We start from the raw sequence: 41,561 nt of genomic DNA on the forward strand, positions 1-41,561 counted from the left end.
TCAGAAATAATTTTTCACTTCTATATCAGCCTGTTAGTATGAGAAAGCTCATTAAGATTCTCCTGTGGTCTGTTTTAGGACTCATCGTCCTGTTAGGTGGTGCTATGGCCGTATTTGTTTATAAAGTAAAACACGGTTTCCCCGTTTCTTATGAGACAGAAACTCCTAAAATTGATTTCCCTAACGACAGGCCGGCAATCTTGCTATTTTCAAAAACAACCGGATTTCGTCACAGTGGCTCAATTGATGCCTCAAAACCAATCATTGCCGATTTGGCAAAGAAAAATGGCTGGTTTCTTTACGAAACTGAAGAAGGTGGCGTATTTAATGCCGAACAATTATCAAAATTCAAGACAGTTATTTTTAATAATTCAACGGGTAGAGTTTTGAATGATGAGCAACAAAAAGCTTTAGAGCAATACGTAGAAAATGGCGGAAACCTAATCGGAATTCATGGTGCAGGTGATAATTCGCACGAATGGCCTTGGTATGTAAATAATTTGTTGGGTGCGGAGTTTTCGCACCATCCACTCAAACCGCAGTTTCAAAAAACGGATGTTTTGGTTGATGCCCAAGCCGACAGTTCGATAACTGCTCAGATTCCACAGCCTTGGAGTCATACCGATGAATGGTATGTATTTTTTGAAAATCCACGCAAAAAGGGCTTTAATATTTTATTTACAATTAATGGCGAAACTATCATTCCTAATGGGAATGTACCTATTTTGGCGAGCGATAAAAATTTCGGAATGGGCAAAGACCACCCAGTAGCCTGGTGTAAGCAAATCGGAAAAGGTAAAACATTCTATACTTCGATGGGCCATGATGAATCGGTTTGGACAGACCCAAATTTTGTAAAATTGATTGAAAATGGTATCAATTGGACGATAAAATAATTATCGTTGTTGTGGTTGTCGTAGAGACAGGGCATGCCCTGTCTCTACAATCGAAAAATAATATATATTCATAACATGACAAAAACAGCCGTAATAACAGGAGCCGCCCGAGGAATCGGTTTAGAAATAGCCAAAAGGTTTAATAGAGAAGGGTATCATGCCGTGATTCTCGACATAGATGCGGCTGAATTAGTCAAATGTGAAGAAAATTTAAAAGGTCAAGAAGGCTTTTCATTTTTCAACTGCGATGTGTCTAATCATCAGTCAGTTAGCGAAACATTTGCACAAATTACGGCTCAATTTTCGAAGGTTCATGCCCTTGTCAATAATGCAGGAATTGCCATTTTTAAACCCGCCCAAGAAGTTAGTTATGATGATTGGAGTGCGGTAATGGGCGTAAACCTAAACGGCACGTTTCTGTGTAGTCAGGCTTGTTTAGCGGCTTTAGTTGCAGGACAAGGTAGCATCGTAAATATTGCCAGTATATCGGGTGTTCGTGCCAGTACCTTACGCATTGCGTATGGCACAAGCAAGGCGGCCATCATGCACCTAACCAAACAACAAGCGGTTGAATATGGTAATTTGGGTGTGCGTGCTAATGCAGTTGCCCCAGGCCCAGTAGAAACCGAAATGGCTAAATTAGTACATAGTGCTGATATTCGTACGTCTTATGCTGATGCGATTCCGTTGGCTCGCTATGGCACAACCGAAGAAATCTCGAATGCCGTTTATTTCTTGTGTAGCGAGCAAGCAAGCTATATTAACGGGCAAATTCTTTGTGCCGATGGTGGTTTCGATGCAGCAGGAGTTGGTTTACCGAGTTTGAGAAATTAATTAAAAATCAGCGTGTCATAAAACAAAATCGAAAAATGAAACGACATATTTGGTTAGCTATTATTGCCTCAGCTTTGGGCTTTTTTGTTGATTTATACGACATCATGATTTTGAGCGTCGTCAGAAAACCCAGTCTTTTGGCTATGGGTGTAGCCGAAGCTGATTTGCTTTCCAAAGGAGTTTGGCTTATCAATATACAGATGGCAGGTATGCTTCTCGGAGGTTTTATTTGGGGAATTATCGGAGATAAAATGGGTCGATTATCAGTTCTTTTTGGCTCAATCATTTTGTATTCCTCCGCCACTTTTGCCAATGCCTATGCTCCCAATTTTGAAATATATTTATTATTAAGATTTTTAGCAGGAATTGGTTTGGCAGGCGAATTAGGTGCCGCTATCACGCTCGTAACCGAACAAATGCCTCAAAAATTCAGAGGAATTGGCCCTGCAATTATCGGTGGTTGTGGAATGTTAGGGGCAATTTTCGGAGCATTCATCGGAGGTAAATATTCTTGGCAATTTACTTATCAATTAGGTGGAGGTTTGGGTTTTGTGTTGTTGATTCTTCGTTTGGGAGTGCTTGAGTCTGGACTTTTCAACGAAATGAAAGGAAAAACCAGCAACAGAGGAGATTTGCGATTGCTTTTCAAAAACAAAGATTATATCAAAAAATACATTAGTATTTGTGTGTTAGGCTTTCCTGTTTGGTATGTCAACGGAGTAGTGATGACTTTCACGCCCGAAATTGCCAAAGCTTGGGGAATGACGCAAGCTCCGACTGTTTCAGAGGTGGTCATTTATTACTTTTTGGGACTAACCTTCGGGGATTTAACGGGTGGCTTCGTGAGTCAGTATTTCCAAAGTCGTAAAAAAGCCATTCGCTTATATTTATCGCTTTATGCCTTAGCTGCTATTGTGTTCTTTGTTGTGGGTAATCAATCTGCTTTGATTTATAAAGGTTTGATTTTGTTTTTGGGCTTTTGCGTAGGCTATTCGATTGTTTTGCTTACGCTTGCTGCCGAGCAATATGGCACAAACATCAGAGCTACCGTTACGACTTCTTCATTAAATATCCTCCGTGCAACGGTTATTCCGCAAACATTACTTTTTGAGTTTCTGAATCCATATATCGGTACGGTAAATTCGGCAATGGCGGTAGGAGTGGTGGCTATTTTGTTGGCTTTTTGGGGCCTTAGCAATTTAGAAGAAACATTCCATAAGGATTTGAATTATACAGAATCATAGAATATTGATTAACATTGCTAGAGACGTTACATGTAACGTCTCTACAAACAACGTATCCACAAACGTGAAACAAATCAAAAAAATAATCAAACAAATCTAATTTCAATTACATGAAAAAACAGCGTACAACAATCATAAAAGGGCTTTTGAAGTCGGTTTTTATGTTGTTTTTGGTCAATTCTCTGTTTGCACAAACCAAACTCAATGTATTGGTTTTTAGCAAAACGGCTGCGTTTCGCCATCAATCTATCGAAGCTGGAAAGAAGGCTTTAGAAAAAATGTCGAGAGATAAAGGTTTTGGGGTAAGTTTTACAGAAGATGCAAGCCAATTTACGGAAGCAAATCTGAAAAAATTCAATGCCGTTATCTTTTTAAATACAACGGGTGATATTTTGAATAACGAACAACAAAGTTCGTTTGAGCGATATATTCAAGCAGGTGGGGGCTATGTGGGTATTCACGCCGCCACCGATACCGAGTACGATTGGCCTTGGTATAATCAATTGGCTGGTGCATGGTTTCTCGACCACCCAATGCCAAACAATGTGCAAAAAGGTAAGTTTTATGTAACGAAAAAGAACGAACTAACCGCAGGAATGCCCGACGAGTTTGAGCGTTCGGATGAGTTTTATAGCTTTAAAGATATTTCTCCAAAAATCAATGTAGTTGTAAAAATTGATGAAAAATCTTATCAAGGAGGCAAAAATGGAGCCGACCATCCCATTAGCTGGTACCAAGAATTTAACGGTGGTCGTTCGTTTTATACCGCAATGGGGCACACCGACGAAACTTTCTCGGAGTCACTTTTCTTAAATCATCTTTGGGCTGGTATCAAATACGCAGCAGGTGGTGAAACACCAAAACCATTAGATTTCTCGAAGGCTCGTCCAGAAGAAAATCGTTTTACAAAAGTGGTTTTAGAAGAAAAGCTCGACGAGCCAGTAGAATTAACAGTTTTGGATAAAGACCGTGTACTTTTCATTCAAAGAAAAGGTGAAGTAAGACTTTATAACAACAAAACTAAGACCTTAAAAACCATCGCAAAACTTCCAGTAAGTTTGAAATATGTCAACCGTGAAGGTAAAGAATCAGTAGCAGAAGATGGCCTTTTGGGCTTAAATAAAGACCCGAAATTTGCCCAAAATCAATGGATTTATCTATTCTATTCTTCTACAAAAGGCTCTTATAACGTTCTTTCAAGATTTACAATGAAAGGTGATGAGTTGGTTTTAGAGTCGGAAAAAGAAATGCTCAAAGTAGAAACCCAACGTGAAGAATGTTGTCACACGGGTGGTTCGATTGATTGGGATAAATCAGGAAATTTGTTCCTTTCTACGGGAGATAACACTAATCCTCACGCCTCGAATGGCTATAGCCCAAGCGATGAACGCCCAGGTAGAAGCCCTTGGGATGCTCAAAAATCTTCGGCGAATACCAACGATTTACGTGGTAAAATTCTAAGAATTAAACCGCAGCCAGATGGCACTTATACTATTCCAGAAGGAAATCTTTTCCCGAAAGGAATGGAAAAAACTCGCCCAGAAATTTATACGATGGGACACCGCAACCCTTACAGAATTTCGGTTGATAAAAGAACTGGAAAATTATATTGGGGAGATGTGGGGCCCGATGCTTCAAAAGCAGACCCGAATCGTGGTGCAGCAGGAACTTGTGAGTTTGGACAAGCCTCAGCGGCTGGAAACTATGGTTGGCCTCATTTTGTGGGCGATAATAAAGCTTACAATAAATTTGATTTTGCGACCAATACTTCTGGTGCTAAATGGGATTATCTGAAACCGATGAATACTTCGCCAAACAACACTGGTTTGATTCAATTACCCGAAGCAAAAGGAGCGATGATTTGGTATTCTTATGGGAATAGTCAAGAGTTTCCGTTGCTTGGAGCGGGTGGTTGTAATCCAATGTCAGGTCCAGTTTATTATAAAGACGACTTTGCGACAGCGAATAGAGCATTCCCGAAATATTATGATGGTAAACATTTTATCTACGAGTGGATGCGTGGTTGGATAATGGCCGTAAGTTTCGATAAAGATGGAAATTATGCCTCAATGGAGCGTTTTATGCCAAGCTACAAATTCAGCAATCCGATGGATATGGAATTTGCCGATAATGGTGATTTATACATGCTTGAATACGGTAGTGGCTGGTTTACGGCCAATGATGATGCTCGCCTAATTCGTATCGAATACAATGGCGGAAATCGTAAGCCACAAATCCAAGTAGCGGCCAACCAAATGGGCGGAGCTATTCCTTTCAACCTTAAACTTACTGCTAAAGGCACAACTGATGCCGATGGTGATGTGCTGAAATATACTTGGAAGGTTACTTCTAAAAATGGCTTCGTGAAGGTAATTCCTGCACAAGATGCCAACCTAACACTTACTAAAGCAGGTGTATATAAAGCAACACTTACAGTTGATGATGGTAAAGGTGGCATCAATACGCAATCAATGGAGATTACGGCAGGAAATGAGCCACCAGTATTGAGCCTTGATATGCCAAAAGCCAATAAGAGTTTTTACATTGCCAATAAATCATTCGATTATGAAATCAAGGTAAAAGACAAAGAAGATGGAGAATTGAATAATGGAATTTCGGCAGAAAACGTAGCTGTAAATATTGATTATTTAGCAGAAGGTTATGATAAAAATATGATTGCGATGGGTCATCGTTCGGCTGATGCAAGTGCAGCGTATGCCACAGGTAAGAAATTGATTGAAGGTAGCGACTGTATGGCTTGCCACAAAAAAGATTCAAAATCTATCGGGCCAGCTTATCGTGAAGTTTCATTAAAGTATAAAGGAGATAACAAAGCTCTCGAAACTTTAACTAAGAAAATTATTTCGGGTGGAAGTGGTGTTTGGGGCGAAACAGCTATGGCGGCTCACCCACAAATTTCGACGGCCGATGCCTCTGAAATGGTAAAATATATCTTGAATATCGCCAACGAAAAACCAAAATCTTCATTGCCAGTAAAAGGTTCATTCACAACAAAAGCCCCAGCTTCTGATAAAAATAAGGGTGTGTATATTGTGCGTGCAGCTTACGAAGACCAAGGTGCTAATGGCCTACCAGCATTGAAGTCAGAGCAAAGTTTTGTATTGAGAAACTCGAAACTCGACCCTCACGGATTTGATGAGTATGTAGATATCAACAAAATGGCTTTTGGTGGAAATAACTTGGCAATTCCTTCAAAATCAGGTGCTTATATGATTTTGAAACAAGTTGATTTGACAGGCGTTTCTGAAATTCAAGTGGCGGCTACTGCTCCAAAACCACAGCTAAATGCAGCTGGTGGAGCCGTTGAAGTACGTTTAGGTAGTCCAACTGGACCATTCCTCGGACGTTCGGCTTTCTTAGAACCTTCAGATAAAATGGACTTTACGCCAAAAATGGTTTCTGTACCTCTTAATCTACCAAATAATCTTGATGGAAAACCTCAAGATGTTTGTGTGATTTTCTCGAATCCTAAAGCTGAAGGGTCGCTAATGGTAGTGATGGGTCTTGAATTTAAGATGGTTTACGAAAGCTCATTGAAAGAACCTGTGAAAGTAGAAACCTCTGCCGCCAATGATTTCTTTGTAGGAAAATGGGCAACCAAAATGATTGGTACACCAGCAGGAGATGTTTCAATTGAAATGGTGATTGAAAGAAATAATGGCGTGCTTTCGGGAAAAATGATTTCTCAACAAATGGGAAGCCAAGCTTTCGAGAAAGTAGAAGAAATAGATGGCGAAAAAATCAAATTATCATTCTCTGCCAACGGTATGAATCTCAATATGGAACTCACCAAAGAAGATGCCGATAACATCAAAGGCAAACTCATGGGAATGATTGAGGTAAAAGGAAGTAGAGTGAAGTAATTTACGATTTTGTATTTTTCTTGTAGCCATTGCCTGTGTCTACACAGGCAACACATAGTTAACATTGTCAGTGTCCTCACTGACAATGGCTTTTGTAACAATTTAAAAATTAAATAAAATGAAAAAACTAAGCTTAATCATCGTTCTTTTCGTAATGGGTCTTTCCTTCAATACATTTGCTCAGACTGCTGCCGCTGCTGCTCCAGTAACTGATTTTTATGTAGGCAAATGGGAGGTAACAATTTTAGGCACTCCGCAAGGTGATGCTAAATTTGTCGCTACAATTACTCGTAAAGATGGCAAGTTAGTAGGCGAAATGACTAACCCTGCAGAACCAACAGCGGCGGCAAATCCGATGACTAATGTGGAAGAAGCGGATGGAAAAATGACAATCTATTTCTCGGCAAGTGGTTATGATTTAAACATTCCTTTCGAAAAAGTAGATGATAATAACCTGAAAGGTCAGCTAATGGGCATGTTTGATGCCAAAGCTGTTAGAGTAAAATAAGTATTAGAAATTTTAGTAGATAAAGGAGCGGTCATTGGACCGCTCTTTTGTTTTTACATGAAAAAGTACTTTGAGAAACTTTCTAAATCGGCTAAAGGTTTTATTAGAAAGTAATTGTACCGAATGACAAAAATACCATTATCAGTTTTAGAACTCGCCACAGTAGTAGAAGGAGGAACCCACCAAAACGCTATTTCAAATACAGTAGCAATAGCCAAGTACGTAGAAACTTTAGGTTATCAACGTATTTGGATGGCCGAACATCATAATATGGAAAATATTGCGAGTTCGGCAACATCGGTTTTGATTGGCCATGTGGCTGGCAAAACCAATACGATTCGGGTTGGATCGGGCGGAATTATGTTGCCCAACCATAGTCCATTGGTGATTGCCGAGCAATTTGGAACTTTAGAAACTATTTACCCCAATCGCATAGATTTAGGCTTAGGTAGAGCTCCAGGATCCGACCAACTGACTGCAATGGCTTTGCGGAGAAATCAAGAAACTGCCCATAATTTCCCTGAAGATGTAAAGCAATTACAAGCCTATTTTAGTGAAGAAAACCGTGATGCACGTGTGAGGGCATTTCCGGGTGAAGGTTTAAATATTCCTATTTGGATATTAGGTTCGAGTACCGATAGTGCCTATCTAGCCGCCGAAATGGGACTTCCCTATGCCTTTGCTTCACATTTTGCACCTGCACAATTTCGAACAGCCATTAAGATTTATCGAAATAATTTCAAACCTTCAGAGTTTTTAGAAAAACCTTACGTAATGGCCTGCGTAAATGTTTTAGGTGCGGATACCGACGAGGAAGCCAATGTTCTGTTAAATACACTTATTACTCTTTTTGTGGGCATTATCACCAACAAACGTAAACCTTTGAGGCCCGCTGATAGACTGCCCGAAGTTTATCAAATTCCTGAGGTAAGACAAGCCGTCAATAATATGCTTGCTTGTACATTTTATGGTAGTAAAGAAACGCTTCATGCAAACCTTTCAGCCTTTATTGAAGAGACAGGCATTGATGAATTAATGGTGGCTTCGCATATTTTTGATTTAGATGCTAAACTAAAATCGTTTTCTATTTTGCAAGACGCACTACGCTTAAATTAGAATGAAGGTAAATTGTTGATTTATGAATAGCTGAGTTTTTAAAACTCAGCTATTTTTATTTACCCTTCATTGTTTGATTTTCGTAAGTTTTACTTTGAATATAGTTTAATTCAGTCCTACCAAATCACTACTTTTGTGGTAGATTTTATAACTTATTATTGCAAAATGAATCGTCAATTATCAATTCCTCTTTTTAAGAAAGTTTTATTTATACTTTTTTTATCAACACTTTCGGCTTTTGCTCAGAAAAATGATTCACTCAAAAAATCTGAACCATTACGAGCTTCGGCTAATATTCAGGTAACCAACAATGGTGTTTCACTTTTTCCAAACCTGATGCTTGGCAAGCCCGCTGCAATTATCAATTTAACAGTTGGTAAAAAACATATCTTCTTTGAACCCGAACTTCGTTGGCGATTAAACGGAGAGCCTTGGTCGTATATTTTTTGGCTAAGATACCGCCCAAAGCGTACCGAACATTTTAGCTGGCATGTGGGGGCACACCCTTCTTACGTAGTTAGACCAAATCAAGTAGTAGTGAATGGAAAGACAGAAAATCGTTGGGTGGCTCAACGTTTCTTGGCTGCGGAGTTTGTGCCTGTTTGGCATTATTCGCCTAAATTTGCTTTGGGCTTACATATTTTAGGGTCAAAAGGCTTAGATAAAAACTACGGTGTTCAGAAAAGTTCTTATGTTTCCTTACAACCACGTTTTCCGCATATTGGCATTTCAAAAGAGTATTATTTAGGCTTTTTTCCGCAGGTATTTCACTTAACTTTAGACCAAACCCAAGGAACCTACTATAGCCAAATGCTTAGTATCAATAAAATGAATTTGCCTTTTTATTTGTCAACGATTTTTACTTATAAACTTAAAGGAAATATCCCCGGTGATAATATTGTATGGAATATTGGTTTGAACGTAAAACTATAAGAAATGACCACAAACAACCCCGAATCCTTAGAAGAGTTTTATCAACGAAAGTTCGATTGGATTCCCGAAAATCTCAGTCGGGATATTGGGCATATCAATGTGTTCAGATTACCACATCCTGCCACGAAGCCCGTGCCTTATCGCCGACGTGATTTTTTTAAAGTTACGCTCTGTCGAGGCAGTAGCCGTATTCATTATGCTGATAAAGTTTTTGCTTTTGAGAAACAAGCCCTCGTTTTCTCGAATCCGTTTATACCCTACAAATGGGAGCATCTCGAAGGCGAAGTTTCGGGTTTTTATGTGATTTTCAATGCCAATTTTTTTAACCAATTCGGAAATCTGATTCAGTACGAAGTTTTTCAACCAACTGGAACTCACGTTTTTGAATTGGAAGATACCCAATTCGAGTATTTATCTGGCATTTTCGAAAAAATCGAAACCGAACTCAGTTCTGAATACATTCATAAATATGATGCCATTCGCAACCAAATTTATGAGCTGATTCACTACGCCATGAAAACTCGCCCTTCGACACTCGTAGAGCAATTGCCCATAAATGCCTCACAGCGAATTTATTGGTTGTTTTCAGAATTGCTCGAACGCCAGTTTCCGATTGATGAAAATCATACCGAAATTAAGCTAAGAACTGCTTCAGATTTTGCCGACCAGCTCAATGTGCACGTCAACCATCTCAACCGAGCGGTAAAAGAGACTGGCGGTAAAACTACATCTCAACTCATTGCCGAACGCCTGCTGCAAGAAGCCAAAATTATGTTGAAACAAAGCCTTTGGAATGTCTCTGAAATTGCTTTTGCACTTGGGTTTTCAGAGGTTACGCATTTCAATAATTTCTTCAAAAAGCATACAAATTTAAGCCCAGTGAAGTTTCGGAAGGAGTTTTGAAAGCCCCCTTATTTTTAAATACTAATGCATTTCTTCATAAAAATTTGTTTGTATACATTTTTATGAAGAAATGTTCTTTTAAAATAGAATCGAGCAGTAAAAGTGCGATTAATTGTAATTTTTACACGAATAAAATTTACCTATATGACAGTTATATAAAATTGAATAAATATATTTGTTTCTTAAAATTATTCAATTCTATATACGTAAGATGAACAGACGAGAAGTCATAAAAAATGTAGCCTTGATGTTAGGTGGGGCATTCTCTGCACCTACACTCATGGCAATGGATAATTGGGAAAGTGCTACAAATTCCAATATCAACGGTGCGGTCTTCAGCTTAACCGATTCTCAGCAAAAAATTGTTGCCGAAATTGCCGAACTTATCATTCCAAAAACAGATACTGTGGGAGCGAAGGACGTTGGCGTACCTGCATTTATTGAAATGATGTTGAAAGATTGTTATAAAGAACCTGAGCATCAGAGTTTTTTGGAAGGTTTGGCTTCAATGGAGAAAGTAAAGTTCTTGGAATTAAATACGGATGAAAGAAGAGGCGTTTTGAAATTATTGGAACAGGAAACTAAAAAAGTGACAGGAAAAACAACTCCTTTCTGGCGATTAATCAAAGAACTTACACTTTTGGGCTATTTTACGTCGGAGGCTGGTTTAAAGGCTTCGTTTGAATATGTACAGATTCCAGGAAAACTTGAACTTATCAAGCTAAAACCAAATCAGAAAGCTTATGCTTATTAATTTACGATTTTAGAATAACGATTTACTAACTAAATCGTCAATCAAACCAACATCGTAAATAGATTAAAATAAACAATCGAAAATCATGAATCTAAATATAAAAGCAAATAAAAATAATACATTCGATGCCATTGTTGTTGGCTCGGGTATGTCGGGTGGTTTTGCTGCAAAAGAATTAACCGAAAGAGGACTGAAAGTCTTAATGATTGAGCGTGGGCATGAAATAAAGCACATCGAAGGCTATGACACAGCCATGAAACAACCGTGGGAAATTGAGCATCGAGGCAAAACAACTAATCTTTCTGCCGAAGAACGTTGGGCCAATAGCCGTTTTTGGGGTCTTGGAAGTGAAGAGGTAGTGAATCATTTGACGAATGATAAGGAAAATCCTTACATCGAAAAACGTGCCTTCGACTGGATTCGTGCCTATCATACTGGCGGCAAATCAATGCACTGGGGGCGTCAGTCATATCGTTGGAATAAGCAAGATTTCGAAGCGAATGCTAAAGAAGGTATCGGTATCGACTGGCCTATTCGCTATGAAGATTTAGAACCTTGGTACACACACGTAGAGAAATTTGTGGGTGTAAGTGGGCAAAAAGAAGGCTTAGATGTATTGCCAGATGGACATTTTTTACCTGCAATGCCATTATTTGCTCCTGAGGCTCATTTCAAAAATAAAATGTTTGAAAAATTCAATCGTCCTGTTACGGTTGGTCGAGTAGCAAATCTTACGCAGCCGCAAGATGTTCATACTTCTTTGGGGCGTGCTTCGTGCCAATATCGCAATAAATGCCAAAGAGGCTGTCCGTACGGAGGGTATTATAGCTCATTATCGGGAGCAATTCCAGCAGCTATGCGAACCAATCGTTTGAGTGTTTTGCATGATTCTATTGTGGCAGAAATTATCTACGATGAACAGAAAAAACGAGCGACAGGCGTACGAATCATCAACCAAAACACCATGCTTACAGAAGAGTATTTTGCTAAAATAATCTTCTTAAATGCAGGCTCAATTAATACTGCTGCTTTGATGCTTAATTCAAAATCGAATCGTTTTCAGAATGGATTTGGCAATGATAGCGACCAAGTAGGCCGAAATCTAATGGACCACCAATTGGGTTCGGGAGCAACGGCTATGATTGATGGATTTGAAGATGATTATGTCTATGGACAACGCCCCAATGCCATGTATATTCCACGTTTCAGAAACTGGGGTAATGATAAGCAAACGTCCTACATGAGAGGTTTTGGGTATCAAGGTGGAGCAAGCCGAGAAGGTTGGAATAGGGGAGTTAATGCCGATGGTTTTGGAGCAGATTTCAAGCAAGGATTAACCAAACCAGGTGCGTGGACTATCAGTATTGGTGGTTTTGGGGAGATTTTACCAAATCCAAATAATAGAATTTACCTTGACCCTGATAAAAAGGATAAGTGGGGTATTCCGATGATTGTAACCGATGCCGCATTTGTAGAAAACGATTGGGCGATGCGTAAAGACATCATTGCCTCTGCAGTAGAAATGCTTGAAACCGCTGGTTTTAAGAAAGTAACGCCTTATGACCGCCCGACACACATGGGTTTAGGTATCCATGATATGGGAACTGCCCGCATGGGACGTGACCCTAAAACTTCGGTGTTGAATGCTTTCAACCAAGTTCATGATTGTAAAAACGTATTCGTAACTGATGGTGCTGCCATGACTTCGGCTTCGTGCGTAAATCCGTCTATCACCTATATGGCACTTACCGCTCGTGCAGCTGATTTTGCCGTGAAAGCTTTGAAGAAAAGAGATTTATAATTTAATGTGCCACAAGATATAAATTTATTGATGCCTTGTGGCACAACTACATACATGAAAAAACAACTAACACTCCTATTATTTATTGTATTTCTTGGCCTAAAAGGTGGTTTTGCACAAGAAATTCCGAAAGAATTAGAAAATATTATCTCTCCCGAAGTAAACAAGGATGGGACGGTAACGTTTAGATTTTTTGCTCCTCATGCAGATTCTGTTCAGCTTACTTCCGATTTTCTGCCTCCTGTAAAAGTAAAAACTCGTTTTGGTTTACAAGATGGCCCAGGTACCATTAATTTAACCAAAGATAAAAACGGACTTTGGACATATACCTCAAAACCACTTGAATCAGAGCTTTATAGTTATACCTTTCTTGTAGATGGTATCAGAACTAATGATGCTAACAGTCCTTATGCTTTCAGAAATGCAGCGGCCTTAACCAATGTGTTTATCGTAGGAAATGGTCGTGCTGATTTGTATAAAACTAATGATGTTTCGCACGGTTCGGTTACGCATTGCTGGTATCCGTCAGCAGGATTAAAAATGAATAGAAGGCTAACTGTTTATACACCAGCGGGTTATGAGCAATCTGCCGAAAAATATCCCGTTCTTTATTTGTTGCACGGTGCTGGTGGTGATGAAGATTCGTGGGCAGCACATGGGCGTGCAGTTCAGATTCTTGATAATTTGATTGCTCAAGGAAAAGCAAAGCCGATGATTGTGGTGATGCCCAATGGAAATGTAGTGCAAGATGGTGGTTATGGACAAGGAAAAGAGGGCTTTTATAAACCAGAATTTTTATTGCCACGCTCGATGAACGGTGAATACGAAGCCAATTTCATGGATATTATCAATTATGTTGAAAAGACTTTTCGAGTGAAAGCTGATAAGCAAAATCGTGCGATTGCTGGACTTTCGATGGGTGGATTTCATACGATGCACATCAGCCGATATTTTCCAAATACATTCGATTACGTTGGACTTTATTCAGCAGCATTAATGCCACGTGAAGATGCTACTGGTAAAGTATATAGCAATATAGATGCTACCTTAAAAATACAGAAAGAGAATGGCCTAAAACTCTATTATATAGCAATTGGGAGAGATGATTTTCTGTATCAAGCCAATGTTGATTTCAGAAAAAAACTCGATGGTTTGGGAATGAAGTATGAATATTTAGAAACAGGCGAAGGGCATATATGGAAGCTTTGGCGAATTTATTTGGCCGATTTTGCTCCGAAACTATTCAAATAACATCTTTTATGAATTGGCAGAAAGCATATCAATCAGATTTCTGCCGATTCATGTTTTTATTTATCATACATCCAAAACTTGTCTGCCTTTTTCTCCAATTCTTTCAAGAGTTTCTTGGGTAATATATCGCTTCTGGTCAATTTGCTGAGGTTGGTCACGGGTACAGAAATAACTATGAACGCTGCGGCGGTCGTGTGCCGTATGATTGGTTGTTCCTCCATGCCAAACGTGTGAATTAAAAATGAATACCGACCCAGCGGGAGCAATTATACGAATCTCATCGGGATGTTTTTCGTTGGTATCGGCCATTGCTTCATCTGGTAAAATACTCAATTTGTGGGTTTTAGGTACAATTCGTGTCGAGCCGTTTAGTTCCGTAAAATCATCTAATAACCATATACTATTACAAACTTTATAATGGCCGTTGGCTACCGCATTTTTATAGTCAACGTGTAGCTTTTGGTGTCCTTTGCCGGGTTTTGCGGCTCGATAATTCAACGACGATAATTTATATGCTTGCCCTAATACGGCTTCAATTCCTGCCAAAACTCTTGGGTGCGTATAAAAAATATCAAAAACTTGTCCTTTATTTACCAAGTCGGCGAGTCGGTCAGCACCTTCTTCTTTTGGGTGACGAATATATTTTGATTCAGCCAATTCAGCACCAGCATTCTCTCCTTCATGCTCTTGAATAGCTGCCAACCTATCATTAATTTCTTTGACTTGCTCTTTACTCAAAAGTTGGCCTAAATTAAGATAGCCATTTTCATCTAAAAAATCAATTTCTTCTTTTGTAAGCATAGTTTCAACGATAAAAAATAAATATAATACTGTGTTAAAGCATTTAATTATGCTTTTTTGAACCTGTATAAATACGGTGCTTTATTTTGTGCACCTGTGAATTTTTTTTCGAGGCGTTCGAGTACGTCTAAATCGAGAATTTTCTTCTGAAAATTATTCATGGCAAAAGGTCGGTCATACACGGCCTCATAAAGTTCTTGCACTTCCTTCATCGTGAATGTTTCGGCCAATAAATTAAACCCAATGAGCTTTCTATCAAGGTTTTGTTGGAGAGCCTCAAGGGCATAACTTAGTATTTCGTTGTGGTCGTGCATCATTTCTGGAATATCTTTTATATTTATCCATTCAACACATTCATCAAGTTCGCCTACTTGCGGGTTTACTTTACTGATTTCTACTAATGCATAAAAACCAATACAAATAAAGCGGTCTGTTATCCATTCGGCATCTGCCTCGTTATATTTTTGAGTAATATAGGGTAATAATAATTCCCGATATTTACTTTTAATGATTCGATTTTCATTTCCAAAAACTCGAAATTGTTCTAAATAGATATTTTCGAGATTAGTACGCTCTTTCAAAATTCGGTTGGCGGCGTTTTCAATACTCTCTGTTTTCATAATATAGCCACCAGGTAGATTCCAAATTCCTTCACCAATTTTTTTCTTGGCTATCAAAACCTTTAATTCTTTATTTTCATATCCAAATATCACGCAATCAATCGAAAGATTGGCAATGTATTTTTCAGTTCCGAACTCCTTCATTTTTATTGAATACTTAATGCTGCTTGCAAAAGTACATTTATCTAATCGCATTTTAAAATACTGAGAATAATACTATTCAAATAAATTATTGTGATTTTTTTATTTTCTTTTTTTTAGAAAATAAAAATTACTTATTACATTTGAATCATCTATTCAATTTTATACTTACAAACATGAAAAAACTCATCTTATTTGTGCTGATACTAAGTAGCTTAGGCACGAAGGCTCAAATCTCGAAAGATTCATTAGCCATTATTCGATTGTTAGAAAAAGAAGGTGTCGCTTGGCGTAAAGGCGATGTGAAAGGCTTTACCGACTGCTGGGTAGCAAGGCCTAAAGGGAGAATTTTCAACTCATCAGCAGATGGCAAAAGTAGGGTTGCTTCGACTTCTATGATGCAGAATCCGCCTGTGAATTTAATGGGTGGAGGTGGATTTTCGGTACATTCTAATCATGATATGAGTGTAAGCGGTAATACGGCTTGGGTAAGCCATGATGAGGTTTCAATAAGTAAAGAAGGAAAAGAAACACTATCTCGTGAAGTTAGACTTTTAGAGAAAATTGCTGGAAACTGGAAATTAGTAGGCCAATCGGCTCATTTTTATAATCGTGAAACACCCAAAACTGATACGACGAGTTTTATTCATACAGTAGATATTACAAATGGCCATATCGAAACCATTCTCTCAATAAATAAGCATTTCGAAGCTCCCAATTGGCACCCAGATAATTATTTGATTTTAAATAGTTTGGGTAAAATTTATACATTAGATTTGAATTCGAAAAAATTGAATTTGCTTAATACTGGTTTTGCAACAGCTTGTAATAATGACCACGGAATTTCACCAGATAAGAAGTGGTTGGTGGTAAGTCATAATGTGAAAGATGACCCTTCGCCTAAGCGTTATAAGTCGGCTATATTTATATTACCGATTCGTGGAGGTGAGCCTCGAAGAATAACCCCAGAAGTGGTTTCGTATTGGCATGGGTGGACTCCCGACGGAAAAACATTAGCTTATTGCGGAGAACGAAATGGAAATTATGACATATACACGATTAGTACAGAAGGAGGAGCTGAAAAAAGATTGACAGATAGCGAAGGTTTAGATGATGGCCCAGATTATTCACCAGATGGCAAGTATATTTATTTTAATTCGTATCGAACTGGACACATGCAAATTTGGCGAATGCAGGCCGATGGTTCGAATCCCGAACAATTGACATTCGATGAAAATTCAAATTGGTTTGCTCACCCATCGCCTGATGGTAAATGGATTGCCTATATTTCGTATATGTCAGATGAAAAGCAAGCACATTTGTTTGGAAAGCAAGTGAAACTCCGCCTAATGGATGTAAAAACAAAGGAAATAAAAGACCTAACGCCTGTTTTTTTTGGTGGACAAGGCACCATCAATGTACCTTCGTGGAGTGCCGATAGCAAGAAAATAGCGTTTGTGAGTTATTCTGTGAAATAATTTGGTTTAAATTCATTGCTAAAATCATTGTAATCTGCTGTTTTCGTCGACGTAGAGTAGAGACAAGCCATGCCGAGCGACGGTCGCCTTGTCTCTATAATGTGGCAACACTCCCAATAAATAAAAACTATTTAACTCTATAATCAAAACATGAAAAACGACAATTCAAATTCACGTAGGAAGTTTCTACAACAAATAGGTGCTACCAGCTTGGTGGCGGCTTCATCGCCCTTGACTTCTTTTGCTAATCAAGCAAAAGCAGAAGAGAGAATTTTACAGTATGAGAAAAAAATTACAGCTAATGATAAAATCAGAATTGGTGTTATTGGCTACGGTGTTCAAGGGCATTTTGATTTACGTACTGCTCTAAAAGTACCGGGGGTTGAATTGGCAGGTATCTGCGATTTATACAATGGCAGACTTGAAAATGCCAAGGAGCAATTTGGTAAAGAGCTTTTCACTACCAATAATTACAAAGATATTTTAGATAAAAAAGACATTGATGCTGTGCTGATTTGTACGCATGATGTGTGGCACGCTCGAATTGCCTTAGATGCTTTGGCGAAAGGAAAACACGTTTATTGCGAAAAACCGATGGTTTATAAAATTAGTGAAGGATATCCTGTAATGGCCGCCGCTAAAAAATCGGGGAAAGTATTTCAAGTGGGTAGCCAACGTGTAAGTAGTATTGGTTATGCCAAAGCCAAAGAATTGTTGGCTGCTGGTGAAATCGGAAAACTCAACATGGTAAATGCAGTGTATGACCGCCAGAGCTCGATTGGGGCGTGGGAATACACCATTCCGAAAGATGCTGATGCCATGACAACGAACTGGGGAAAATTTATTGAAGCTACCGAAAAAATGGCTTTTGATGCTAAAAAATTCTTCTGGTGGAGAGCTTTCAAAGAAGTAGGCACGGGCGTAGCTGGAGATTTATTCATCCATTTACTAAGTGGAAGTCATTTCATGACTAATTCAAAAGGCCCTGAGACGATATACAGTACTGGCCAGTTTAGCTATTGGAAAGATGGACGAAATCTCCCAGATGTGATGTCGGGTGTGATGCAGTATCCTGATAGCCCAGAGCATCCAGCTTTTCAGATGACCTTACAAGTAAACTTTATTAGTGGTACTGGTGGTCAGGAAATTATTCAATTGGTTGGTTCAGAGGGAGTTATTAGAGTGCAAGGCAATAATATTTCGATAAAACATAGTCTGATGCCCGAAGCCCCAGGTTTTGGTGGCTACGATTCGGTCTTTACTTTCTCGAAAAGTATGCAAGACGAAATGACTGCCGAATACAACGCTAAATGGACAACAGAGCAACGTAAAAGAAAAACTAAAGAGGATATTATCTTTAAAGCTCCCGATGGCTACGATGACCATTTAGACCATTTTACTAATTTCTTTGATGCCATTCGTACAGGAAAACAAGTAGTTGAAGATGCTGAGTTTGGTTTTAGAGCTGCCGCTCCAGCACTATCTTGTAATGAAAGTTATCTTAGTAAAAAAATTATCAAGTGGGACCCAGTGAATCTGAAATTGAAAGCATAGATTCACCCAATAGAAACGCCATCAGTATTCAGTTATTGATGGCGTTTTTGTTGATGATTGTTTTATATCCAAAATCTTTAAGAATAAATCGCCATCTGTTTGTTTTTCGTAAGTTTCTATTTGAAAAACATTGTTTTTTACAGACATTTATGTAGATTTTTGTAAATTGAGTAATTTATTATGTCGGTTCATGATTAGTTAAAGAAACATTAGTTTGAAACCTAAAAACATGCAAAACACAAAAAATATCAATCGTCGTTCATTTCTTAAAGTTTCTACTCTTTCGGGAGGTGGATTTATGCTTGGTATCAGTTTTTTGTCAAGTATAAATTCACTCGGCAAGTCGGTTGATAATTCACAATTAGCTAATCTGCCGCTTGATTTCAATGAACTCAACGGATTTGTAAAAATTACGGCAGATAACATAATCAAAATCATGGCACCCAATCCCGAAGGTGGGCAAGGCGTCAAGACCTCGATGCCAATGATTGTTGCTGAAGAATTAGACGTTGATTTCTCTAAAATCATAATTGAGCAAGCCGATTTAGATACCAAACATTTTACCCGACAGTTTATTGGTGGTAGTCAAGCTATCCATCAAGGCTGGAAAGCCTTACGGACAGCAGGTGCAGCAGCTCGCCAAATGCTTATAGAAGCAGCAGCTAAAACGTGGAATGTCCCAGTAGAAGAAATTATCACAAATTTGGGCGTTATTTACCATAAAAACTCTGGTAAATCTGCAAAATATGGAGAGATGGCAACCGCTGCCGCTCAAATTTCAGTACCGAAAGAAGTAAAATTAAAAAATGTAAAAGACTTCAAAATCATCGGAAAAAGTCAGCGAAATGTAGATTTGGAGAAAATTGTTTCAGGAAAACCTCTTTTTGGAATAGATACCAAAGTAGATGGAATGTTGATAGCCATGATTATACACCCACCTGCAATGGGTTTAACTTTCAAAAGTATTCAAAATGAAGCAATAGTCAAGAAAATGAAAGGAATTAAGGGTGTTTTTCCTATCAAAATTTTTAATAATGATTACGAAAAAACATTCTTTGATACGACCCAATTTAACGAAGTAGTGGCGATTGTAGGCAATAGCACCTGGGAGGTAATGCAAGCTAAAAAGGCTTTAAAAGTAAGTTGGGAAGAACAAGCCGCTTTTACCCAAAAACGTAATATGATGGGTAGAAAAACAGAAGAAAAAATACCCGCAGGTTTAGAAAATTCAACCAACCACGCAGCAAAATTAGCCGAAGGATTAGCTAAACCAGCAAATGTTCGTCGAAAAGATGGAGATATAGAAAATGCTTTCAAAAATGCAGCAAAAGTAGTAGAGCGAACCTATAATGCTCCATTCTTAGCACATAATTGTATGGAACCCATGAACTTCTTCGCTCATGTAACTGAAGAAAAAGTTCTTTTGTCAGGGCCGCTACAAAAACCCGAATTTACCGAACAAACACTTTCTGCTCGTTTGGGAATTCCTTTAGAGAAAATTGACATAAAAATGACTCGTTTGGGTGGCGGTTTTGGCCGACGTTCGTATGCTCATTGGTTAGTAGAGGCTGCATTGATTTCACAAAAAGTTAAAGCACCCATAAAATTGATTTACACCCGTGAGGACGACATGACCGCTGGAATTTATCGCCCCACATACACCGCAAAATACCGAGCAGCACTCGATGCCGATAATAATTTGATTGGTTTTCATGTAAAAGTAGGAGGAATGCCTCAGAGTCCACTTGCAGCAAATCGTTTTCCTGCTGGAGCAATTGATAATTATTTGGCCGAAGATTTTACAATTGATACCAATATAACTGTGGGTTCTTACAGAGCTCCACATTCTAATTTTATGGCTGCTGCCGAACAGTCTTTTCTTGATGAAGTAGCCGAAGTAGCAGGTAAAGACCCGATTGCTTTCAGAATAGGTTTATTGAACCGAGCCAAAGATAATCCAGTAGGTAAAAACAACGATTATGATGCCAGTAGATTCATAAAAGTATTAGAGTTAGTGCGAGAAAAATCTAATTGGGAGGCCACAAAAACAAGCAAGAAATTAGGTTTTTCAGCCTATTTCTGTCATGATTCGTATGCTGCCCACGTACTTGACTTAGAGATGAAAGAAGGTGCACCACAAATAAATAAAGTTTGGTGTGCTATTGATTGTGGAATTGTCGTAAACCCCGATGCCGCCAAAAACATGGCAGAAGGGGGCATCGTTGATGCTGTTGGAGCTGCTATGTACGGAAAAATGACTTTTACAAAAGGCGTACCCGATGCCAATAATTTTCATAATTATCGCATGATTCGCCACAACGAAGCTCCTAAAGTTATTGAGGTATTTTTTGTAGAAAATACTGAAGACCCAACAGGAATGGGCGAACCTGCTTATCCACCTGTTCATGCGGCTTTGGCAAATGCCCTTTATAAAGCTACTGGCAAGCGTTTGTATAATCAACCTTTTGGAGAAAGTATTTAGATTGTTTGATTTTTGTAAGTTTATCTTTAAAAATTTAATTCATGCGATATTCATTGGGGGTAACTCCTACTTTTAGCTTAAAAAAACGAGTAAAATGCTGTGGATATTTAAACCCTAATTCGTAAGCAATTTCACTGACAGATTTTGTTGTGTCAAAAATTCGTTCTTTAGCAATTTCGAGAAGTTTTAAATGGATAAATTCTAAGGCAGATTTGCCTGTTTCTTTCTTGATTAAATCTCCAAAATACTTTACTGAAATATTTAATTTTTCAGCACAATAAGCAACTGTTGGCAAACCTTCGATAGCTAATTTATCAGAATTGAAATAGTTGTCTAATAGGGTTTCAAATTTTTCAACCATACCTTTATTGGCTTGTTCTCTGACGATAAACTGGCGGTCATAAAAACGAATACAATAATTTAAGAATAGTTCAATCGTATTGGCAATAAGTTTTCTGCTGTACTTATCAATGGGGCGGTCAATTTCGGTTTGAATTTTCTCAAAACAATCCAGAACAAAAAGTCGCTCTTTTTCCGAGATATGCAATGCCTCGTTTACATGGTACGAAAAGTAAGTATAGTCTTTCATGTTTTGCCCCAATGAAGTTCCTCGAATCAAATCGGGGTGAAAAAATAAGACTATACCCGAAGGTTGATGCAAGCCCTTTTCATTTACCTCCTCAATTTCTACCACTTGACCAGGAGCAATAAAAACCAATGTGCCGCTTTGATAATCATAGTAATTACGCCCATATTTCATGGCACTACATTTGGCATCTTTCAAGAAAATACTGTACAATTCAAAATGTACTTTCATCGCAGGACCAGCTCCAGATTTTGATAAATCTACAATCGTAACCAATGGATTACCCGTTTGAATGCCATTAAATTTATTGATTTCTTCAATATTTCCGAGTTTCACTATTTCTTTCATATTGCTTTTTTTATGAAAACAAATTTACCTTCTTTCAGTCATATTAAGTGTTAGTTTCGGGAAAAGTGGTAGCAAAAACAGGAATTTGTATAAGAAAAGCCATGATAATATTCAGAATTTTGCATAAGAAATTTAAAACTAAATTCTCGGGAAAATGAAAAAATATTTTTTATTACTTGTTCTTTCAAGCTTTTTAACAATGACTTACGCTCAAAAAACAACCGAACAACGCCTGCAAGAAATAGAAGACCGTTTAGCTTTGAAAGCCTTAGTAGATGAGTTTTCTGTTTTAGCAGATAGAAAAGATATTGTCAACCAAATGTTGCTTTTCACAGAAGATGCCAAAGTAGAATCAGTAAACAACGGTCAAGCAATAGTATTATCAGGTAAAAAGCAAATTGGTGATGCCTTTGAGGGCTTTCTTAGCCTTTTTGAAGTAGTATATCATATCAACGGACAACAAACTATAACAATTACTGGAGATAAAGCTACGGGTATTGCCTATTGTTCAGTTTCATTGATTGGAGTGCAAAATGGAAAAAGGATGAAAAACGATATGGGTGTTATTTACAATGATGAATATGTAAAGATTAAAGGTAAATGGTTGATAGCCAATAGAAAATCTAACTTTACTTGGCGTAATTCACAACTCCTTAGCGAGTAATTTTATATGTTTGAATTTCGTAATTATTTGTTTGAAAAACGTTGTTTTTTTCAGGGTTTTAAATAGATTTTTGTATTGTGAATAATTCACTCACTCATTCTTAATTAAATTATGGCAAAGTATTCTTTAAAAATAAATGGGAAAACTCAACAAATTGATGTTGACCCTTCAACTCCTATCTTGTGGGTTTTGCGTGACCACCTGAATATGCCGGGTACTAAATTTGGCTGCGGTATGGCTCAGTGCGGAGCTTGTACTGTTCACCTCGATGGCAATGCTGTACGTTCATGTAGTTTGCCAGTTTCGGCAGTAGGAAAAGGTGCCATTACAACTATCGAAGGGCTTTCGGCTGATGCTTCTCATCCAGTGCAAAAAGCTTGGCTCGAACACGATGTGGCTCAATGTGGTTATTGTCAATCTGGACAAATCATGTCTGCAGCGGCTCTACTAAAAAGTAATCCAAATCCGACCGATGAAGAAATTGACGCTTATATGAGTGGTAATATTTGCCGTTGTGGAACTTATCTCCGAATCAAAGAGGCTATCAAAGCTGCTGCTAAAAAGTAAACATTTAACCAAAATTTGAAGAATGAAAAATACTAAAAATATTGATAGACGTTCATTTCTCAAATCTTCTGCCTTGGCAGGAGGGGGAATGATGTTGAGTTTTAGCTGGTTTTCGGAGGCAAAAGCCGCTGAAAAAGTAGCCTCATTAAATTTGACTGAAACTTGGAGTGAACTTGCTGCCTATATCAAGATTACACCCGATAACGTGATAAAAATTTTGGTTCCAAACCCCGAATTTGGACAAAATGTGATGACTTCTCTGCCTATGATGGTGGCCGAAGAATTGGATTGTGATTGGAAAAATGTGGTCGTTGAAATGGGTACACACGATAATGTGAAGTACGGGCCACAGTTTACGGGTGGAAGTAACTCTGTCAGAATGTATTGGAAACCACTCAGAAATGCAGGAGCAGCGGCACGTCAAATGCTTATTGAGGCGGCGGCACAAACTTGGGGTGTTTCGGCTTCCGAAATCACAACTAAAGCAGGTGTGTTATCGCATTCGAGTGGAAAATCGGCAAAATATGGCGAAATGGCAGCCAAAGCGGCAACTTTGGCGATTCCGAAAGATGTAAAACTAAAAGCTCCTAAAGATTTTTCGATTGTAAGAAAATCAAAGAAAAATACCGAAGGGGTAAAAGTAGTTACGGGCAAACCTCTTTTCGGAATGGATTATCGTGTAGATGGAATGTTGATTGCTATGATTCAACATCCGCCAGCATTTGGTATGAAACTCAAATCGTTTGATGCCACAGCCGCTAAAAAAATGCCTGGTATCAAAGATATATTTAGCATAAAACTATATGATGATGGCTTTGAGCAAGCTGGTTTTGATACCCGTGCTTTCAACGAAATGATTGCGATTGTGGGTAACTCTACTTGGGAAGTCATGAACGCCCGCAAAAAAATAAATGCTCAATGGGAAGCTGCTGGCGATGTGAAAGATACAATGATGGGCAGAGGCGGAAAAACTGAAAAGATAGTTCCTGGAAGATTAGAAACCACCAGCAATCAGTTGGAAATGATGGCCGAGTATGCCAAGAAACCAGCTCAACAACTCCGCAAAGATGGCGACCCAGAAGCGGCATTCAAGAACGCTGCACAAATTATCGAACGAACTTACAATGCACCGTTTTTGGCACATAATACAATGGAGCCGATGAACTTCTTTGCTCATGTACAAGAAGATAAAGCTTTGGTAGCTGGGCCTTTGCAAGCACCAGGTTGGGTAGAACCATCGCTCGCAAAGATTCTAAACCTACCTCCTGATAAAATCGAAATTCAGATGACTCGCATGGGTGGAGGTTTTGGGCGTCGGGCGTATGGCTCGTATGTGTATGAGGCTGCTCGTATTTCTCAGAAAATGAAAGCCCCTATTAAGCTAATTTATACCCGTGAAGACGATATGAGTTACGGTATTTATCGCCCAATGTACACGGCTACCTATCGTGCCGCACTCGATGCCAATAAAAATCTAATTGCTTTTCATGTAAAAGGTGGTGGAATTCCTGAAAATCCGGTTCATGCCAATCGTTTTCCAGCGGGAGCAGTAGATAATTATTTAGCCGAAGGCTGGGAAATTCCCTCAAACATTACGATTGGTGCTTTTAGAGCCCCTCGTTCTAACTTTAATGCGGCTGCCGAACAATCGTTTTTGGATGAATTGGCCGAAGCAATGGGTAAAGACCCAATCGAGATGCGTCTTGAATTACTGAAAAAAGCAAAGACAAATCCAGTTGGCAAAAACAATGACTATGATGCCGACCGATACATTGGTGTTTTAGAATTATTGAAAGAAAAATCAGGTTGGGGAAAACCCGAAAATGCAGCTAAAAAACGTGGGGTAGCCGCCTATTTCTGTCATGCTTCTTATGCTGGCCACGTGGTAGATATGGTAATGCGTGATGGACAACCTTTTGTAGAATCGGTAACTTCAGCGGTTGATTGTGGTGTAGTTGTAAATCCAGATGCCGCCCGAAATATGGTGCAAGGTGCTGTGGTAGATGGAATCGGGCAATCGTTTTATGGAGCTTTAACACATAAAGATGGAGCTGCTGAGCAAAGTAATTTCCATAATTATCGAATGATTCGCCATAATGAAGCTCCGAAAAAAATAGATGTTCATTTTGTAGAAAACGATATCGACCCAACAGGTCTTGGTGAACCACCATTTCCACCAGTTTTTGGAGCGGTAGCGAATGCTTTGTTTAAAACAACAGGTCAACGCTATTATAACCAGCCATTTACAAGCGAACAGCCTAAGACTAAGTCGTAAGAAAAAAGAGGGTCAATATTGACCCTCTTTTTTCTTTGAATTTTTAACCTTTACTTTTTCATTGGAAAAATTCCTTGTAATTGCTCATCTCTTAGCCAGATACTAAACCAAACTAATATACCGAATATAACTGGGGCAAATATCATACCGGGAGTGTCTTTGTGAATAATGTGTGTAGCTACCGCTCCACCAAGCCAAGCTGTTATGAAGAGTGCACCTAAAAAAGTAGTTTTTGGATAGGCAAATAGAACTGTGGATATAAGTAAAATAATGCCAAGATACATGACACTTTCAGCAGGATAACCAAAATCTGTGGCTGCTTTAACAGCTGATTCGGTCTGTAAAAGGTTATTAGTTGCTCCTAAAAGGAACATAATTGAAATAATTCCCTGCAGACCATAGGAGGTGTACAGGCGACTTTTTGAAATGTTCATAATAATTAGGTTTAGAGTTTTCTTAAAGAAAGATAGCTTTTGAGGTGGATATTTACAAGTAATTGAGAAGAAAATTATTGATAGTTGGTTTTTATCTTTGACAAAGTTTTAAACTTTATCAAAGATAAAAAGGTAAAAACGATTGAATATTATAATTCAACAACGAAATTTTGATTTTCATTTTGAATACTAAAATGATTTTTAATAAACCATTTTTCAGAACCAAACCATTGCAACACTTCATTTCTAGCCAGTTTGGTTTGTTGTGTACTTAAAAAACTATGATACGATGAGTGAGTATAGTCTTTGAAATCTGTTACAAAACTATGTTTTTGAGGGTTTTGATGTATATATATTATTGTACGAGTTAAGTATGCATCACTATTAATTTGTTTTCGCTTAAAAGGTGTTTCAAATAAACTTCCCGTTCGGTTGTAAATCTTATTGAAACTTTGAGTATAGCTACTAAACAACTTAGCAAATTGTTTACTGATAATATGTTCGATACTATGAAGTCCTTCATTTTGGAAGCTTCTATTTTCGGTTAAACTTCTAATTGTTGTCTCTTCTTTTACTCTAATCAGCAAATGGAAATGATTTTTTAGCAAGCAATAGGCATAAGTATCAACATAGTCAGAGAGGTAGAGTGCATATTTGCTTAAAAAGAAGGTTTAGTTTTTTTCTTGAATAAATAAATTGGTGCTATTAATGCCACGATTATAGATATGATAGTAGCAGTTACTTTCTAGAAAGTCCATGTGAATTTGGTGTTTAATTGAGGCTCTAAATATACTATTTTTTGAAATACTTTCAAGAGTTTAGAAAAGTGTAGATTTGTTTGATTTTCATAAGAATCTGTTTGAAATTGGTTAGAAAACTATGACAAAGTTTCAGAACTTTGTCATGGTTAAATATACTAATATGCAGACAAGAAAATTAGGAAATCAAGGCCTTGAAGTATCGGCCATTGGCTTAGGTTGTATGGGAATGAGTTTTTCTTATGCTCCTTTTCCACCGAAAGAAGATTCAATAAAACTTATCAGAGATGCTGTTGAGCAAGGAATTACATTTTTCGATACGGCCGAAGTCTATGGGCCATATAATAATGAAGAAATTGTAGGTGAAGCCTTAAAACCATTCAAAAATCAAGGTATTATCATTGCCACAAAGTTTGGTTTTGATATCCAAGATGGAAAAATGGTGGGAGTAAATTCTCACCCCGATAACATCCGAAGTGTAGTAGATGCTTCTTTACAAAGATTAGGTGTTGAATGTATTGATTTGCTTTATCAGCACCGAGTTGATCCTAAAGTGCCCATCGAAGACGTAGCAGGAACAGTGAAAGATTTGATTCAGGCAGGAAAAGTGAAATATTTTGGACTTTCGGAGGCGGGAGCCAACACCATTCGAAAAGCCCATGCGGTTTTGCCTGTTTCGGCTTTGCAAAGCGAATACTCACTTTGGACACGTAATCACGAAATAGAAATCATTCCTACTATCGAAGAACTAGGTATTGGTTTTGTTCCATTTAGTCCACTAGGAAAAGGTTTCTTGACGGGCACAATTGATGAGAAGCGTAAGTTTGAACCGCAAGATATTCGTGCAATCATTCCGAGGTTTACCGAAGAGGCTCGCATGGCTAACAAAGCATTGGTTGATGTGATTGCAGGTTTTGCACAAAAGCATAATGCTACAAACGCTCAAATAGCTTTGGCTTGGGTTTTGGCAAGAAACTCAATGACTGTTCCGATTCCAGGAACAACCAAACTTCATCGTTTGATTGAAAATATTGGGGCAGCTAATATCCAACTTTCAACAGCGGAAATCAACGAATTAACGATGGCCTCAGAAGCTGTAAAAGTGGTTGGAACTCGATATACGGAGGCTCAAGAAAAAGCAACAGGGTTGTAAAGCAGCAAACTCTAAGTTATATTGCCATTAATCCACTCAAAAAGGTGTATTAGTGGCATTTATCTTTTATTTATCATACTCTTCTAAGAGAAACGCTTAAATGGACAAAAATAATAATCGCTTTTTATTAATAATTATTCTTGGTTTACTTTCAGCCATAGGAGCATTTTCAATTGATACTTATTTATCGGGTTTCCCGATTATGGCTTCCGATTTACACGTTTCAGTCGATGATGTTTCTTATTCATTATCAAGCTTTTTCGTAGGTATTTCGATTGGACAAATGCTTTATGGCCCCTTGCTCGATCGTTTTGGTCGTAAAAAGCCTTTAATTGTAGGGCTGGTAATCTACGTTTTGGCTTCGATGGGTTGTGCAGTTTCCACCTCGCTCGAAATGTTGGTAGTTTTTCGTTTCTTACAAGCTTTGGGAGGATGCGTAGGTATGGTTACTCCGAGAGCTATCGTTCGTGATACTTTTCCTATTCAAGAAAGTGCTAAAATATTTTCTACGCTTATTCTAATTCTTGGGGTTTCGCCCATTATTGCTCCTTCAGTTGGCAGCTTGATGATAACAACTATGGGTTGGCATTCAGTTTTTTGGCTACAAGCTATTATTGGAGTTGTACTGTTTTTAGCCGTTTTATTTTTATTAGCAGAAAGTAAGAAGGCCGATGATTCTATTTCTTTAAAACCCGAGCATGTAACCAAAGTATTTTGGGGAATTGCTCGAAACCCACAATTTATTACGTTTTCGGTAGCAGGTTCGTTGGTTTCAGGGGCAATTTACGCCTATTTATCTGGTTCACCTTTTGTATTTATGGAGATATTTAAGGTAAGTGAACAACAGTATGGAATTATTTTTGGGGTTTTGGCTGGAGGATTAATTCTAAGTAGTCAAATCAATAATTTGGCATTAAGACGCTTTAGTTCTCAACAAATTATCAATGTTGCTTTGTCAATCCAAACTATTCTTGGCTTATTACTATTAACCTTGAGTGCTTTCAACCTACTGAATCTCTACGGTACACTCATTCTTATTTTCTTATTCTTATGCTGTCAAGGATTCAGCTTCCCTAATTCTTCCGCATTGGCTTTAATGCCTTTTTCAAAGGAAGCAGGGAGTGCTTCGGCATTAATGGGCTCTTTGCAAATGGCGATTGGTTCGTTATCGGCGGCTATGGTTGGATTTATTAGTAATGGAACAAGTTTGCCGATGTTGGGAGTAATGGCTGGATGTGCTTCACTAGGTTTAATCGTTTTTAAGATTGGGAATAATAATATTGTTGCTAAAAACAAATAAAGGCTTCATTGAAGCCTTTATTTGTTTTTTTTTATGAAGGAAATACAAACTATTTTTTCTTTTTATATGTACATGTCGAGTTATCAGATTTCACAAAGTAAGATTTATAATTTGTGGCTTTAGGGTCGGTGCAGCCACAAAGGTTTAATACCTCAACCTTTCTGAAATCAATCGGGTGGCTTTCACTCTGTAGTGAAATATAGCCTTCTTTCAATAATTTTACTTCCGACATTAATTTTTCATCATGCCCACTCACATTTCCACCTCCAATTTGTGGTTTGAGGTACTCTAATACTTTCTCTCCATTCACAAAGTGTCTCACCACTGAGTCGCCCAAAACTTCCACTTCTGCTCTTACCCACTGGTCTCCATCATAAGTTTTCGATGTCGAATTGATGCAATGACGAGTATCAAGTTTATTATTATATACAATATTTGTTCCGGGCGTACATACATTACAAGTTGTTCGAGTACCTTTACCTAAACCACCCAAAAACTGAACCTCGATTGAAATCGGAAAATCTTGGTCTTTTCCCATACTTTCGGGGCTTTGGCAGTGAAGCATCAATCCACTATTTCGAGTTGCCCAACCTGGTCCTTCGATGGCTTGATCGCCCACAAAACGATATTCGATTGCAATTTTATAGTACGAAAACTTGTCTTTATAGAAAATATGTCCAAAACGCTCGTTGAATGCAGGATAAGCACTGGCATCGTATCTTACTTTCATGAGTCCATCTTCTACCCTAAAAGTATTACCGTAGTTGTTGTTGAGTTCATAGTTTCTGATTTTGACTTTCCAGCCATCTAAGTTTTTACCATTGAAAAGTTGCTTCCATTCTTTTTTGTCAATTTCTTGTGCAAAGCTTAATAGCGGTAATAATAGAAAAACAAAGAGTTTTTTCATTGAAATATCATTTTAGTTGGATTGAAAAATAGGATTTTTATTCGTTGGAAAGATACGAAAGAAAAGTAAAATGTGGCAATAATATTTCAAAAAGGCGTAGCAAAGCCATCCAAGTAAAATTGGGTTTTAGTCAAGAAAAATACAATTTTACAGACTGTAAATAATAAATCACCCAATTTCTATTTCATCTCCTAATTTATTGAGGAAATGGAATTCAGTGATACCGATAGAAGAATCTTTGATAAGTTTTACCCATGTCTTATACTTCAAGAACCACTGCATTTGTTTAGAAATGATGCCTTCTCGGTAATAAGCATAGATAAATGGATGTAGCACAACACTGATACCTCTTTCGTTTTGTTTCGAGAGGATATAATCAAGGTTGTTTTCAATGACATCGGTTACTACAATACTTGCCTGAATCGAGCCCGTGCCACCGCAAGTAGGGCAGGTTTCACGAGTAACGATATTCATCTCTGGACGAACACGTTGGCGAGTAATTTGTAATAAACCAAATTTAGAAATCGGAAGAATAGTATATTTTGAGCGGTCGCCCTTCATTTCTTCCTTAATAGCATCTTGAATGATACGGCGATTTTCGCTTTTCTTCATATCAATGAAGTCAACCACGATAATTCCACCCATATCACGCATGCGTAATTGTCTGGCAAGCTCCTTAGCGGCTTCTAAATTGACAGCCAAGGCAGTAGATTCTTGGTCTTCCTCCTGAGTTGATTTATTGCCACTATTTACATCAACTACGTGTAATGCTTCGGTATGCTCAATAATTAAATATCCACCACTTGGTAAGCTCACTGAACGACCAAACAATGATTTGATTTGTTTTTCGATGCCGAATTGTTCGAAAAGTTTGTTTTTGCCCGTATGAAGCTTTAAGATTTTTTCTTTATCTGGAGCAATCGTATGCAAGAAACTTTTAATTCCATCAAAGCTTTCCTTTGAATCAACGTAGATGTTATCAAAATCATCATTGAGCATATCACGCAAGATAGAAGACGCTCTATCCATCTCGCTAATGATGCGGTCACGAGGTTTAGCATCACGAAGAGCCTTCATTCCCGCTTCCCATTTTTCTACACAAAACTCAATATCTCTGCTTAGTTCTTCCATGTCTTTGCCTTCAGCAACAGTTCTAACAATTACCGCAAAATTTTCAGGCTTCACCGATGACACCATTTTGTGTAATCGCTGACGCTCTTGTTTATTAGTAATTTTTTTAGAAATATTAACCGAATTGCCGAAAGGAACGAGTACCACATTACGGCCTGCAATTGAAATATCACAGGATAGACGCGGGCCTTTGGTAGAAATAGGCTCTTTTACAACCTGTACGAGTACGGGAGTATTTTTCGTAATTACATCATTGATTTTGCCAAACTTCTCGATTTCTGGTTCCATCTTGAAGTTTTTTAGACGCAAATTTATTGGTCTTTTAGCAATGACATCCTTTACAAATTTATTGAGAGAATTGTACGAAATGATTTCATTGTAGTGAAGAAAACCATCCTTATCATAGCCTACGTCAACAAAAGCAGCGTTGTTTCCTTGCACTACTTTTTTGACTACCCCCAAATAGATGTCTCCGACGGCAAACTGATGTTCCGTCTCATCAAAGTGATATTCGATTAGCCTTTTATCTTGTACTAGGGCTATTCTATCACCTTTCTGTGTGGTACTGATATATAATTCGTTACTCAAAGTATGAGATAGAATCAAGAGGTTAGACGAATGATTAAAGTTTTATGACTATGAAAAGGGAGGATTAATAGTTTGGCTGCTTGATTAGGTTCAAACTTGGAAACTATTAATCCTTAAGAAAAATTATTTTTTCTTGTGACGGTTTTTTCTAAGACGCTTCTTTCTTTTGTGCGTAGCCATTTTGTGGCCTTTTCTTTTTTTTCCGCAAGGCATAATAGTAATTGATTAAATCCTCCAGTTCCCTAAGAAAAAGAAGGCGGTAAAAAAATATTTATATTCATTTTCCTCTAAACTTAGAGGATTTTCACATTTTCTTTTCTCTAAAGTCCCCCTTTTGGACTTATGGGCATCTTTATCGAACCGCAAAGATAATAAATTATTTTATACTCTCCAAAGCCTTGTTCACTTCTTCTACCAAAGTAGGCTCTTTCACTTTTTTCTTTAAATCTTCAAAAATCGTGCGGGCTTGTGCCTTTTCACCTAATTCTATTAAACTATAGCCCAAACCCAACAAGGCATTGAGATTATTGGGATTGATACGAATGGCTTGTTTGAAGCGGTCAGCGGCTTTGGCATATTGACCCGATTGCATTGAGAGTACACCCAAATTCATAATGGCTGGCTCGAAATTGGGTTCTTCCGTAATTACCTCACGAAGCATCATGATGGCCTGCATAGGCGAGTCAGACTGCACGTAAGTCATGGCCAAATTAGTTTTAGCTTGTAGCTGACGTGGGTTTTTCTCTAAAACTTTTTGGTAGCAAGCACGTGTCTTTTCGGTGAAATTCTGTACATTTTCCTGACGAAGAGCAAGCGTAAATGCTTGATAATAAGTATCTCCAGCACGCATCCAATTTTCGGTTGTTGGATTGGCCAACGCAATTTTCTCTGCATAAACGGCGGCACTATCAAAGCGGTTTGCATTTACATAAAGCTCTGCAATTTGCTCATAGATAGCATTTTTATCGCTGGCCGATGAAAGTTTTTGTTGAAGTGCTGTTAATTGTTTTTGTTGTTCGGCCGAAAGTTTTGGAGCTTGAGATGCTTCTTCTTCATGGCCGTGGCCATCGTCTTCAGGTTTTGAAGCAGGCTTATTTTCTGCTACTTTATCTCGGTTGGCTTTGGCTTCGTCTTTCACGACTACCTTCGGGCGAGAATAAAGAAAGCCCGTCAGGGCTACCGCAACAACAATCAGAATAATGAAGGGTCGTTTCATGTTTTTGGAGGATTGTTATACCCTTAAATGACATCATGGATAGTCTGCATGACTATCCATGATATATCTTGAGGTAAGCATCAAGAGATTTTTAGCATTATTTTACCGATGCTTTTACTTGTTCAGTAAATTCTTTCGATGGTTTAAAACCAGGTACTGAATGAGCTGGAACCATTACGGTTGTTTTAGCCGAAATATTACGAGCTTTTTTTGCAGCTCTGTGTTTATTTACGAAGCTTCCGAAACCTCTCACATAAACTGCATCGCCTTTAGCTAATGTGTCTTTAACGATTTCAAAAAAAGATTCAATTGTTGTGGATACACTCGCTTTGTCCACGCCAGTTTTGTCGGCAATTGCAACGATAACTTCTGCTTTAGTCACGATTAAAACGTTTATTAAGATTATAAATTAACTTTCTATTTGTATCAAATAAATACTACAACTTTTACACCCCAATTTATGTTTACAAGCAATTCAATTTGATACATCCAAACTCTTTGGTTTGATTTTGGGTTTGCAAAGATAGCGGATTAAAAGAGATTCTGCCAAAAAGAATCAAATATTTTTTTTGTAATTACTTAATAGTTAGTGAGTTACATTAAATAGCCTACTTTTAATGCCATCATTGCCAATTATATATAGTATATTTTAATTCAAAACCATATAAAAATTTGGAAAGGAGCAGTTTCTCAGAAAAATTAATAGGTTGGTACAGCCAAAACAAGCGAAATCTACCGTGGAGAAATACCAAAAATCCGTATTTGATTTGGCTATCGGAGGTAATATTGCAACAAACACGAGTAGTTCAGGGTTTACCTTACTACGAAAAATTTGCAGAAAAATATCCGACAGTAGTTGATTTAGCTAATGCTGATGAACAAGAAGTACTAAGGCTTTGGCAAGGGCTTGGGTATTATTCGAGGGCAAGAAATATGCACACAACGGCTAAAATTATTGTTGCAAAATGTAATGGCGTTTTTCCGAATAATTACCATGATTTACTTAAACTAAAAGGTATTGGACCTTATACCGCAGCTGCTATTGCTTCGTTTGCTTTCGATGAGCGAGTGGCGGTGGTTGATGGAAATGTCTTTAGGGTCTTGGCAAGGGTTTTTGGTATAGAAACCGATATTGCGAGTCATGAAGCTAAAAAGATTTTTGGCGAATTAGCTAATGAGTTGATTTCGGTAAAAAATCCGAGTACGCATAATCAGGCAATTATGGAGTTTGGGGCTACGCATTGTACGCCTGCGAATCCTGACTGTATGTTTTGCATTTTTGCAGATAGCTGCGTGGCGAATGCTACTGGAAAGCAGCAGATTTTGCCTATAAAGTCGAAAAAAGTAAAAGTGAAAAATCGTTATTTCGATTATTTCATGATTGAACAAGACGGCAAAGTTTTGATGCGTCAGCGTTTAGGCGGGGATATTTGGGCGGGGCTTTATGATTTTTATTTGCTTGAAAATGAAGAAAGCTTAATTGATTTAGAGGATATTAAAGATACTTTCGTACAAAATATTTTAAAAAGTGGAATGATAAAGTCTTCCTCTGAACCTATGAAGCATATTCTTACTCACCAAAGAATTGAGGCGAGATTTTGGCATGTTGTAGCAAATATAAAAGAAACACTACCGCAGGGTTTTGAGTTTTACTCAATGGATGAAATAGAAAATTTACCTAAACCAATTTTGATTGACAACTATCTGAAAAACAGATAATTTCATCAGAAAATTAATTGGTTAATCGTTACCTTTTTTATAAATTTACGTAGATAAGGAGGATTATAAAAACAAGATTTATATTAAACATTTTCAAAAAATATATACCAATGGCTGGAGTAAATAAAGTGATTTTATTGGGTAATTTGGGCTCAGACCCCGAAGTTCGCACCCTTCCGAGTGGGGGTAAAGTAGTAACTTTTAGTATCGCTACTTCTGAAAGTTATAATAATAAAAACGGCGAACGTGTAGAACAAACTGAGTGGCACAGAATTGAACTATGGGATAACCTAGCAAATATTGCCGAACAATACTTGAAAAAAGGTGATACCGCCTATGTGGAAGGACGAATTAGAAGTGAAAAATGGACGGATAAAGATGGTATTGAGCGTACAACTGTAAAGATTAGAGGAAATGCCTTACAATTAGTAGGTGGACGCCGTGGTGATGCTGCTGCCGATTCAGGTGGACAATCATATAGTAGCGGTAGCAGCAGTTCTAATAACTATGCTCCTAAATCAGCTCCAGTACCAACACCTCCGCCAGTAGAAATGGCAGGTGGCGATGATGATTTGCCATTCTAAAGATTTCCCCCGCTTTTAAAGAAACACAAAAGCCTGAAAGCACTCCTTTTTATTGAGGAGTGCTTTTAATTTTTTCACGCAATTGCACAATTTCGTCTCTGTAGCGAGCAGCTTCCAAGAAATCGAGGTCTTTGGCGGCACGTTCCATTTTTCGTTGCGTTTCTTCAATCAGTTTTTCGAGTTGAGGTTTGCTCATATAGCCAACAATTGGGTCGGCTGCAATTTGTACCTCAGGCTCCATATAATACATTTTGGTTGTAGCTTTGCTATCGGCAATCGAGGTTTGTTCCATAATGGCTTCTTTCGATTTCAAAATAGTTTTCGGTACAATTCCGTGGTCGGCATTATATTCCATTTGAATGGCTCGGCGTCGATTGGTTTCGTCAATGGCTTTCTGCATTGAACCCGTAATGGTATCAGCATACATCAAAACCTTACCATTTTCATTACGAGCTGCACGACCAATGGTTTGAATCAAAGAACGAATATCACGTAAGAAACCTTCTTTATCAGCATCCATAATGGCTACAAGCGAAACCTCAGGTAAATCAAGGCCTTCACGCAAAAGGTTTACTCCAACCAAAACATCAAAAACGCCTAAACGAAGTTCACGCAAGATTTCTACACGGTCGAAAGTTTTTACTTCTGAGTGAATATATCGGCCTTTGATACCTACTTTATCGAGGTATTTACTTAATTCTTCGGCCATACGTTTGGTTAGCGTCGTGATAAGCACACGCTCTTTTCGTTGCACACGTAGGTGAATTTCCTCAAGTAAATCATCAATTTGATTAATACTCGGACGTACCTCGATTTCGGGGTCAAGAAGGCCAGTTGGACGAATGATTTGTTCAACAATTACGCCTTCACTTCTACGAATCTCATAGTCGGCTGGTGTGGCACTCACATAAATGGTTTGCCCCACCAAATCTTCAAATTCTTGAAATTTGAGTGGTCGATTATCCATCGCTGAAGGCAAACGGAAACCATATTCTACTAAAGATTCCTTGCGGGAGCGGTCGCCGCCCCACATGGCTCTAATTTGTGGCATTGATACGTGACTTTCATCGACAATCATTACGTAGTCTTCCGGAAAATAATCTAATAAACAGAATGGCCTTTGACCGGGGTTACGATTATCAAAATAGCGAGAGTAATTTTCAATACCTGAGCAATAACCCAATTCTCGCATCATTTCAAGGTCGAATTCTGTGCGTTCTTGAATACGTTGGGCTTCAAGTAAACGGCCATCAGATTCGAAATACTTTACTTGTTTTACCAATTCATCTTGAATTTGATGAATGGCATTATTCATGACATCTCTACCCGTTACAAATAAATTTGCTGGGAAAATAGCTACTTGTTTTTCTGAACTTAACTTCTTGCCATTTGAAGGGTCGATACGTTGAATTTCCTCTATTTCATCACCAAAGAAAATAAATCTAAACGCAAAGTCAGCGTAGCTTGGGTAAAGGTCAACAGTATCGCCTTTTACTCTAAAATTTCCACGCAAAAAATCACCTTCTGTACGAGAATACAAAATTTCAACTAAACGATAAAGAAATTGATTGCGACTAATGATTTGCCCTACACCTACTTGCATGATACTACGCTTCATTTCTATTGGATTTCCTGCACCATAAATACAAGAAACTGAGGCCACAACAACCACATCTCTTCGGCCCGACATCAATGAAGAAACTGCCGAGAGTCTTAGTTTATCAATTTCTTCATTAATTAAAAGGTCTTTTTCTATATATGTATTGGTGGTGGCAATATAAGCTTCTGGTTGGTAGTAATCATAATAAGAAATGAAGTATTCTACTGCATTATCAGGAAAAAAGCCTTTAAATTCGCCATAAAGCTGAGCTGCCAAGGTTTTGTTATGACTTAAAATAAGTACAGGTCGATCAAGTTGGGCAATAACATTGGCTACCGTAAAGGTTTTTCCTGAACCCGTAACGCCAAGAAGTACTTGTGAGCGTTCGCCACGTTTGATACCATCTACGAGCTTGGCAATTGCCTGCGGTTGGTCGCCCGTAGGTTTGTATTCAGATGTTAGCTTATATTGCATAATTTTGAGTAGGAGATGAGAATAGCTTATCTTTGGTTAAACACCATTTTCATAGATAGAGTTTCTTGTCTTTAAAGAAAAAAGTTAATTTCACCCCTTCATTTCAATGCCCCCTATTTCCATGAAAAAAATATTCCTCATTTTAAGCTTATACGCACAAATTACCTTCGCTCAAAAACTAAACATTGATGCCCAAACTACCTTTCAAACCATGCACAGTTTTGGTGCTTCTGATTGTTGGTCGATTCAAATGGTTGGCAAAAATTATCCTTTAGCCAAACGAGAAAAAATAGCCGATTTATTATTTAGTAAAGAATTAGATAAAAATGGAAATCCGAAGGGAATTGGTCTTTCGATGTGGCGATTTAATGTAGGGGCAGGAAGCACAGAACAAGGAATTGATAGTAAGATTACGAATGAGTGGCGAAGAGCCGAATGTTTTCTGGAAAACGGACAATACAACTGGAATAAACAACAAGGTCAACAATGGTTTTTGGAAGCAGCCAAACAAAGAGGCGTTGATTATACGCTGGGTTTTCTGAATTCTGCTCCTGTTTCGATGACTAAAAATGGGTTGGCAATTGGCAGTGGCAAATTAGGCGAATGGAATTTTGATAAAAGTAAAATAGATAATTTCACTGAGTTTTTGAACAAAGTTTCTGAGAAATTGAAGTTTGATTATATCAGTCCGTTTAATGAACCACAATGGGATTGGGGTCCTAAATCTAAATCGGGGTTTGGCTCGCAAGAAGGTACGCCTATCAACAATGATGATTTGGCTTGGGCAGTAAGAAAATTGAATTTAAAGCTAAATGAAAGTAAACTCAAAACTAAAATTGTTCTGACAGAAGGTGCACAGATAGATTATTTATATAAGTCAAATACCAATAGAAGTTCGTTTGGGCAAGATAATCAGATAGAAGATTTTTTCTTGGAAACAAGCAAAAACTACCTTGGAAATTTAAACTCGGTTGAAAAAATTATCTGTGGGCACAGTTATTTTACCACTTCGCCCACCAAAGAACTGATTAGTAAACGCCAAGAATTATCGGCTAAAATTCAGCAACAAAAAATCAATTATTGGCAATCGGAATATTGTGTTTTAGGCGATAATGCTGGTGAAATAGAAGGAGGAGGGCAAGATTTAAGCATGAAAACTGCACTTTATGTAGCCAAAGTTATTCATGCTGATTTGGTGTATGCCAATGCTTCGGCTTGGCATTGGTGGCTTTCAGTGAGTGCCAATGATTATAAAGATGGTTTGATTTACGTTTCAAACAATGGTGTGAAAGATGAAAACGATTCGAATAAGTTTGATGGCGAAGTTTATGAGTCGAAGTTGCTTTGGGCATTGGGTAATTTTTCAAGATTTATTAGACCTCAAATGCAGCGAATAAAAGTTGAAATAGAAAATAAAGATTTGATGGTTTCGGGCTTTAAGAATGACAAACAGATGATTATTGTAGTGGTTAATGCTTCTCAAAATCAACAAATTGAATTACCCAATTTACCTAAAAATCGAAAAATAGATGCTTATATTACTTCTAAAGATAAGAATTTAGCTCATAGCCAATTAAAAGATAAAACGATTGAAATACCCGCAGAATCGGTGGTTACTTTGGTGATGAACTTATGATTTTGAAAATTTAGTGCAAAAAAAAATTTAGCCACGAAACATGACTAAATTTTTAAGCATTTTATTCAACCTAATCTATTTTCCAAAAACCAATGTTTTCGTGCCGCCATTTCCACCACTTGATTTGGTGAATTTTAACGTTGTATCAGTTTGCTCGCTCAAAATCCAATCTTCGTTAATTTCTGCAAGCGTATTATCTGAAGTAGCAATAACAATATTAAATTTTTGTTTGCCGCTATCCACCACAGTCGCATAAGTACCATTGTATTTATTAGAACTACTCGTAACAATGATTTCACCCGTTGACTTAAATTCAAAGCTATAGGCAGCATAATTAGCTGTGCGGTCACGATTATTGTTATCGATATAAGATTTTACTTTCCAAGAGCCACTGATTGCCGAATTACTATTACTGCTATTTATATCATCAGTGCTACAAGCTGTTAAGAAGGTTATAAAAGAGAAAAGAATTAAAAAATTTTTCATAAAAAAACATTTAGCTATACATCAATATTTTCAATACGATGTTTATTTGACCAAGGTTGCGTAAATGTTTTGAAAATCTTTTTACAAATTGTTTTCCTTTAAAAATTGAGCAATTTTTTCCATCAATTCGGGCTTACTATAAGCTGGGTCAGAATGACCAGCGTTTGGAATAAACTCAATCTGAACTTTTAGGTTTTTAGCTTTATAAGCACTCAATAATTCAATAGATTGATTGATTGGTACTTGAATATCCTGCTCGCCATGAACTATAAAAAGTGGCGGGTCGTTGGCATCAACCTGATAGACAGGACTTGCCAATTTGGCTAATTCATTGGCTTGATCTAGTGGTTTTCCGAGTAAAATAGCTAAAGCGGGTAAACGTACATTCAAGCCATGAGGTGTGGATTGATTGAGAATTGTAAGAAAATTAGTAGGTCCGAAAAAGTCAATACAACCCTGAACAGCAGAGGATGTTTGAGTAAAATCTCCAAGGCTCCCTTCCAGAGCAGTGTTATTGTTGGTTGTGGCTACCAAAGCCGCTAAATGCCCACCCGATGAACTTCCCCAAACAATAATTTTATCAGCTTTGTAGTCAAATTTACTGGCATTAGCTCTTAAAAAACGAATGGCAGCTTTAATATCATTCACATTCGCAGGAAAAGGTTTTTCGGTGCTTGCATGAAAATCAATGCTTGCTAAGGCATATCCAAATGGCAAAAGCCCCAAAGGTGGATTTTCTTTATTGCCCGAATGCCACGCACCCCCGTGTATCCAAATAATTAACTTAGGTTCTTTGAAGGTTTTAGGCTTATAAATATCAAGTTGAAGTTTTTTCTCTCCATCTTGGGCATAGACAATATTTTTAGTGCTTTCAATATCGTTTTGGGCTTGTAATTGATTACCCCAAAAGGCTAATAGTGCTGTAAGTAGTAAAAGGTTTTTCATAGAAAATAAGGGGAGTTTTTGAATTTGTTGCCGTCGGCTAAAGCAGACGGTAATGAATCTCTTTGGGTAATTTTACTTCAACTTCACCTTCCCAACACCTTCGAAGGTCATTTTTACATCCTTAATACTTCCATCTTCGTTAAAGTACATTCGGTCGATGCACACTACTCGGTGGTCACGGTCAAGATTAGGAATCGGGCGACGGTGATAAACAATGTACCAGTCATCAGTATTCGGAATATTAATCACCGAATGATGCCCCGCACCCGTTGCCACTGCTTCGTCGGCCACCAAAATGGTAGATTTTTTCTCGAATGGCCCAAAAACATTGTCCGAAACCCCATAAGCAACTTTATAAGTGCCATTTGTCCAACCACCTTCCGACCACATCAAGTAGTATTTTCCTTTGCGGATAAACATCGTTGGACCTTCTACGTAGCCTTTGGGTGTGATTTCTTTAACCAAATCGCCATTTTCGTAGGGTACTAAATCCGTGAAATCTCTGTTAAGTTTGGCAATGTTGCAGCGTCCCCAACCGCCGTAGATGATATAATATTGTTTGTCTTTATCTTGAAAAACGTACTGGTCAATCGGTTGGGCTTTGTTATAAAACTCATTGATGAGCGGCTTGCCGAGATAATCTTTATAAGGCCCTTCGGGACGAGACGCCACACCAATACCAATGCCCCCGATTTTATCATCTTTGTCAGGATTATTCGGCCCGAAGCCTTTACGCTCCGAACTCTGAATATCATTGGCCGAGAAAAACAGAAAGTATTGCTTGCCTTTCTGCACGATTGATGGAGCCCATATTGCCTTATTTGCCCATTTTATGGCAGAAGTATCAATAATTCGTGGGTGTTTTGTCCAGTTCACCATGTCTTTTGAAGAAAAAGCATCCAAAAAAACTTGGTCTTTATATTTGGCCGAGAATGTCGGGAAAACCCAAAATTCTTTGTTCAGAATCACACCTTCGGGGTCGGCGTACCA

Annotated in this window: 36 protein-coding genes; 22 read left to right on the forward strand and 14 right to left on the reverse strand. The window is 38.0% G+C overall.

The features are described from left to right. The 11 genes from A6M55_RS00235 to A6M55_RS00285 form a co-directional block, all read left to right on the forward strand. A partial coding sequence (locus tag A6M55_RS00235) for a ThuA domain-containing protein (RefSeq protein ID WP_305953140.1) occupies positions 1 to 896 on the forward strand: 896 nt, incomplete at its 5' end. A gap of 75 nt (positions 897 to 971) precedes the next feature. Then, complete coding sequence (locus A6M55_RS00240; protein ID WP_082892875.1) at positions 972 to 1,730, forward strand: SDR family NAD(P)-dependent oxidoreductase; 759 nt, start codon at positions 972 to 974, stop codon at positions 1,728 to 1,730. 35 nt (positions 1,731 to 1,765) lie between these two features. Continuing rightward, the gene (locus A6M55_RS00245; RefSeq protein ID WP_064196084.1) at positions 1,766 to 2,974 is read left to right on the forward strand and encodes an MFS transporter; all 1,209 of its coding nucleotides are present in this window, start codon (positions 1,766 to 1,768) and stop codon (positions 2,972 to 2,974) included. 110 nt (positions 2,975 to 3,084) lie between these two features. Beyond that, positions 3,085 to 6,858, forward strand: coding sequence for a ThuA domain-containing protein (locus tag A6M55_RS00250; RefSeq protein WP_064196085.1), 3,774 nt, complete (start codon positions 3,085 to 3,087; stop codon positions 6,856 to 6,858). Between the two features lie 118 nt (positions 6,859 to 6,976). Further along, the gene (locus A6M55_RS00255; RefSeq protein WP_015029052.1) at positions 6,977 to 7,366 is read left to right on the forward strand and encodes a hypothetical protein; all 390 of its coding nucleotides are present in this window, start codon (positions 6,977 to 6,979) and stop codon (positions 7,364 to 7,366) included. 123 nt (positions 7,367 to 7,489) lie between these two features. Next, a complete protein-coding gene (locus A6M55_RS00260) occupies positions 7,490 to 8,482 on the forward strand; it encodes an LLM class flavin-dependent oxidoreductase (RefSeq protein ID WP_015029053.1) in 993 nt (330 codons plus the stop codon). Positions 8,483 to 8,647: 165 nt separating this feature from the next. Then, positions 8,648 to 9,415: a hypothetical protein gene (locus A6M55_RS00265; RefSeq protein ID WP_015029054.1), complete on the forward strand. Its 768-nt coding sequence runs from the start codon at positions 8,648 to 8,650 to the stop codon at positions 9,413 to 9,415. 3 nt (positions 9,416 to 9,418) lie between these two features. Beyond that, positions 9,419 to 10,318, forward strand: a complete 900-nt coding sequence (locus A6M55_RS00270) for an AraC family transcriptional regulator (protein WP_064196086.1) — start codon at positions 9,419 to 9,421, stop codon at positions 10,316 to 10,318. A gap of 211 nt (positions 10,319 to 10,529) precedes the next feature. Further along, positions 10,530 to 11,072, forward strand: a complete 543-nt coding sequence (locus A6M55_RS00275; protein WP_041693496.1) for a gluconate 2-dehydrogenase subunit 3 family protein — start codon at positions 10,530 to 10,532, stop codon at positions 11,070 to 11,072. Between the two features lie 85 nt (positions 11,073 to 11,157). Beyond that, on the forward strand, positions 11,158 to 12,873 hold the full coding sequence (locus A6M55_RS00280) for a GMC oxidoreductase (RefSeq protein WP_015029057.1): 1,716 nt from the start codon (positions 11,158 to 11,160) through the stop codon (positions 12,871 to 12,873). 54 nt (positions 12,874 to 12,927) lie between these two features. Then, the gene (locus tag A6M55_RS00285) at positions 12,928 to 14,124 is read left to right on the forward strand and encodes an esterase (protein ID WP_064196087.1); all 1,197 of its coding nucleotides are present in this window, start codon (positions 12,928 to 12,930) and stop codon (positions 14,122 to 14,124) included. 63 nt (positions 14,125 to 14,187) lie between these two features. Here A6M55_RS00285 and A6M55_RS00290 read toward each other — a convergent pair whose 3' ends face one another. Further along, positions 14,188 to 14,925, reverse strand: coding sequence for a phytanoyl-CoA dioxygenase family protein (locus A6M55_RS00290; RefSeq protein ID WP_015029059.1), 738 nt, complete (start codon positions 14,923 to 14,925; stop codon positions 14,188 to 14,190). Positions 14,926 to 14,972: 47 nt separating this feature from the next. Continuing rightward, a complete protein-coding gene (locus A6M55_RS00295; RefSeq protein WP_015029060.1) occupies positions 14,973 to 15,689 on the reverse strand; it encodes an NrtR DNA-binding winged helix domain-containing protein in 717 nt (238 codons plus the stop codon). Between the two features lie 173 nt (positions 15,690 to 15,862). Here A6M55_RS00295 and A6M55_RS00300 point away from each other — a divergent pair, with 173 nt between their 5' ends. Continuing rightward, a complete protein-coding gene (locus tag A6M55_RS00300) occupies positions 15,863 to 17,164 on the forward strand; it encodes a TolB family protein (protein ID WP_082892876.1) in 1,302 nt (433 codons plus the stop codon). 150 nt (positions 17,165 to 17,314) lie between these two features. Beyond that, entirely contained in the window at positions 17,315 to 18,718 is a 1,404-nt protein-coding gene (locus A6M55_RS00305) for a Gfo/Idh/MocA family protein (protein WP_064196088.1), read from the forward strand. Between the two features lie 21 nt (positions 18,719 to 18,739). Here A6M55_RS00305 and A6M55_RS17615 read toward each other — a convergent pair whose 3' ends face one another. Then, complete coding sequence (locus A6M55_RS17615) at positions 18,740 to 18,865, reverse strand: hypothetical protein (RefSeq protein WP_255364393.1); 126 nt, start codon at positions 18,863 to 18,865, stop codon at positions 18,740 to 18,742. An 82-nt stretch (positions 18,866 to 18,947) separates the two neighbouring features. Between A6M55_RS17615 and A6M55_RS00310 the strand changes: the two genes are divergently transcribed. After that, on the forward strand, positions 18,948 to 21,200 hold the full coding sequence (locus A6M55_RS00310) for a molybdopterin cofactor-binding domain-containing protein (protein WP_064196089.1): 2,253 nt from the start codon (positions 18,948 to 18,950) through the stop codon (positions 21,198 to 21,200). 34 nt (positions 21,201 to 21,234) lie between these two features. Here A6M55_RS00310 and A6M55_RS00315 read toward each other — a convergent pair whose 3' ends face one another. Beyond that, a complete protein-coding gene (locus A6M55_RS00315) occupies positions 21,235 to 22,134 on the reverse strand; it encodes an AraC family transcriptional regulator (RefSeq protein ID WP_064196090.1) in 900 nt (299 codons plus the stop codon). A 154-nt stretch (positions 22,135 to 22,288) separates the two neighbouring features. On the opposite strand from A6M55_RS00315, the gene A6M55_RS00320 reads away from it, so the two are divergent. The 3 genes from A6M55_RS00320 (at position 22,289) to A6M55_RS00330 (ending at position 25,640) form a co-directional block, all read left to right on the forward strand. Beyond that, complete coding sequence (locus A6M55_RS00320; protein ID WP_015029065.1) at positions 22,289 to 22,798, forward strand: nuclear transport factor 2 family protein; 510 nt, start codon at positions 22,289 to 22,291, stop codon at positions 22,796 to 22,798. Positions 22,799 to 22,909: 111 nt separating this feature from the next. Further along, positions 22,910 to 23,365, forward strand: a complete 456-nt coding sequence (locus A6M55_RS00325) for a (2Fe-2S)-binding protein (RefSeq protein ID WP_015029066.1) — start codon at positions 22,910 to 22,912, stop codon at positions 23,363 to 23,365. Between the two features lie 22 nt (positions 23,366 to 23,387). After that, a complete protein-coding gene (locus tag A6M55_RS00330) occupies positions 23,388 to 25,640 on the forward strand; it encodes a xanthine dehydrogenase family protein molybdopterin-binding subunit (RefSeq protein ID WP_064196091.1) in 2,253 nt (750 codons plus the stop codon). Positions 25,641 to 25,690: 50 nt separating this feature from the next. Here the strand turns inward: A6M55_RS00330 and A6M55_RS00335 are convergent, their stop codons facing one another. Together A6M55_RS00335 and A6M55_RS00340 are read right to left on the reverse strand one after the other, a co-directional pair. Continuing rightward, positions 25,691 to 26,074, reverse strand: a complete 384-nt coding sequence (locus tag A6M55_RS00335; protein WP_064196092.1) for a DoxX family protein — start codon at positions 26,072 to 26,074, stop codon at positions 25,691 to 25,693. 149 nt (positions 26,075 to 26,223) lie between these two features. Continuing rightward, complete coding sequence (locus A6M55_RS00340) at positions 26,224 to 26,661, reverse strand: hypothetical protein (protein ID WP_082892877.1); 438 nt, start codon at positions 26,659 to 26,661, stop codon at positions 26,224 to 26,226. A 334-nt stretch (positions 26,662 to 26,995) separates the two neighbouring features. Here A6M55_RS00340 and A6M55_RS00345 point away from each other — a divergent pair, with 334 nt between their 5' ends. Together A6M55_RS00345 and A6M55_RS00350 are read left to right on the forward strand one after the other, a co-directional pair. Next, positions 26,996 to 27,985, forward strand: coding sequence for an aldo/keto reductase (locus A6M55_RS00345; RefSeq protein WP_041694038.1), 990 nt, complete (start codon positions 26,996 to 26,998; stop codon positions 27,983 to 27,985). Positions 27,986 to 28,085: 100 nt separating this feature from the next. Further along, positions 28,086 to 29,285 (forward strand): multidrug effflux MFS transporter, encoded by a 1,200-nt coding sequence (locus tag A6M55_RS00350; RefSeq protein WP_015029071.1) that lies wholly within the window; start codon positions 28,086 to 28,088, stop codon positions 29,283 to 29,285. A 49-nt stretch (positions 29,286 to 29,334) separates the two neighbouring features. Here A6M55_RS00350 and A6M55_RS00355 read toward each other — a convergent pair whose 3' ends face one another. From A6M55_RS00355 to A6M55_RS00370, 4 genes are all read right to left on the reverse strand, one after another. Further along, positions 29,335 to 30,192: a DUF1080 domain-containing protein gene (locus A6M55_RS00355; RefSeq protein WP_064196093.1), complete on the reverse strand. Its 858-nt coding sequence runs from the start codon at positions 30,190 to 30,192 to the stop codon at positions 29,335 to 29,337. Positions 30,193 to 30,360: 168 nt separating this feature from the next. After that, entirely contained in the window at positions 30,361 to 31,911 is a 1,551-nt protein-coding gene (locus tag A6M55_RS00360) for an Rne/Rng family ribonuclease (protein ID WP_041694039.1), read from the reverse strand. A 376-nt stretch (positions 31,912 to 32,287) separates the two neighbouring features. Beyond that, on the reverse strand, positions 32,288 to 33,127 hold the full coding sequence (locus A6M55_RS00365) for a tetratricopeptide repeat protein (RefSeq protein WP_064196094.1): 840 nt from the start codon (positions 33,125 to 33,127) through the stop codon (positions 32,288 to 32,290). A 97-nt stretch (positions 33,128 to 33,224) separates the two neighbouring features. Further along, a complete protein-coding gene (locus A6M55_RS00370) occupies positions 33,225 to 33,509 on the reverse strand; it encodes an HU family DNA-binding protein (protein WP_015029075.1) in 285 nt (94 codons plus the stop codon). Positions 33,510 to 33,799: 290 nt separating this feature from the next. Here A6M55_RS00370 and mutY point away from each other — a divergent pair, with 290 nt between their 5' ends. Both mutY and ssb read left to right on the forward strand, forming a co-directional pair. Continuing rightward, a complete protein-coding gene (gene mutY / locus A6M55_RS00375; protein ID WP_064196095.1) occupies positions 33,800 to 34,846 on the forward strand; it encodes an A/G-specific adenine glycosylase in 1,047 nt (348 codons plus the stop codon). Between the two features lie 110 nt (positions 34,847 to 34,956). Continuing rightward, entirely contained in the window at positions 34,957 to 35,430 is a 474-nt protein-coding gene (gene ssb / locus A6M55_RS00380; protein WP_015029077.1) for a single-stranded DNA-binding protein, read from the forward strand. A gap of 49 nt (positions 35,431 to 35,479) precedes the next feature. On the opposite strand, the gene uvrB is transcribed toward ssb, so the two are convergent. After that, entirely contained in the window at positions 35,480 to 37,504 is a 2,025-nt protein-coding gene (gene uvrB, locus A6M55_RS00385) for an excinuclease ABC subunit UvrB (RefSeq protein WP_015029078.1), read from the reverse strand. A 121-nt stretch (positions 37,505 to 37,625) separates the two neighbouring features. Here uvrB and A6M55_RS00390 point away from each other — a divergent pair, with 121 nt between their 5' ends. Next, on the forward strand, positions 37,626 to 39,140 hold the full coding sequence (locus A6M55_RS00390; protein WP_064196096.1) for a glycoside hydrolase: 1,515 nt from the start codon (positions 37,626 to 37,628) through the stop codon (positions 39,138 to 39,140). 75 nt (positions 39,141 to 39,215) lie between these two features. Here A6M55_RS00390 and A6M55_RS00395 read toward each other — a convergent pair whose 3' ends face one another. The 3 genes from A6M55_RS00395 to A6M55_RS00405 all read right to left on the reverse strand — a co-directional run. Continuing rightward, entirely contained in the window at positions 39,216 to 39,626 is a 411-nt protein-coding gene (locus tag A6M55_RS00395) for a hypothetical protein (protein WP_064196097.1), read from the reverse strand. Positions 39,627 to 39,707: 81 nt separating this feature from the next. Continuing rightward, positions 39,708 to 40,571 carry an alpha/beta hydrolase gene (locus A6M55_RS00400; protein WP_064196098.1) on the reverse strand — a complete coding sequence of 288 codons (864 nt, stop codon included), beginning with the start codon at positions 40,569 to 40,571 and terminating at the stop codon, positions 39,708 to 39,710. Between the two features lie 72 nt (positions 40,572 to 40,643). Continuing rightward, a partial coding sequence (locus A6M55_RS00405; protein ID WP_064196099.1) for a glycoside hydrolase family 43 protein occupies positions 40,644 to 41,561 on the reverse strand: 918 nt, incomplete at its 5' end.

The sequence above is a fragment of the Emticicia sp. MM genome, from assembly GCF_001649495.1.

Excerpts from the sequence above, each read along its gene's own strand:
- A6M55_RS00240 (WP_082892875.1), top strand. The coding sequence starts at position 972 with ATGACAAAAACAGCCGTAATAACAGGAGCCGCCCGAGGAATCGGTTTA.
- A6M55_RS00245 (WP_064196084.1), top strand. The coding sequence starts at position 1,766 with ATGAAACGACATATTTGGTTAGCTATTATTGCCTCAGCTTTGGGCTTT.
- A6M55_RS00250 (WP_064196085.1), top strand. The coding sequence starts at position 3,085 with ATGAAAAAACAGCGTACAACAATCATAAAAGGGCTTTTGAAGTCGGTT.
- A6M55_RS00255 (WP_015029052.1), top strand. The coding sequence starts at position 6,977 with ATGAAAAAACTAAGCTTAATCATCGTTCTTTTCGTAATGGGTCTTTCC.
- A6M55_RS00260 (WP_015029053.1), top strand. The coding sequence starts at position 7,490 with ATGACAAAAATACCATTATCAGTTTTAGAACTCGCCACAGTAGTAGAA.
- A6M55_RS00265 (WP_015029054.1), top strand. The coding sequence starts at position 8,648 with ATGAATCGTCAATTATCAATTCCTCTTTTTAAGAAAGTTTTATTTATA.
- A6M55_RS00270 (WP_064196086.1), top strand. The coding sequence starts at position 9,419 with ATGACCACAAACAACCCCGAATCCTTAGAAGAGTTTTATCAACGAAAG.
- A6M55_RS00275 (WP_041693496.1), top strand. The coding sequence starts at position 10,530 with ATGAACAGACGAGAAGTCATAAAAAATGTAGCCTTGATGTTAGGTGGG.
- A6M55_RS00280 (WP_015029057.1), top strand. The coding sequence starts at position 11,158 with ATGAATCTAAATATAAAAGCAAATAAAAATAATACATTCGATGCCATT.
- A6M55_RS00285 (WP_064196087.1), top strand. The coding sequence starts at position 12,928 with ATGAAAAAACAACTAACACTCCTATTATTTATTGTATTTCTTGGCCTA.
- A6M55_RS00290 (WP_015029059.1), bottom strand. The coding sequence starts at position 14,925 with ATGCTTACAAAAGAAGAAATTGATTTTTTAGATGAAAATGGCTATCTT.
- A6M55_RS00295 (WP_015029060.1), bottom strand. The coding sequence starts at position 15,689 with ATGAAGGAGTTCGGAACTGAAAAATACATTGCCAATCTTTCGATTGAT.
- A6M55_RS00300 (WP_082892876.1), top strand. The coding sequence starts at position 15,863 with ATGAAAAAACTCATCTTATTTGTGCTGATACTAAGTAGCTTAGGCACG.
- A6M55_RS00305 (WP_064196088.1), top strand. The coding sequence starts at position 17,315 with ATGAAAAACGACAATTCAAATTCACGTAGGAAGTTTCTACAACAAATA.
- A6M55_RS17615 (WP_255364393.1), bottom strand. The coding sequence starts at position 18,865 with ATGTCTGTAAAAAACAATGTTTTTCAAATAGAAACTTACGAAAAACAA.
- A6M55_RS00310 (WP_064196089.1), top strand. The coding sequence starts at position 18,948 with ATGCAAAACACAAAAAATATCAATCGTCGTTCATTTCTTAAAGTTTCT.
- A6M55_RS00315 (WP_064196090.1), bottom strand. The coding sequence starts at position 22,134 with ATGAAAGAAATAGTGAAACTCGGAAATATTGAAGAAATCAATAAATTT.
- A6M55_RS00320 (WP_015029065.1), top strand. The coding sequence starts at position 22,289 with ATGAAAAAATATTTTTTATTACTTGTTCTTTCAAGCTTTTTAACAATG.
- A6M55_RS00325 (WP_015029066.1), top strand. The coding sequence starts at position 22,910 with ATGGCAAAGTATTCTTTAAAAATAAATGGGAAAACTCAACAAATTGAT.
- A6M55_RS00330 (WP_064196091.1), top strand. The coding sequence starts at position 23,388 with ATGAAAAATACTAAAAATATTGATAGACGTTCATTTCTCAAATCTTCT.
- A6M55_RS00335 (WP_064196092.1), bottom strand. The coding sequence starts at position 26,074 with ATGAACATTTCAAAAAGTCGCCTGTACACCTCCTATGGTCTGCAGGGA.
- A6M55_RS00345 (WP_041694038.1), top strand. The coding sequence starts at position 26,996 with ATGCAGACAAGAAAATTAGGAAATCAAGGCCTTGAAGTATCGGCCATT.
- A6M55_RS00350 (WP_015029071.1), top strand. The coding sequence starts at position 28,086 with ATGGACAAAAATAATAATCGCTTTTTATTAATAATTATTCTTGGTTTA.
- A6M55_RS00355 (WP_064196093.1), bottom strand. The coding sequence starts at position 30,192 with ATGAAAAAACTCTTTGTTTTTCTATTATTACCGCTATTAAGCTTTGCA.
- A6M55_RS00365 (WP_064196094.1), bottom strand. The coding sequence starts at position 33,127 with ATGAAACGACCCTTCATTATTCTGATTGTTGTTGCGGTAGCCCTGACG.
- ssb (WP_015029077.1), top strand. The coding sequence starts at position 34,957 with ATGGCTGGAGTAAATAAAGTGATTTTATTGGGTAATTTGGGCTCAGAC.
- uvrB (WP_015029078.1), bottom strand. The coding sequence starts at position 37,504 with ATGCAATATAAGCTAACATCTGAATACAAACCTACGGGCGACCAACCG.
- A6M55_RS00390 (WP_064196096.1), top strand. The coding sequence starts at position 37,626 with ATGAAAAAAATATTCCTCATTTTAAGCTTATACGCACAAATTACCTTC.
- A6M55_RS00395 (WP_064196097.1), bottom strand. The coding sequence starts at position 39,626 with ATGAAAAATTTTTTAATTCTTTTCTCTTTTATAACCTTCTTAACAGCT.
- A6M55_RS00400 (WP_064196098.1), bottom strand. The coding sequence starts at position 40,571 with ATGAAAAACCTTTTACTACTTACAGCACTATTAGCCTTTTGGGGTAAT.